This window comes from Burkholderia sp. KCJ3K979 (genome assembly GCF_016759955.1).
Classification (GTDB): domain Bacteria; phylum Pseudomonadota; class Gammaproteobacteria; order Burkholderiales; family Burkholderiaceae; genus Burkholderia; species Burkholderia orbicola.
This window is the reverse complement of the sequence record NZ_JACFYV010000022.1, coordinates 1-54,965: the sequence shown is the minus strand read 5'-3', so window position 1 is coordinate 54,965 and position 54,965 is coordinate 1. Positions and strand designations below refer to the sequence as shown.

Below are 54,965 nucleotides of genomic sequence, written 5' to 3'. Positions count from 1 at the left end.
GTGTCGAGTGTCAGATGGTGCGGCGTAAATGGAATCTGCTGATTCATTGTCGTGGCGATTAAGTTTTCGTTGATGTCGCGGGGATATTTCGCTTTCCGGAAAATCGGATTTCCTGCGGATGTGTATGAATGTAAATGCTGTCCGCTCGGGAAAAGGATTTGTCCGCTGCGGAAAAGGTTTGTTTGAGCAAATGCCCGCACACTAGCCCCGACGCGGCTGGAATCGGTTCTTTCACCGACTCCGGTTACCGCAAAAATTGCTGTTGCCGTCGCCTCAATGGCAGCCGATATTCAATGTCACATTGAATGATGGCATTCTCGGATGATGAGAGGGCGATGACAAAAGAATAACAGGCACGAGGGTAATGAAAACGTCATGATTCGTGAAATGATTGATATACAAGACGAATCGGGAAATGACGGCGTGGGTGTGGGTGCAAGGCATCGAGCGAGAAGAAATCGTCAAGCAAATTCGATCGATTAATTCGATGCCGGGGTCGTTCGTCGAGTAGCCGGTTTTTTTCCGGAAATCCGGAAAAACGGGGCGCCCGCCGGACGGAAAGGGGTGAGTGGTTTCGCGTGGGCCGCCGGGCGGTTTGATCGATCCGAAGGCCGTGCGCGGCGCTCTATCGAATCAGGCGGATACGAAAAATATGAATACGACAAGCATGGCAGGTCAGGGCGTCGGGTCGATCGATCCGGTGCCGGCTGTCAGCGTCAGCGATCCGGCGGCGCATGCTTCAGACCCGGGGACAGCATGGCGCCTTTCGCCGCCTGAATGACACATGACGGGCCGCCCGCGATGTGGGCCGGCGTCCGTTCGTCCAGCGTCCGAGCGACGCTTTTCCAATGAGATTCGACGTCGCCCTTCGGCGGGAGCGATGGCATGCGCGCGTGCGGACTGGCGACGCGTCGTGCGCCATGCCGCCGCCGGGCCGGCGATGTCGACTTCCGTGAATCGATAACCGGCTTTTCGCCGTCGCGCATCGTGCCGAACGGGCCGGCGCGGCGGTCGGTCGTGCACTCGCGATGTGGGTCGAGCATGCCGGGCAACGCTGTTCGTAGTGTTTATTAGTAATGCGAAGTGAGAGACGGGCGGCACGAGGCAGGCGAAAACGGAGCGGGTCCGCGCTTCGCCTGACGCCGCGTTCGCTGTTGCGTCATCCAGCACACGAAAACCGAGGGAACACAAGATGAACAAGTCGTTCAAGTCGATCTGGAACGAAGCACTGGGGGCCTGGGTTGCGGCTTCGGAGCTTGACCGCGCACGCGGCAAGCGTGTTGCGTCGTCGACGCGCGCGCCGGAATGCGCCGCGCACGGAGAAGCCGCGACGCACGCGGGCATGCCGTCGGCGCCTTCGGTGTCGAGACTGGCCGTGCTGACCGCGACCGCTTGTCTCGGGTTGTTCCATGCGAGTGCGCATGCGCAATACGCGCAGGATGGCGGTACCGCGTCGGGCGGCACGACGGCGATCTCGATCGGCCTCGGTTCGACTGCCGCGCAGCAGAATTCCACCGCGGTCGGCAACCTGTCGACGGCGCAGGGTTTGTCGGCCACGGCGCTCGGCCCGGGCGCACATGCGATGGGCGATGGTTCGACGGCCGTCGGCATCAACTCGCAGGCGACCGGCGTCAACAGTTCGGCGCTCGGTGTGCAGGCGATCGGTTCCGGCGACTATTCTGTCGCGATCGGCAACCTGTCGAGCGCGACCCAAAGCGGCGCGGTGGCGATGGGCAGCGGCGCGGCGGCGACCGGTGTTTCCGCCGTCGGGCTGGGCAACAACGCGCTGGCGTCCGGCCAGTACGCGGCGGCGATGGGGCTCGGCGCAAGTGCGGCGGGCGCGCAGAGCGTCTCGCTCGGCTATGCGTCGCATGCCACCAACACGGGCTCCGTCGCGCTCGGCAACCAGTCGACCAGTTCGGGCGCGGCCGGCGTGGCCGTCGGCAGCGGTGCGCTGACGACCGGGAATTCCGGCGTGGCGATGGGCGTGAACAGCGGTGCGAAGGGCACCGCGTCGATCGCGATCGGCTGGGGCGGCACCGCGGGCGTGCCCGGGTCGGGCACGCAGTCGCTCGGCACGAGTTCGATCGCGATGGGCTCGAACACGAATGCCGGCGCCGATCAGGCGCTGGCCTTCGGCCTGAACGCCAATGCGTCAGGCGTCAGTTCGATCGCGACGGGCGTGCAGTCGACCGCGACCCAGCAGTTCGCGACCGCGCTCGGCAATCTGTCGCTGGCGACCGGCGTGTCCGCCAGCGCGCTGGGGCCCGGGGCGACGGCGTCGGCCACGAATGCGACGGCGGTCGGTATCAACAGCGTCGCGGCGGCGACGTCGACCGTGGCGATCGGCGATTCCAACTCGGTTGCGGCGGCGGCAGGCGCGGGTTCGGTCGCGGGCGGTTACGGCTCGAAGGTGCTGGGCGGTATCGGCGCCGTCGCGCTGGGCTATGGCCAGACGGTGAGCGGCAACGGCGCGGTAGCGATCGGCGATCCGAGCACCGCGATCGGCACCGGCGCGGTCACGATGGGGTCGAACAACACGGCGAACGGCGACGGCGCGGTCGCGATCGGCAACACCAACAACGCGCAGGGCACGGGTTCCCTGGCGCTCGGCAATACGTCGACGGCAGCGGCGGCGGGCGCCGTCGCGTTCGGCGCGTCGGCCGTGGCCAACAACGCAAACGATGTCGCGCTCGGCTCGGGATCGACGACGGCCGCGCCGAATCCGACGGCCAGCGCGGTCATCGGCGGCGTCACGTACAGCTTCAACGGCATCAATCCGGCGAGCGTCGTCAGCGTCGGTAACGCGGGCAGCGAGCGCCAGATCACCAATGTCGCGGCCGGGCGGATCAGTTCGTCGAGTACGGACGCGATCAACGGGTCGCAACTCGCGGCGACGAACACGGCGCTCGATTCGCTGTCGACGTCGACGGCGTCGAGCATCACGTCGTTGTCGACCGGCGTTTCGTCGCTGTCGACCGGGCTGAGTTCGACCAATAGCGCGGTGACGTCATTGTCGACTTCGACGTCGACCGGGATCAGTTCGCTGTCGACTGGGCTGAGCTCGACCAATAGCGCGGTGACATCGCTATCCACGTCGACGTCGACCGGCATCAGCTCGTTGTCGACCGGCCTGAGTTCGACCGATAGTACGGTGACGTCACTGTCGACGTCCACATCGACGGGGCTGTCGTCGGCCAATAGTTCGATCGCGTCGTTGTCCACTTCGACCTCGACGGGCATCGGTTCATTGTCCACCGGGCTGAGCTCGACCGACAGCACGGTGACGTCGCTGTCGACGTCCACATCGACGGGGCTGTCGTCGGTCAATAGTTCGATCACGTCGCTGTCCACCTCGACGTCGACGGGTATCGGTTCGCTGTCCACCGGCCTGAGCTCGACCAACAGTGCGGTGACGTCGCTGTCCACGTCCACGTCGACGGTCGTCGGCTCGTTGTCCACGGGCTTGAGTTCGACCAACAGCTCGGTGACGTCGCTGTCCACGTCGACGTCGACGGGCATCAGCTCGCTGTCGACCGGCCTGAGCTCGACCAACAGCTCGGTGACGTCGCTGTCCACGTCGACGTCGACGGGCATCAGCTCGCTGTCGACCGGCCTGAGCTCGACCAACAGCTCGGTGACGTCGCTGTCCACGTCGACGTCGACGGTCGTCGGCTCGCTGTCGACCGGCCTGAGCTCGACCAACAGCAACCTGACCTCGCTGTCCACGTCGACCTCGACCGTCGTCGGCTCGCTGTCCACCGGCTTGAGTTCGACCAACAGCTCGATCACGTCGCTGTCCACGTCGACGTCGACGGTCGTCGGTTCGTTGTCCACCGGCCTGAGTTCGACGAACAGCAATTTGACCTCGTTGTCGACCGCCACGTCGACCGGGATCAGCTCGCTGTCGACGGGCCTCAGCTCGATCGCGAACAACAACACGAATCTCGGCAACAGCACGGCCGGTGCGATCGGCGGCGGGGCCACCTACGATCCGACCACCGGCACGATCTCGTCACCGTCGTACGTGACGTACAACAGCGACGGCTCGACGACGATCAACAACAACGTCGGCTCGGCAATCGACAACATCAACGCGAACGGCATCAAGTACTTCCACGCGAATTCGACCGCGCCGGACAGCCAGGCGCTCGGCCTGGACAGCGTCGCGATCGGACCGAACGCGATCTCGAAGGTCGACGGCAGCATCGCGCTCGGCTCCGGTTCGGTGGCCGATCGCGCCGTGGTGCCGTCGTCGGGCATCCTCCGCAACGGTAGCGCGTCGATCCCGTTCGACACGACGGATCAAACGCTGCTCGGCGCGGTCTCGGTCGGCGATGCGACGAACAAGACGTACCGCCAGATCACCAACGTCGCGGACGGCACCGGCCAGCAGGATGCGGTGACGGTGCGCCAGTTGACCGGCGCGCTGCAGTCGTTCGCGGTCACCGGCCAGAAGTACTTCCACGCGAATTCGACGGCGGCGGATTCGCTCGCGGTCGGCGCGGAATCGGTCGCGGTCGGGCCGACGACGGTCGTCAACGGCGACAACGGCGTGGGTATCGGCAACGGCGCGATCGTCGACCAGACCGCGCCGGGCGGGATCGCGATCGGCCAGGCGGCGAGCTCCGCGCAGTCCGACGCGATCGCGCTGGGTAGCGGCGCGACGGCGACCGGCGCGCAGTCGGTCGCGCAAGGCGCGAATGCGGTGGCGGTCAGTGTCGGCAGCGTCGCGCTCGGCTCGGGGGCGCGCAGCACGGCGACCGATGCGCTCGCGCTCGGTGCCGGTGCGTCGGCGACGTTCGCGAACAGCGTCGCGCTCGGCGCCGGTTCGCTGACCACGGTCGGCGCGCTGACGAACTATGTCGCGTACGGCCTGAGCAGCCCGCAGTCGTCGGCTGGCGAAATCAACATCGGCAACCGCCAGATCACCGGCCTCGCGGCCGGCAAGAACGGCACCGATGCGGTGAACGTGTCGCAGCTCGATTCGGTCGCGAACCAGCTGACGACGTTGATCGACCAGCGCACGGCCAACCTCGGCGGGCAGTACACGACGAACCCGAACGGCGCGAACGTGCCGCCGGGCGCGAGCGGTTCGAATTCGTCGGCGGGCGGCTCGGGGGCGGTCGCATCGGGCTCGAACAGCACGGCGGTCGGCAACAATGCGCTCGCATCGGGCAACGGCTCTTCCGCGATCGGCGTGGGCGCCACGGCAGCGGGCAACAACTCGACCGCGATCGGCACGGGCAGCAACGACGGCGGGCGCTCGAACGTGGTCGCGGTTGGCTCGGCGGATTCGGCGCGGCAGGTCGTGAACGTCGCGGCCGGTACGCAGGGCACCGACGCGGTGAACGTGAACCAGCTGAACGCGGTATCGAACCAGTTCACGCAGTCGCTGAACACGGTCAACAACCAGCTCACGCAGATGCAGCAGCAGATCCAGCAGACCGATTCGATGGCCCGCGAGGGGATCGCCGCGACCGCCGCGATGGCATCGATTCCGCACATGGACCGCGATTCGAACTTCGCGATGGGGGTCGGCACGGCGACGTTCCAGGGCCAGAAGGCCATGGCGGTCGGCGTGCAGGCGCGCGTCACGGAGAACCTGAAGGCGACGCTGAACGGCGGTTTCGCCGGCAGCCAGCGCGTCGTCGGCGCGGGCATGCTGTATCAGTGGAAGTGATCGTGCGCAGCGGTCCGTTCCGGCCCGCGTGGCCGGAGCGGACCGCGCCGAACGCCAACGTGCGCGGAGGCGTCGCGACATCGCGCCGCACGCGCCGTGCTCATCGCATTCTCGGAGTCATCAAGTGAAAAACATCCATCTTGTTCTGCTGGCGTCCGTCGTTTCCCTCGCGGCCTGTTCGAGTGCGTCGGGGCCGACGTACAACGCGTACGAGCTGCAGTCGCGAAACGGCATCCGGACGTTCCAGGTCGATTGCCACGGCATCCTGTCGACCGCGAAGACCTGCATGAAGGTCGCGACGCGCATGTGCGGCAACGAGCCCGTGCGCCTGGTCGACACCACGACGCCGTACCGCGACGGCGCCGATCCCCATTCGATCGTGTTCCAGTGCGGCGCGGCCCCCGCGCCGACGGCCGCGGCCGTTGCGCCGGCGCCCGCGCCGGTCGAGAAGGTGAGCCTGACCGGCGATGCGTATTTCGCGACGGACTCGGCCGCGTTGACGCCTGCGGCCACCGCCGCGCTCGACACGCTGCTGAACCGGCAGGCCGACCGGCATTTCGCGCGCGTGGAAGTGGACGGCTATACCGACGCGACCGGGTCGAATGCGCACAACCAGGCGCTGTCGAAGCGCCGGGCGGATGCGGTTGCCGGGTATTTGCGCGAGCACGGGCTGAAGGCGGACTCGTTCGCCGCGGCCGGTCACGGGGAAGCCAATCCGGCGGCGTCGAACGATACCGCCGAAGGGCGCGCGCGCAATCGTCGCGTGGAAATCTCGCTGCAGAAGTAGGACGCCGCGGCCAGGTTGCCGCAAGCGTGACCGTCGAAGCCAGGCGGCTCGCTTGCGGCAATGAGGCTCGACGCAGACAACGGCCGCGGGCAAGGCTCGTTACGGCGTGCGCACGCGGTGTCCGTCGCAGCGGCGCCGCCGCCGAGCGACGACTGGCGTCCGGCACGCGGATCGCCATCCGTACCGGGCCGTGGATGGCGCTCAGTGTCGGATCATGCAGACGGCCACGATCTCGTACCCGGGGTCGGCATTCGCGCTCGCGGCTTGCTCCGCTTCGTCATACGAACCAAAGGAGGCGGCATCCTCGATGGTCGGCGCCATGCCGATATCGCCGTCCTCGGCGGTGCAGAGGAACTGCTCGCCGGTCTTCACGACATAGATGGACATCATGATTCCCTCCAGGGTTTGCAGGGGGAAATTTCAGTCTAGCAGGCTGGGGGCGGGGCGGCTGACGCGAATCCCGGTCATCAATCGGGGCCGGTTCGCCGATTCGGCCTTCCGCGAAGGGCCGGATGCGCGGCCGTGGGCCGGCGTGGACCGGCGAGCGCGCGGGCGGGGGCAACGATGCGCGGAAGAGCGGAAAGCCATGCACAATACGCACATGCGAGCTCCCGATCTTGAATGCCTTGTCGCCGTCGCCATGCCCTTCGGAAAATACAAGGGCCGACTCATTGCCGACCTGCCCGGCCCCTACCTCGACTGGCTGGCTCGCGAAGGGTTCCCGCGCGGCGAACTCGGCCGACAGCTCGCGCTCATGCACGAGATCGACCATAACGGTTTGCGGCACCTGCTGGAGCCGCTACGCAAACCGGCGTAGCACGGCGTCTCGCCCGGCCGGTTGCCCGAACACGCCGTCGCAGGCGAACCGTTACACGGACGGCCGGGTCGCGAGCTGGCGAAGTTCGCGGCCAGCGGCGCGGGTCGGCGTCGCTGGCCTGACTGGATGCGCCACGCAGCAAGGCGGTCCGCCGTTCCCGTCGCCCGATACGGCCGCGCTGCCGGAAGGCACGTAGCCGAATCTCGCGAACCTGGCGCAGGTCCGGCCGGGCGTGACGAAGAACCAGATGTACGAGTTCGCGACTTCCGTTGAGTCCGACCGATCTGCGTGTTCAGGCGTTTTGCCCGCGCAGCAGCCACAGCGTCAATTCCCGAAGCTGATTGACCGTGACGCGTTCGCGCAGCATGAACGTTCGCAGATACACCGCGCCGATGAGGCAGTGAAGCAACGGCATCGGGTCCGCGCCCCTGTGCCACTCTCCCCGCTGCGTCGCGCGTTCGAAAATCTGCTGGACCGCCGCAAACCGGTTGGTCCACAGCCGGTGCAACTCGCTGGTGACGCCGGCGTCGCTGTAGGTGGCGAGCACGAACTGGATCGCCGACCGGCCCACCCCGGTGCGCAAGTAGCGCACGGTTGCCGACATGAGCGCGACGAGATCCGCGTGCAGTGAACCCCGATTGGGGATCACGATGTTCTCGGCAAAAAGCTCGAACACGGCTTCCATCACCAGCCCTTCCTTGCTCTTCCAGCGGCGATAGATCGAACTCTCGTTCACGCCGGAAAGCGCGGCGACCGCGCCGATGCTGAGCCCCTCGAAACCGGATTCCTGCAATTGGGCGATGGTTGCCGCGACCACGGCATCACGGACGCGCGCGCTGCGGCCGCCAGGACGGCGGCGAGGCGATGGCGATTCTGCTTCGGCGGAATTGGACATGAGCGGATTTTACACGCGGCGTCGAGGGCTGACGGCGGGACGCCCCATGTCGAATCCGCGCACGACCGAGCCCGGAGGGGGGGTGCCTGCGGTAAACGTTAATGCAAGTTTACTTGCATTAACGGGCGACATGCGAAAACATGTCGTCTCGTTCGATAGCGATCAGGAGGTTGAATTGAAATCGGTGACGTTTTTCAAAGCCGGGGCAGAGGTAACCAGCGAGGACATCCTCAGGATGGAAGTCAAAAGGGCCCGGCACATGATGGCCCTGTTGATGGACAAGCTCGGGGCGGACGGCATGGTGAAGGTATTCGCGAAGGAGATCGCGGAACACGAGGCGAACGAGCGGGACTGGTCGAGGCGGGCCAATGGTCGTTTCCGTTCGTCGGTTGCCGAGGCGCACGTCGTGGCGGGCGACGGCGCGGCGTTCATCAAGTGGTTCTGGGACGGTTACAGCGGCCCGAACAGCGCCGCGATGCTGCGCGCTCACCCCGAGCATCTCGGCGCGCTATCGCTTCCCGGCGAGCGCGTGGGCATTCTCGAAGTGCCGGGCCATACGCGGTTCCCCGCGCTGCTGAAGTTCCGGCATCTGGACGACTGGAGCGGTGTCCCGATCGAACTGGCGCCCGATATGCCGCATCGCATGATGGGGCGAATCGAGTCGATCGACGGGGAGACGGTCGGGTACCTGCTGCATCAATTCAGGGATACGTCGCCGGGGTTCGATGCGCGGCTGGAAATTTTCTGGCCGTCGACCGCACCGGACGACTTGATTCGCGGTCACGCGGACCACCTGATGGTCGAGTGGTACAACTGGTTCGAACTCTACGCCCTCACGCGGACGCAACCGGACGACTTGATGTCGTTGGCTTTTTCCGTGAACGCATGACCTTCGGCAGGCTCGCCCGTTTCGGGCGGGCGGTTCAGCGCAGCGCCGCCCAGCGGCGCGACAGGCAGCATCGCAACGCGCGAAGGACACGTCGCATCGCCGTCATGTTTCGCATGTTTTCAGTGACAGGGCGGTGCGGGTGAATATCGATACGGATTACTGATAAAAGGACGGATCGATATCGGTCGAATGGCTTTCATGGCGTGTCGCGCATGCATTTTTCAAGAAAATTAATAAGTATACCTATTAAATAAAAGGAGATATCGGCTCATGAATCGGAAGAGGAGAGGCTGTCCGCTCATGCGGATGCAGGCGGCAGCCGCCATGTTGGCCGTCGGCGCGAGTGCGCATGCACAAAGTACGGTCACGCTGTACGGTGTCGTCGATGCCGGCGTCATGTACACGAGCCGCAGCTTCGACGCGGGAACCGGGACGAACGGAGCGCATCGGGTCTCGATGACGGACGGCGGGATTTCCGGCTCCCATTTCGGGATAACCGGCGTCGAAGATCTCGGCGCGGGCACCAAGGCGATCTTTACGCTGGAAAGCGGTTTCACCATGAACGACGGCGCGCTGGGCAATTCGAACGGCAACCTGTTCGGACGTCAGGCGTTCGTCGGGCTTTCGGGACGATTCGGAACCGTCAAGGCCGGCATGCAGTACTCGCCGTTCGGGCTGGCGATCGTCGACACGGACGCGCGGCACGCATCGTTCTTCGGCAGTCAGGCCGGCATCTACATGGGCAATTTTTTTGCGACGGGCATCTTCGTCGCCAATGCCGTGTCGTACACGAGCCCGACCGTGGCCGGTCTTCAGGCGAGTGCGCTGCTGGCGCTGGGCGGCGATCCCGGGAAATTTCAGGCCGGCCGTCAATACGCGGCGCGCTTGAGATACGAGTGGCGAAACCTGGTGGCCAACGCGGCACTCTTCAGCGGCAATCCCGGCGGTTCGGCGAGTACGTCCACGCCGTTTCCGTCGACGGTCGAATTCGCGGGCCGCACGATCGGCGCAGCGTATACGTGGGGCGCCGCGACGTTGAAAGGCTCGTATACGAGCTACAAGATCGCCCATTCCTTCAACGAGAAGGTGTACTCGATCGGCGGCGAGTATTTGATCACGCCCACGTTGTCCACCGACGCGGGCGTCTGGTACATGCGGGACAGCAACGATTCGGCCAGCCATGCGCTGCTGACGTCCGCCGGGCTGTACTACTCCCTGTCGAAGCGAACGACGGTGTATGGCGCCGCGGCCTTCGTGAACAACCATGGGTTGATGCATACGGGGTTTACGGTGAACGGCGCGCTCTACGCGCCGACCGGCGGCAGCACCAGTCTCGTCGTTGGCGCGCGCCATCTCTTTTGAGCGCCGAGCGTACGTCGTGAATTGAAATCGCCGCGAGCAGGCATGGCTCGCGGCGATTTCATGAGCACATCGGCGCGTGCGGTTCGACGTTCAAGCGGGCCCCCGCGCCGCGCGGTGACCGGCCCGAAACGCGTGCCGATCAGCGCGCGCTGTCCGCGACCGTCGCGGGCAGTACCGTGCCATAGTTGGCGCCGAACCCGATTCGCGCAAAGCCGTCACGCTCGCACCAGCCGCGAAAGATCACGGTATCGCCATCCTCGAGGAACGCGCGTGCTTCGCCGTTGCCGATGTCCACCGGGCGTGTTCCCCCCGACGTGAGTTCGATCAACGCGCCGGCTTCGCCCGGCGACGGTCCCGAAACGGTGCCGCTTCCGAGCAGGTCGCCGCTCTGGAGATTGCAGCCGCCCATCGTGTGATGCGCGATCATTTGCCCGAGCGTCCAGTACTGGTGCCGGAAACTGGTGTGCGTCAACGTACGCGGTTGCTGCCCTTGCGCGAGTTGCCGCGCGCTGAGGATCGACGCCTCCAGCTGGATATCGAACGCGCCGGCCGCCCTGTTGGTTTCGGCATCCAGATAGTCGAGCGGCTGCGGGCGAGCGGCCACGCGCGACCACGTCGTACGGTAGGGCAACAACGCCTCGACCGTGACGAGCCACGGCGACAAGGTCGTCGCGAAGTTCTTCGCCAGGAACGGCCCGAGCGGCTGCATTTCCCACGCCTGGATATCGCGAGCGGACCAGTCATTCAGCAGGCACAGTCCGAACAGGTGTTGCTGCGCATCGGCCAGCGGGATCGCGGTGCCGCGCGAATTGCCGGTACCGATCACCGCACCGACTTCCAGCTCGTAGTCGAGCTGGCGGCATGCGCCTCGAACGGGCGCGGACGACGGATCGGGCCGATACTGTCCCACCGGCCGATAGACTTGCTGGCCGCTCACGTCGATCGACGACACGCGGCCGTGATACGCGATCGGCAGCCAGTCGAAATTCGGGCTGATCGCCATCCCGAGCGGGCGACTGCAGTTCAACGCATGGTCGAGAGAAGTATAGAAGTCAGTGTAGTCGCCGATGCGCACGGGCACGGCATGTTCGGCGTCCGTCTGCGGCACCAGCATGTGACGCACGATTTTTTCGTGCGGGCTGCCTGCTTCCAGCAATGCGAACAGCGCATGGCGCAACGCCTGCCACGCGGCGGGGCCCATATCGAGCAGCGCATTCAACGTCGTTGCCGTGGCGGCCCGAACGGCGTCGGCGGCCAGACCATCAAGCACGCCTGCCTGCTGCAACGCCGCGAGGTCCACGATCTGATTGCCGATGGCGACCCCGCCGCGCCAGGGTTCGTCCCGGCCCGCGCGTCGGAAGATGCCCAGCGGCAGGTTCTGCAACGGAAAGTCGGTACCGGCCTCGTTGGCCGTATCCACCCAGCTGCGCCGGGTGACGTCGTGCGTGTGATTCAGTTCCATCGATATTCCTCGCATGAAGCGGTTCGATGCGAGTCTCAAGCCGTGGCGTTGAGTGCATCGTCGAAAATGGCGACCGCGCGAGTCCAGCCCGCGGAGGCGCCGCGAATTTTGTGCGGGAAGCACGAGACAAAAAAGCCGTGAGGCGGCAGCACCTCGAGGTTGTGGAGCTTCTCCAGATGGCAATAGCCGATATGGCGACCCGCCTTGTGCCCCTCCCAGATCAGCGATGCGTCGTGCGTCTCGGCGTATTTCCTGGCCGTATGCACGAACGGCGCATCCCAGCTCCAAGCATCGGTGCCGGTCAACCGGACGCCACGTTCGAGCAGGTACAGGGTGGCGTCGAGGCCCATGCCGCAACCGCTCGATACATAGTCGGGTTGCCCGTAGCGCAGCCCCGCGCGGGTATTGACCACGACGATTTCGAGCGGTTTGAGGACGTGATCGATGCGTGAAAGCTCCGCTTCGACGTCGGCTGCAGTAACGACGTAGCCGTCGGCTCGGTCGGTGAAATCCAGCTTCACGCCCGGCTGGAAGCACCAATCCAGTGGCACCTCGTCGATGGTGATCGCGCGCTCTCGCTCGCCCGTAGATTCGTTCATCGTGCTGTGAAAGTGATAAGGCGCATCGAGATGGGTGCCGTTGTGCGTACTCAAGCGGACGTGCTCGATAGCCCAGCCTTCGCTGTCCGGCAGGTCGTGTTCCTGCAGCCCGGGAAAGAAGGCCGTCACGCTCTTGGCCGTTTCCTCGTGCGCCAGATACTGAATCGTCGGGCCGTAACCCGGCGGATCGGAAATGACATCGTTTTCCAGATAGATCGAGAGATCGACGAAGCGTCGTGTCATGTTCGGGTACTCGTGGTTGGAGGGTGCGACCGTGGCCGCTGGCTCTGCAGTCCGGGCGCTCGGCGGGCATTCGCGTGTGCGGTCAACCGCGACGAACGAAGGCGCCCTTGCTCGTGCTATGATTGACTGTACGATCGTACAGTCAGTTTGATGCGAATGCAAACCGTCGTTGCGTGATGACCGGAACGACATGCGCGAAGACCTGCACAGGAATGAGAGGGACCATGCAAGCAAGGAAAACCACGAAGAAGGCAACCGTCACGCGCGGCGAGGGGCGAGTGCAGGACGCGGCCCAGACGAGCAAGCGCGAGCGCGTCCTCGACGTGGCGGAGCGCCTGTTTGCCGAAGGGGGTTTCGACGGGGTGTCGATGCGGGATATCGCGTCGGCGGCAGACGTCGGCTTGCCGCTGATCGTGTATCACTTCGAGACGAAGATGGGGCTGTATCGTGCGTTGTTCGAGCGCCGCAAAACCGTGCTGGACGCGCGGCTGGCGATGCTGCGCGAGCCGGTGGCCGCGGGGGAAGATCCGCTCGAGCACATCGTGCGTGCGTTCGTGCTGCCCGTCATGCAGATCCAGGGTACGGACGCCGGCCTTGCGTACGCGAAGCTCGTGGCACGTGAAGCATCCGATCCGCGCGAAGCGGAGCGCGGCATCGTCGCCGAATATTTCGACCCGTTTGCGGCCGAATTCGTCGGCGCGATCAAAAAGGCGCTCCCCGGCCATGGCGCCAGCTACGCCCATTGGGCCTACCTGTTCGCCGTCGGCGCGCTGGTGATGAGCGCGTTCGACAGCCGCATCGAGCGGATCTCGAACGGCAAGGTCAAGGCGGGCGCGTTGAAGAGCAAGACCACGCATCTGGTGACGTTCATTACCGCTGGCATTCGGGCGGGCGCAACGCCGGTCTGATCGGCCGGCACGCCGGCATTCCATGGTGCCGCGCGTCATTTGCAGCGGTGTTTCTTTGTGTCGTCACGTTACGCGGGATGCGGTCGAATCCCGCCGGGCAAACAATGGTCGAATATTTCCCCACCAACTATGTATGGAATCTGTCCGTCAATATCGCGCTGGCGTCGGGCGGAAACAGCGGCGAGATCGACGCGGTTTGCCGTTCGCTGGTTGCCGCGTCGACACGAAGCGACGACGGTGCAACCGAAGCCTTCTTTCTGTCCTGGTGCGATCTGGGCGACCGTCTTCGTGCGCTGGCGGAAGCGGATCTGGCTGCGGGCCGGCGATTGAGCGCCGGGGCGAAATTCGGCCGCGCCGCGGTGTACTACCTGACGGGCGAGCGGATGACCCATCCGTCATTCGAGCCCCGCAAGGCTGCCTATGCGAAGGCGCTGCGTTGTTTCGCCCGATTCGCCGAGCTTCACGAGAAAAATTGCGAGCGGGTCGAAATACCGTATCGCGGCGCCTCGCTCGCCGGCGTGTTCGTTGCGGCGCGCGGCGACGCATCGGCAGCCGCGCCGTGCGTGGTGTTCGCCAACGGACTCGACAGTTTCAAGGAGACGATTTACGGCAGCGGTGTGCAGCAGGCACTCGCGGCGCGCAACATTTCGAGTCTCGCGATCGATCAACCGGGCACCGGCGAAGCGCTGCGTGTGAGCGGCTTGACCGCATTGATCGAGTCGGAAGTGTGGGCGGGGGCCGTCGCCGACTACCTGGCGCAGCGTACCGACGTCGACAGTCGGATGCTCGGCATGTGCGCGTGGTCGCTCGGCGGGTACTACGCACCGCGCGCGGTCGCGATCGACAAGCGCTTCCGGCTGTGTGTCGCGTGGGGCGCGAACTTCAACTGGGGTGAGCTGCAGCGGCGCCGCCTCGCGCGGGAGGGCGACAACCCGGTTCCGCATTACTGGGATCATGTCCGATGGGTATGGGGCAAGGCCACGCTTGAAGAATTCATGGTCTTCTCGGAACGGATCACGCTGGCCCCCGTCATCGACGAAGTCACGGTTCCGTTCCTGATCGTCCATGGTGACGCCGATCGGCAAATCCCGCGGGAATACGCGATCCAGCAGTATCAGGGTGCGGTGAACAGCCCGAAGCGCGAGTTGAAATTCTTCACCGCGGCGGAAGGGGGCGTCGAGCACTGCAGCGCGGACAACGTGACGAACGTTCGCGACTATATCGCCGACTGGATTGCCGAGACGTACCGGGAACTGGGCGCGATACACGTGGAAACGTAAGCCGCGCTGTCGAGGCAGGAGGTGGCGGGAGCCGTTTCGAATCGACGTGCGCCGCCGTGCTTGGACCGCGAAACGGCGGTCGAATCATCGATCCCCCGCGAGGGGCGACCGATGGAGTCGACTCCTCCCGGCCGCCTGCCCATGAAGCCCGCAGGGTCGTCATGGAAAACTGTATGAATATACAGTATAGTACCCGTCGAACTCGAGCCGCACAGGTCCAACCCTTGCGGCACGTGCGCCGCGCCTGCGGGCATCCGCCGCAGCGTTCCGGCACCGTGAATTCCGGCTAACTCATTCAGACGGGCAGGCAAATTGTCATCCAGCAATCTGATCCGCATTCGCGGAGCACGTCAGCACAACCTCAAGAATCTCGATCTCGACCTGCGTACCGGTGAAATGACGGTCGTGACCGGCCCGTCGGGCTCCGGCAAGTCGAGTCTCGTGTTCGACACGCTGTACGCGGAAGGCCAGCGGCGCTACGTCGAAACCTTCAGCGCGTACGCGCGGCAGTTCCTCGACCGGATGGATCGCCCGCAGGTCGAGCGCGTCGACGGCGTGCCGCCCGCGATCGCAATCGACCAGACCAACCCGGTTCGGAGTTCGCGGTCGACCGTCGGCACGATGACCGAGCTGAACGACCACCTGAAGCTGCTGTACGCGCGCGCGGCCGAGCTGTTCGACCGCAAGACCGCGCGGCAGGTGCGGCACGACACGCCGGAGACGATCTACGCGGAACTCGTCGCGCGCACGCAGGCGGACGATCCGCGCGTCGTCGTCACGTTTCCGGTCGAATTGCCGGAGGCGGTGTCCGACGAGGAAATCGCGCAGTGGCTGTCGGCGAGCGGCTACACGCGCGTGCAGGCGCAGCGCGAGGTCGCGTCGCCCACCGGGCCGCGCAAGATGCTCGACGTGGTGGCCGACCGCTTTCGCGTGCAGCAGGCCGACAAGGCGCGGGTGGTGGAGGCGATCGAGGCGTCGCTGAAGCGCGGCGGCGGTCGCGTGAACATGTACGTGCTGGCCGCGGACGCGGAAAACGCAACGGCCGAGCCGTTGATCTGGCGCTTTTCCACCGGGCTCCACGATCCCGACAGCGACCTGCGCTACGCGGAGCCGCAGGCGGCGCTGTTCTCGTTCAACTCGGCGTACGGCGCGTGCGAAACCTGCCGCGGCTTCGGCCGCGTGATCGGCGTCGATCTCGGCCTCGTGATTCCCGACGCGCGCAAGACGCTGCGCGGCGGCGCGATCAAGCCGATGCAGACGCCCGCGTGGAAAGAGTGCCAGGACGACCTGATGCGCTATGCGGCGAAGGCCGGCATCCGGCGCGACGTGGCGTGGTCCGAGCTGACGGACGCCGAGCGCGACTGGGTCGTCAACGGTTCGCCGGACTGGAACGGCAAGTGGCAGAGCCAGTGGTACGGCGTGAAGCGCTTCTTCGGCTACCTCGAATCGAAAGCGTACAAGATGCACATTCGCGTGCTGCTGTCGAAATACCGCAGCTACACGCCGTGCGACGTGTGTGGCGGCGCGCGCCTGAAGACGGAGTCGCTGCAATGGCGGCTCGGCTCGAAAGAGAATGCCGACGCCGTGCTCGCGCCGGCCGACCGCTTCATGCCGCGCGGCGTCGACTGGAGCCGCGCGCAGCTCGAAGCGCTGCCGGGCCTGACCGTGCACGATCTGATGCTGCTGCCGATCGAGCGCATCCGCCGCTTCTTCGACGACATCGTGCTGCCGAGCGCGCTGCTCGACGACGCATTGAAGCTGCTGCTGGCCGAGGTGCGCACGCGCCTGAAATACCTGTGCGACGTCGGGCTCGGCTACCTGACGCTCGACCGGCAAAGCCGCACGCTGTCGGGCGGCGAGGTGCAGCGGATCAACCTGACGACGGCGCTCGGCACGTCGCTCACGAAAACCCTGTTCGTGCTCGACGAACCGAGCATCGGGCTGCATCCGCGCGATCTCACGCGGATCGTCGAGGCGATGCAGCGGCTGCGCGACGCGGGCAACACGCTGGTCGTGGTCGAGCACGATCCGTCGGTGATGCTCGCGGCCGATCGATTGATCGACATGGGCCCCGGCCCGGGCGAACGCGGCGGCACGATCGTGTACGACGGCACGCCCGGCGACATCCGTTCGGCGCGCACGCTGACGGGCGAGTATCTCGGCGGCCGCAAGCAGGTCGCGCATGCGTCGAACTGGGCGCGCCGCGTGGTCGACGCGAACACGCCGCGCATCGTGCTCGAAGGCGCGACCGAGCACAACCTGCGCGACGTCACGGTCGAGATCCCGCTGCAGCGGCTCGTGTGCGTGACGGGCGTATCCGGCTCCGGCAAATCCACGCTGCTGCAGGACGTGCTGTATCCGGCGATGGCGCGCCATCACGGCAAGGCGACCGAATCGCCGGGCGCGTTCCGCAGCCTCACGGGCGCCGACCAGGTCGGCGACGTCGTGTTCGTCGACCAGTCGCCGATCGGCAAGACCACGCGCTCGAACCCGGCGAGCTACGTCGGCGCGTTCGACGAAATCCGCAAGCTGTTCGCGAAGGCGCCGCTCGCGCTGCAACGCGGCTACGGCGCCGGCACGTTCAGCTTCAACTCGGGCGACGGCCGTTGCCCGACCTGCGGCGGCTCGGGCTTCGAACACATCGAAATGCAGTTCCTGAGCGACGTCTACCTGCGTTGCCCGGATTGCGACGGCAGCCGCTACCGCGCCGAGATTCTCGAAGTGCGCATCGAGCGCGACGGCCGCGCGCTGAACATCGCCGATGTGCTCGATCTCACCGTCAGCGAGGCGGCCGCGTTCTTCGCGACCGATGCCGAGGTGCTGCGCGTGCTGCAGCCGATCGTCGACGTCGGCCTCGAATACGTGAAGCTCGGCCAGCCGGTGCCGACGCTGTCGGGCGGCGAAGCGCAGCGCCTGAAGCTCGCCGGCTTCCTCGCCGAATCCGCGGCGGCGGCCAACGGGCGCCGGGTCGCGACGGAAGAGGCGCGCATCGCCCGCGCGAAGCTGTTCATGTTCGACGAGCCGACCACCGGGCTGCACTTCGACGACATCGCGAAGCTGATGCAGGCGTTCGGCAAGCTGCTCGCGGCCGGCCATTCGCTGATCGTGATCGAGCACAATCTCGACGTGATCCGCGCGGCCGACTGGCTGATCGATCTCGGTCCGGAAGGCGGCGACGGCGGCGGCCTGGTGCTGTGCGCGGGCACGCCCGACGACGTGAAGGCCTGCGCCGAATCGCATACCGGCGTGGCGCTGCTGCAGTACGACCGCGAGATGGAGGGCGCAGCCGCGGGTGCCGACGAAGGCGTGCCGCTGCAGGCCGTGCTGAACGCGGCGCGCGCGCGCCGTGCGATCGAAGGCGAGGACGTCGTGCGGATCGTCAACGCGCGCGAGCACAACCTGAAGTCGCTCGACGTCGACATCCCGCACGGCAAGTTCAACGTGATCACCGGCGTGTCGGGTTCCGGCAAGTCGACGCTCGCGTTCGACATCCTGTTCCACGAAGGCCAGCGCCGCTACCTCGAATCGCTGAACGCGTATGCGCGCTCGATCGTGCAGCCGGCCGGCCGCCCCGAGGTCGACGCGGTGTACGGCATCCCGCCGACCGTCGCGATCGAGCAGCGGCTGTCGCGCGGCGGGCGCAAGAGCACGGTCGCGACCACGTCCGAAGTGTGGCATTTCCTGCGGCTGCTGTATGTGAAGCTCGGCCTGCAGCATTGCATCCACGACGGCACGCCGGTCACGTCGCAATCCGTCGAATCGATCACCGCGCAATTGCTGCGCGATCATCGCGGCGAGCACGTCGGGCTGCTCGCGCCGCTCGTCGTCAATCGCAAGGGCGTCTATACCGATCTCGCGAAGTGGGCGAAGGCGCGCGGCAGCACGCATCTGCGCGTCGACGGCGAGTTCGTCACGGTCGATCCGTGGCCGAAGCTCGACCGGTTCCGTGAACACACGATCGAATTGCCGGTGGCCGATATCGTCGTGTCGCCGGACAACGAGGCCGAGTTGCGGCGCAGGCTCGACGAGACGCTCGAGCTCGGCAAGGGCGTGATGCACCTGCTCGCGCCGCTCGACGGGCTGCATCACGCGATGCAGAACGATCATTCGACCGCGCAGGTCGGCGCGGTCAAGGTGCTGTCGGTGAAGCGCGCGTGCCCGGTATGCGGCACGAGCTATCCGGAACTCGACCCGAGGATGTTCTCGTACAACAGCAAGCACGGCTGGTGCACGACTTGTGTCGGCACCGGCGTCACGCTCACCCGCGAGCAGCGCGCCGCGTACGACGACACGGTGCTCGCCGGCGACGATCGCGGCCGCGAACAGACGCTGCCGTCGGACGAACAGGAGCCGGAAGGCGTCGGCAACGAGCCGTGCCCGGATTGCCACGGCACGCGGCTGAATCCGTCCGCACGCGCGGTCACGTTCGATGCGCATCCGATCGTCGAGGTCGCGCAGTGGACGGTGTCGGACACGCGCCGCTGGATCGACGCGCTGGAACTCACCGGGCGCGACGCGCAGATCGCGCGCGACATCGTCAGCGAGATCGGTAGCCGCCTCGCGTTTCTCGAGGAAGTCGGGCTCGGCTACCTGAGCCTCGACCGCGCGGCGCCGAGCCTGTCGGGCGGCGAAGCGCAGCGCATCCGGCTGGCCGCGCAGCTCGGCAGCAACCTGCAGGGCGTGTGCTACGTGCTCGACGAGCCGACCATCGGCCTGCATCCGCGCGACAACCAGATCCTGCTGGATGCATTGCGCAAGCTCGGCGACAAGGGCAATACGCTCGTCGTCGTCGAGCATGACGAGGACACGATCCGCCGCGCGGATCACATCATCGACGTCGGCCCGGGCGCCGGCAAGCGCGGCGGCACGCTGGTCGCGCAAGGCGCGGTGGCCGATCTCGCCGCGCAGGCCGATTCGGTGACGGGGCGCCTGCTCGCGCAGCCGATGACGCACCCGTTGCAACCCCGCCGCAGCGTGAGCCTGCCGGGCAAGAAGGGCGGTGAAGCCGTGCCGGAAGCCTGGCTGACCGTGCATGGCGCGCGGCTGCACAACCTGCGCGACGTCACGGTCGGCATTCCGCTCGCGCGGCTCGTCGCGGTCACCGGCGTCAGCGGTTCGGGCAAGTCGACGCTCGCGCGCGACGTGCTGATGACGAACCTGCTGGATGCGGTCGGCCGCTCGGTACTGTCGTCGCCCGCCACGCGGCGTGCGCGCAAGGCCGCGCAGCAGGACGCGCCGGCCGCCAACCGTCGTTCGAGCGTGCTCGCGCGCAGCGCACCGCGGCCGTCGCTGAACGTCACGCATGCGTGGCAAGGCTGCGAGTCGCTGAGCGGCTGGGAGCAGATCGATCGCGTGCTCGAAGTCGACCAGACGCCGATCGGCAAGACGCCGCGTTCGTGCCCGGCCACCTATATCGGCGTGTGGGACACGATCCGCAAGCTGTTCGCTGATACGCTCGAAGCGCGCGCACGCGGCTATACGGCGTCGCGTTTCTCGTTCAATACCGGCGACGGGCGCTGCCCCGCGTGCGAAGGGCAAGGCGTGCGCACGATCGGCATGAGCTTCCTGCCGGACGTGAAGGTGCCGTGCGACGTGTGCCACGGGCAGCGCTTCAATCCGGAAACGCTCGCCGTCACGTGGCGCGGCCGGAACATCGGCGACGTGCTGACGATGGAGATCGACGAGGCGGTCGAGTTTTTCGCGCCGATCTCGAACATCGCGCATCCGCTGCAGCTGATGAAGGACGTCGGGCTCGGCTATCTGACGCTCGGCCAGCCGTCGCCGACGCTGTCCGGCGGCGAGGCGCAGCGCATCAAGCTCGTCACCGAGCTGACGAAGGTGCGCGACGACATCATGCGGCGCGGCCAGAAGGCGCCGCACACGCTGTACGTGCTCGACGAGCCGACGGTCGGCCTGCATATGGCCGATGTCGCGAAGCTGATCCGCGTGCTGCACCGGCTGGTGGATGCCGGGCATAGCGTCGTCGTGATCGAGCACGATCTCGACGTGATCGCGGAAGCCGACTGGATCATCGATCTCGGGCCCGAAGGCGGCGTGGGCGGCGGCACGATCGTCGCGGCGGCGCCGCCGGAAGGGCTCGTGCAGGTGAAGGCCAGCCATACCGGGCAAGCGCTGAAGCCGGTGCTGGCCCGAACGGCCAGCGAAGACGCCGAAGTGGAGCAGCAGGGCGCGGCGCGAGTCGGCTGAACGCGTCGCATCCGGCGAGCGGCCCCGATGCCTGGTGAGGCATCGGGGCCGTTCTCGTTTCGTCCTTCATGTCGACGATGGCGCCGCGCTCAATTCGCGTTGACGCCGATCGCCTCGATGATGGTCTCCAGTTGCGGGCTCATCGGCAGGTTCAGACTCAAGCCGGACGGAAGCGGGCGCAGGAACCAGCGCTTGTACTGACGTGCGATCTCGCCGTCGGCGGCCAACTCCTGGAACGTGCTTTTCACGATCTGCGCGAGTTGCGGATCGTCCTTGCGGAACATGATGCCGTACGGGTCGTAGGATAGAAAATCGCCCACCACGTCGTACTGGCCGCCCTTGCTCGCATTCTCGGCGATCAGGCCGTACAGCAGCACGTCGTCCGTCGCGAACGCGTCGGCGCTGCCGTTCGCGACGAGCGCGAAGCCTTGCGCATGGTCCGGTACCACGTGTAGCTGGACCCCGAGCCGGAACTTGTCATTCAGGTCGCGCAGCGCCTTCTCGTTGGTCGTGCCGGCCGTCACCGCGACTTTCTTGCCCGCGAGATCGCGGAACGAGCGGATCGGCGCGCCGCGTTTCACCATCACCTTCGTGCCGGCCACGAAGAAGATCGGCGAGAACGCCACGCGTTTCTGGCGCTCGAGGTTGCTGGTCGTGGAGCCGCATTCCAGATCGACCTTGCCGCTGACCACCGCGTCGATGCGGTTGTCGGACGTGACCGGCACCCAGCGGATCGTCAGGCTCTGGTTGATCGCATCCTCGATCGACGCCACGAGCGCCTTGCACAGCTCGATCGAATAGCCGATCGGCTGGTTGCGCGCATTCAGGTACGAAAACGGGATCGACGCGTCGCGATAGCCGAGCGCAATCGTGCCGCTGCCGCGCACCTTCGCGAGCGTGCCGGTCAGTTGGGCCGGCGCGAACGGCTCGACGCGCGGCGGCGTCGACGGCGCGTCGTCCGCACGCGCGGCCGCGCCCGTCGCAAGCAGGCCCGCGAGCGCGAGCGCACGCCAGAATCGCTGCATCTTCATCGCCGGGCCTCCGTCAGACTTCCGTCGGATGTGCGATCGTCGCTTCCTGTTCCGCTTCGATGCGCGCCGCGTTGGCTTCGGCTTCCGCTTCCGGCAGGAGCTGGCCTTCCCATTTCGCGACCACCGCGCTCGCGATCGAATTGCCCACCGCATTGGTGGCCGAGCGGCCCATGTCGAGGAACGTGTCGACGCCGAGAATCAGCAGCAGCCCGGCCTCCGGCAGCCCGAACTGGTGCAGCGTGGCCGCGATCACGACGAGCGAAGCACGCGGCACGCCGGCCATTCCCTTCGACGTGAGCATCAGCACCAGCAGCATCGTGATCTGCGTGCCGAGCGACAGGTGCATGTTGTACGCTTGTGCGATGAACAGCGACGCGAACGTGCAGTACATCATCGAGCCGTCGAGGTTGAACGAATAGCCCATCGGCATCACGAAGCTCGAGATCTTGCGTTTCACGCCGAAGCGGTCGAGCGCGTCGAGGATCTTCGGGTACGCGGCTTCGGAGCTGGCCGTCGCGAACGACAGCATGAACGCTTCCTTGATCAGCACCAGCAGCTTGAACACCCGCGGCCCGAGGAACACCAGCCCCGCACACACGAGCAACGCCCAGAGCAGGAACAGGCTGACGTAGAAGTCGCCCATGAACACCGCGAACTTCAGCAGTACCGATAGCCCGTTGACCGCGACGGTCGCGGCCATCGCGGCCATCACCGCGAGCGGCGCGAGCTTCATCACGTAGCCGGTGATCTTCAGCATCACGTGCGACAGCTGGTCGATCGCGGCGATGAGGATCTTGCCGCGCTCGCCGAGCGCGGCGAGCGCGACGCCGAAGAACATCGAGAACACGACGATCTGCAGGATTTCGTTGTTCGCCATCGCCTCGGCGAACGACCTCGGCACCATGTGGCCGACGAAATCCTTCAGCGTGAACTTGGATGTCGCGAGGTTCGCCGATGCGCCGATGTCCGGCAGCGGCAGGCCGAGATTGTCGCCGGGCCGCAGCAGGTTCGCCATCAGCAGCCCGAGCAGCAGCGAGACCAGCGACGCGGTGATGAACCAGGTGATCGATTTCGCGAATACGCGCCCGACCGAGGCCGCGTCGCCCATGTGTGCGATGCCGACGACCAGCGTGGAGAAGACGAGCGGCCCGATCACCATCTTGATCAGGCGCAGAAATACGTCGGAGACGAGCGAGATGTAGCCGGCGACTTCGGCGGCGGCCTTCTTGTCCGGAAAGCTCGTGAAGACCATGTAGCCGATCGCGATGCCTGCCGCCATCGCGACCAGGATCCAGACGGCTGCAGCATTCTTTTTTCGCATCGTAAGCCTCCCATGCAGCGGTTTCGCAATCGGGAATGAAAGGACGATACAGGACCAGAATCGCGATGAACAGTGCAACCGGGTTCGGGTTTGCGCTAGCGCCGGATCATGGCCGATGGGGCGACGGTGATGGTGGGGGGGCGCGGCGTGCCCGTGCGCCGGCGCAACCGGGTGAGGATTGGTGCGACGCAGCACATTGCCTGTTCGACGGACGCCGGATGGCGGTAACCTGCGCTGCGCCATTTCGCCACTGTTCTGCACCACCGACGATGTTGCGGTGCCGGGATGCCGCGCCACTGTGAACAGGCGCTAGTCGTGCGCCCGCGGGTCCAGCAGGCTCGTGCTGAAATCGCACGCTTGCTCCGCGAGCCGGACGATCTCGGCGGTCAGCGATTGAGCGCGTTCGGCCCGGTGCAGCGCGACGTAGCGAACCGGCGGCAGCGCCGGCTGCGTGCGCACGATCTCCAGCGCGTCGCAAGCGACGAGGTGCGCGACGCACGCCTTCGGCAGATAGCTGATGCCGAGGCCCGACAGCGTCAGGCCGATCTGCGCGAGCAGGCTGTTGCTCGACAGCACGCGCTGAGTCGCGACGCCGTGTTCCTGCAGAAAGCGCGTGTACAGATGCCCGGTGCCCGACAGGTTCCCCTGCAGGATCAGCGGAAACCGCGCGATCTCCGTCAACGCAAGGGCGGCCCGGGACGTCGGCATGAATCCGGCCGCGCACATCCACGCGTTGTCGACCTCGCCGACCACCGTCGCCGTGAACGCGTCCGTCGCATGAATCTGCGGGACCACGATCAGATCGATCGTGTCGGCCGCGAGCCGGTCGCGCAGCGTCGCGGTCAGGTCCACCTCGGCCTCCACGTGCACGCGCGGATAGGCGGCCTGGATCGCCGCGATCAGGCGCGGCAGCCACGTCAGCGCGGTCAGTTCGGTCACGCCGATCCGGACATGCCGCACCAGCGCTTCCTTCGAACTCATCCGCTCGACCACGCGGTCGCGCTGTTCGAGCAATGCCTTCGCATGGTCGAACAGCTCCGCGCCCTTGTCGGTGAGCCGCGCGCTGCGATGTGCGCGATCGAACACGGTGAGGTCGAACGCGCGTTCGAGCTCCTGGATGCGCTTCGATACGGCCGACTGCGTCGTGTTCAGGCGCGTCGCGGCCGCGTCGAACGAGCCGAGCTGCACGATCCAGTACAGCGCTTCCATCTGCTTGAACGTCAGCATCGCGTGTCACTCGATAGATGAAGAAAAGCGATATGTTCTCATGTCAAAAAATCGCTTTTTTTACATATTTAGGCTGTTTAAGGTGCTCCCGTTGCGTCGCATGGCGAGTGCGTTCATCAGAAAACGCGCCGCATCGCACCCAGCGTTCAATCGAACCCCCATTCTCTGGAGATTGCATGGACACCGTCATCGACTCCCCGCCCGTCGTCGGCGCGGCCCGCAAGCCGCGCGTCGGGCTCGCGTGGCAGATCGTCATTGGCCTCGTCATCGGCATCGCGACCGGGCTCGTGCTGAACCGGTTTCCGCAACTGCGCGACACGGCCGTGTCCGGGTTGCTGCAGCCGGCCGGCGACATCTTCATCAAGCTGGTGCGGATGATCGTCGTGCCGATCGTATTCACGAGCATGGTGATCGGCATCGCCGGCGTGGGCGACGGCAAGTCGCTCGGACGCCTCGGCATCAAGACGCTGCTCTATTTCGAGGTGATCACGACGATCGCGATCGTGCTCGGGCTCGTGATCGGCAACGTGCTGCAGCCAGGCGTCGGCACCGACATGTCGCAACTCGGGCACACCGACATTTCCCGTTACCAGCAGACCACGCAACAGGTGCAGCAGGCGCACCACGGGCTGATGGCGCTGGTGCTCGGCATCATCCCGGACAACATCGTCGCGTCGATGGCCAAGGGCGACCTGCTGCCGGTGATCTTTTTCTCGCTGCTGTTCGGGCTCGGGCTGCAGTCGGTGCCGGAAGAACATCGCAAGCCGGTGCTCGCGATGCTCAAGGGCGTCGCCGACGCGATGTTCAAGGTGACGAACATGGTGATGCGCTATGCGCCGGTCGGCGTGTGCGCGCTGATCGCGGTGACCGTTTCAAGTTTCGGCTTCGGATCGCTGCTGCCGCTGCTGAAACTCGTCGCCGTCACTTACTTCGCGATCCTGCTGTTCGCGATCGCCGTGCTCGGCGTGACCGCGCGGCTGTTCGGGTTCCGCATCCTGACACTGCTGCGCGTGATCAAGGACGAACTGATCATCGCGTTCTCGACCTGCAGTTCGGCGACCGTGCTGCCGCAACTGATGAAGAAGATGGAGGACTACGGCGTGCCGAAGAGCATCACGACGTTCGTGGTGCCGACCGGCTACACGTTCAACCTCGACGGCGCGTCGATCTATCTCGGCATCGGCACGCTGTTCGTCGCGCAGCTGTATGGCGTGCACCTCGGCTGGCAGCAGCAGGTGCTGCTGACGCTGACCATGGTCGTCACGTCGAAGGGCGCCGCCGGCGTGCCGGGCTTCATGTTCGTGATCATGCTCGCGACGCTCGCGAGCGCGGGATTGCCGCTCGAAGGGCTCGCGTTCATTGCCGGCGTCGACCGGATCATGGACATGGGCCGCACCGCGCTGAACGTCGTCGGCAATGCGCTGGCGCCGCTCGTCATCGCGAAATGGGAAGGCCGGTACGACGCGGAGAAGGGCCGCGCGTACGTCGAATCGCTGCGCGGCTGAACGCCGCCATGCACGCACCGCACAACATTCCGAAGCAAACAGGAGCATCGAAGATGAGCAGTCCCCGTGGCGCACTTTTTCCCGACGCGTTGATGCAGCAGATCAAGTCGCGCTTTCATCACGTCGATCGCGACGTCGACGGCCGCGAGCGGTTGTTCTTCGACAACGCGGGCGGGTCGTTCCGGTTGAAGGCGGCAGTCGACGCGTACGCGCGGGTCGATGCGCTGCCCGATTGCCCGGAGCGTATCCATGCGCGGGCGCTCGATCTGCAGGCGATCCAGTCGCGCGGCGAGGACGACGTCCGCACGATCCTGAACGCGCAGGGCGGCACCGTGTATGCGTCGCTGACCGCATCGGGCGCGATGTTCGACATGGTGCGCGCGATCATGGAGAACGTGCCGGGCACCAACGCGGTGACGACCGTGCTCGAGCACCCGTCGTCCTACGATGCAATGACGGTTTACGCGGAACGGACCGGCAAGACGCTGCGCATCGCGCCGAGCAATCCGGTGACCGGCGGCGTGGACGTCGACGCGATCGTGGCGCTGGTCGACGCCGATACCGCGCTGCTCAGCGTGATGGCGGCGTCGAACATCTCCGGTGCGAAATTCGACATCGAGACGATCGTCGCGCGGGCGAGAGAGAAGAAGCCCGATCTGTTCATCGTCGTCGACGCGGTCCAGCATGCGCCGCACGGGGTCATCGACCTGCAGCGCACGCCGGTCGACGGGATCAACTTCGCGCCGTACAAGTTTTTCGGATGCCGCGGCTCGGGCATGTCGTGGCTGTCCGAGCGTGCGGCCGCGCTGCCGCATCACCGGCTCGCCGCGAAGGAAAACGGCGTATGGGAACTCGGCAGCCCGGCGCCCGCGCAATTTGCGGTCGTATCGTCGATTGTCGATTACGTGGCGTGGATCGGCCGGTATTTCACCGATTCCGACGACCGGCGCACGCTGTTCGTCGAGGGTATGCACCGGATCGAGCTGCATGAACGCGCGCTGCTCGCCGCGTTGCTCGACGGCTTGCGCGCGATCGACGGCGTCGACGTCTACTGGGATCATGACGACCTGACGCAGCGCGACCTGATCGTCGGGATCGGCTTCGCGCATCTCGAACCGACGCAGGCGGTGCGGGAATACGAGAAGCACGGTGTGATCGTCTATGAGCGCGTCGCGTCGAGCCTGTACTCGGGCCGGATGCTGAAATCGTTCGGGCTCGCCGGCGCGGTGCGGATCTCGCCGCTCCATTGTCATGCGCCGGACGATATCGCGCGATTCCTCGCGATCACCGAAGCGCTCGCGGCACAGCGCTGATCGGCGACACGGCCCGATTGTCCGGGCCGTACCGGTTTCGGCGCGGTTATCGATCAGCCCGCCGGCGCGACCGATGCGCCCGTGATGCCGTGCCGGCGCAGCGAATCGGCGACGAAGCCCGACGCCTTCATGTCCTCGACGAACGCGGCCAGTGCCGCGGCGGCCGCGTCGCCGCGACTCTTCGGCACGCCCATCGCCTGCCGAATCACCATGAAGCGCTCGTCGAGCAGGCGCAGGCCGGGCGTTTTCGCGGCGTCGGTTTCGAGCTGCTGCTTCACGCCGGCCGCCACTTCCAGCTGCTGCTCGACGAACGTCGGCACGACGGCTTGCGACGTCGGCGCACGCACGATCTGCGCGGCCTTCAGTTCGCGGGTGAGGAACAGGTCGTACGCGCTGCCCTTGCCGACGGCCACGCGGTTGTGCAGCTGGTCGACGTCCGCGTTGGTGCGGATCGGCGATGCATCCGGCACGAGATAGAAGCCTTCGATCAGCACGTACGGCGCGGTGAACGCGACCGTTTCGCCGCGCAGCGGATCGACCGCGAAGAAGCCGAAATCGGCGCGCTCGTCGGTCAGCGCCTGCACCGATTTGCCGGCGGCGTCGAACACGACGAGCTCCAGATCGGCCGACAGGCGCTCGGCGAAGGCACGGGCGAGGTCGATCGATACGCCGAATGGTTCGCCCGTTGCCGGGTCGCGGTTCGCGAGGATCGGGTTGCCGAGGTTGATCGATGCGCGAAGCTTGCCGGTGGGCGTGAAGGCGGAGACGACAGCAGGAGCGATGGGCATGGGCGGACTCGCGGGAGGCGTAGGGTTGGTCGGGTGACGGGATGCGCGACGGCGCGTCGATGCCGAGCTTATCACCCGGACGTTGGATGGAGCGTGTCGCCCGGCGTGCCGGTGCGCGATAGAGCGGGAGACGCTGCGCCAGCGTCGATGGCGCAGTGCATCGGTGATCAGCGACAGGGCCGGCGACGCCTCCGTACGCTGGTCTTTCGTGCGCACGGCTGTTTCCAGCAGCCCGTCGCGGGGGAACGACGCATCGATAGCAAGACGCCCGTGATGTGGGAAAACGCGTCGTTCACGGGCGTACGGAGGCTACCGCTGCGCCACCGCGCTCGTTTCCCGCCAGCCGCCGCCCAGCACTTTGTACAGCGTGATGAGATTGGACTGCTTGGCGAGCATGTCCGTGACCAGTTGCTGTTGCGCGGCGTAGAGCGTGCGCTGCGCGTCCAGCAGGGTCAGGAAGCTGTCGGTGCCGCTGCGGTAGCGTGCCTGCGCGAGGTCGTAGTACTGCTGCGCGGAGTTGACGTAGTCGCGGTCCGCGGCTACCTGGGTGACGTACGTGGTGCGTCCCGCGAGTGCGTTCGACACTTCCTTGAACGCCGTCTGGATGGCCTTTTCGTAGTTGGCGATGTCGATGTCCTTCTCGACCTTCGCCACGTCCAGCGTGGCGCGGTTGTAGCCGAAGTCGAAGATGGGCACCGAAATGGACGGCGCAAACGTCCACGCCCCCGTGCCCGCCTTGAACAGGTTCGAGAGGCTGCCGCTCGTGGTGCCCGCGGAAGCCGTCAGCTCGATCTTCGGAAAGAACGCGGCGCGCGCGGCGCCGATGTTGGCGTTGGCGGCCTTCAGCGTGTGCTCGGCTTCGACGATGTCAGGCCGGCGCGCGAGCAAGTCCGACGGCACGCCTTCGCCGATGTCCGCGAACGTGTTCTCGCTTGCCATCAACGAAGGGCCTTGCGGCAGATCGTCGGGCAGCGGTGCACCGATTTCGGCCACCAGGTTGTTGCGGTCCTGCGCGACCGCACGCGTGTACGAGGCGAGACTCGACCGCGCGCTCGCCAGCGAATTTTCGGCCTGGCGCACGTCCTGCAGCGACGCGCTGCCCATTTTCATCATGCTCACCGTGAGGTCGTAGGTGCGCTGGTCCGCATCCACGGTGTTCTGCGCGATCTGCAACGACGTCTCGTCGGAGCGCAGTTGCAGATAGTCGGTGGCGACGGTCGCGATCAGGCTGATCTGCGTGCTGGTGCGCGCGGCGTCCGTGGCGAGGTACTGCTCCAGCGCCTGACGCTTGAGGCTGCGCAGGCGGCCGAAGAAGTCGATTTCCCACGATGTGAGGCCCACGCTCGCGCTGCTCGAACTGTATGCGCTCGTGGAGCCAGCCACGCGTTCGCGCGTGACCGAGCCGGATGCGTTGATGGCCGGTCCGACGTTGGCGCGCGCAATGCGGTACTGCGCTTCGTACTGCGCGACGTTGAGCGCGGCCACGCGCATGTCGCGGTTGTTCGCGAGCGCGAGTTCGATCAGCTTTTGCAGTCGCGGATCCTTGAAGAAATCGCGCCAGCCAAGGTCGGCTCCCGGCGGTGCCGCAGCCGTGCTCTGCGCGGCCTTCGGCTGCGCCAGCGCGGGCACGGTGGACCAGGTGTCGTCGACCGGTGCAGCCGGCCTTTGGTACGTCGGGTCCAGCGTGCAGCCTGCCAGCACGCCCGTGCAAACAAGGGCGATCAGTGTGCGTTTCATGCGTTGCCCTCGTTGATGTCGGCGGAGTCCGTGGTGTGACCGTGTTCGTTGAACAGTCTGCGCACCACGACGAAGAAGACCGGTACGAAGAAGATGGCGAGCACCGTGGCCGCGATCATGCCGCCCGTCACGCCCGTGCCGATGGCGTGGCGTGCGCCGGCGCCGGCCCCCGTACTGATGACGAGCGGCAGCACGCCGAACACGAACGCGAGCGAAGTCATGAGAATGGGGCGCAGCCGCATGTGGGCGGCTTCGAGTACGGCGTCCACGAGGCTGTGCCCGTGCGCCTGCAGATCCTTCGCGAACTCGACGATCAAGATGGCGTTCTTCGTGGACAGACCGATAGTGGCCAGCAGCCCCACCTTGAAATAGATGTCGTTCGAAAGCCCGCGCCCGTGAGCGGCCAGTAACGCGCCGAGCACACCGAGCGGCACGACGAGCAGCACCGCAAGCGGAATCGACCAGCTTTCGTAGAGGCCCGCAAGGCACAGGAACACGACGACGAGCGAGATCGCATAGAGCACCGTGGCTTGCGAGCCGGCCTGCTTCTCCTGATACGACTGGCCCGTCCATTCCACGGCGAAGCCGGGCGGTAGTTTGCGCGCAAGCTGTTCGACTGCCGTCATCGCCTCGCCGGTGCTCACGCCGGGCCGCGTGGCGGCCGACATGCCCGCGGCGAGCTGCCGGTTGTAGCGCTCGATCTGTGGCGGCCCGAACGTCCAGTGGCTCTTTGCGAACGACGAGAAGGGCACCATCGTGGCGTCGTAGCCTGTCGTGCTCGTGGTGGTGCTCGAGGACGACGAGGACGACGAACCCGACGAACTGCTGCCTGCCTTCACATACCAGTCGCCGAGGTCGGCAGGCATCATGCGATACGGCGCGTCCGACTGCACATAGACTTTCTGCACGCGCCCCGTGTCGATGTAGTTGTTCACGTAGGACGAACCGAACGCGGTCTGCAGCGTGTCGTTGACGTCGGAGATGGAAAGCCCCAGCGCGTTGGCTTTTTCGCGGTCGATGTCCACCTGCAACTGCGGCGTGTCTTCAAGGCCGGACGGGCGCACCATCGCGAGCGTCGGTTCCTTCGACGCCATGCCGAGAAACTGGTTGCGCACCGCGAGCAGCTTGTCGTGGCCTGCGCCGCCGCGGTCTTCTATCTCGAAGTCGAGGCCGCTTTGCGTACCCAGTTCCTGAATGGCGGGCGGATTCAGCACGAAGATGCGCGCGTCGCGATTGCCGGCGAAATGCTGGCTGGCGCGCGCGATGATGGCCGGCGCGCTGTCGCGCGAACCGCGCAGGCTCCAGTCCTTGAGCGTCACGAACGCGATGGCGTTGTTCTGCCCCTGGCCGTTGAAGCTGAAGCCGTTGATGGCGATGACCTGCTTGACGCCCGGCTCGTCTTTCAGCACGTACTGCTCCACGGCCTCCACCGTCTTCAGCGTACGCGAGGCCGGCGTGCCCGCGGGCGCGCTGATCGACACGATGAAGTAGCCCTGGTCTTCGTCAGGCAGGAACGAGGAGGGCAACGTGACGTAGAGCAGCGCCACGACGCCGGCGATCGCGCCGTAGAGAAGCATGTAACGCGCGGGTCGCGCGACCACGCGTGCGAGCGAGGAACTGTAGCCCGCATTGCTCTTGGCGAACCACCGGTTGAACCAGCCGAAGAAGCCGCGCTTTTCGTGGTGCTCCACGTCGGCGCGCTTGAGCAGCGTGGCGCACAGCGCCGGCGTGAGCGTAAGCGCGAGCATGACCGACAGCAGCATCGCCGAGACGATGGTGATGGAGAACTGCCGGTAGATCGCGCCCGTGGAGCCCGCGAAGAACGCCATCGGAATGAAGACGGCGGTGAGCACGGTGGTCACGCCGACCAGGGCGCCGGTAATCTGCCCCATCGCCTTGTGCGTGGCTTCCTTCGGGCCGAGCTTCTCCTCGCTCATGATGCGCTCGACGTTTTCCACCACCACGATGGCGTCGTCCACGAGCAGGCCGATGGCGAGCACCATCGCGAACATCGAGAGGACGTTGATCGAAAAGCCGATCATCGACATCACACCGAACGTGCCGAGCAGCGCAACGGGCACCACGATGGTCGGAATCAGCGTGGCGCGCACGTTCTGAAGGAACAGGTACATCACGAGGAAGACCAGTACGACCGCTTCGAACAGCGTCTTCACGACCTCTTCGATCGAGATGCGAACGAACGGCGTGGTGTCGTACGGATAACTGATCGCGACGTCCTTCGGCAATTGCAGCTGGATCTCGGCGAGCTTTGCGCGCACGGCGTTGGCTGCGTCCAGCGCGTTGGCGCCGGTGGCGAGCTTGATGGCGAGCGCGGATGCCGGCTTGCCGTTCAGGCGCGACGAGGTGTCGTAGCTGTCGCCGCCCACCTCCACGCGCGCCACGTCCTTCAGCAGCACGCGCGAGCCGTCGCTGTTCACGCGCAGCAGGATGCCGGCGAACTGGTCGGCGGTCGTCAGCAGACTCGACGAGCGGATGGTCGCGTTGATGGCCTGCGAATCCGTTGCCGGCGAGCCGCCGACCTGCCCCGTGGAAAGCTCGACGTTCTGGTTCGTGATGGCCGTGGTCACGTCGGAGGGCGTGAGTCCGAAGCTGTGCAGCTTCACCGGGTTGAGCCAGATGCGCATCGCGTGCTGCGCGCCGAACAGCGTCACGTCGCCCACGCCGTTCAACTGCGCGAGCGGATCTTCGATCCGGGTCGCGATGATGTTGCCGAGATCCACCGAATTCCAGGTGCCGCCCGGCGACGAGAGCGCGACGATCATGAGGAAGCTCGTCGACGCCTTCGCGACCTGCACCCCTTGCTCCTGCACCGTTTGGGGCAGGGTAGGCGTGGCCTGCGTCACCTTGTTCTGCACCTGCACCTGCGCGATGTCGGGATTCGTGCCGGGATTGAACGTCAGCGTGATGGTGGCCTGCCCGGCGGAACTGCTCGTGGACGACATGTACAGCACGTTGTCGATGCCGCTCAGCTTCTGCTCGATCACCTGCGTCACGGTTGCCGCGACGGTGTCGGCGGAGGCGCCGGGGTAAGTGGCCGTCACCTGCACCGAGGGCGGCGCGATGGTGGGGTACTGCGCGACGGGAAGACTCGTGACCGCCGCCGCGCCCACCAGCATGATGACGATGGCCATGACCCACGCGAGAATGGGACGCTTGATGAAGAACTCTGCCATGCCGTTCTCCGCCTAGCGTTGTGCCGACACGGTCGAGGCCGTGTCCGTCGCGGGTGCCGCGGATGCCGCGTTCGCCTGCGTCTGCGGCGTATCGGCCGCCACCTTGACCGGCGCGCCCGCATGCACGCTCTGCAGGCCGTTCACGATCACGCGGTCGCCGGTGTGCAGGCCTGAGGTCACGATCCATTGGTCCCGGAATGCGTTGTCGGCCGTGACTTGCACCTGCCGCGCGTTGCCGGCCGCATCCACGACGTAGACGCTCGCCTTGCCGTCTGACGCACGCGTCACGGCCATCTGCGGCACGAGTATCGCGTTGTCGTTCTCGCCTTCTTCCAGGCGGGCGCGCACGAACATGCCGGGCAGCAATTCGCGTTCGGGGTTCGGGAACGTGCTGCGCAGCGTGACCGAACCCGTGGTGGCGTCCACCGTGACGCCGGAGAACTGCAGCGCGCCGGGGTGGGCGTATTCGGTGCCGTCTTCCATCACGAGCGTGACGGCGGCGCTGTCGCTGCCCGTCTTCTTCAGGCGCCCGGAAGCGAAGGCCTTGCGAAGCCTCAGCCATTCCGTGCTGGGGCGCGTGACGTCGAGGTACATCTGGTCGAACGCCTGGATGGTGGCGAGCGCGGTGGTCTGGTTCGAGGTGACGAGCGCGCCTTCCGTCACGGTCGATGCGCCAATGCGTCCGGAGATGGGCGCACGCACGTGCGTGTATTCGAGGTTCACGCGCGCGGATTCGAGCGCCGCCTCGTCGGCCGTGACGCTCGCGGCGTTTTCGCGAACCGCGGCGACGGCGTCGTCGTAGTCCTGCTTGCTCACGGCGTTGATCTTCACGAGTTCGGTGAAGCGGTCCGCTTTCGTCTTCGCGGAGGCCAGCGTGGCGCGGGCGTTTTCCAGCGTGCCGCGCGCCTGGTCGTAGGCAGCCTGGTAGGTGGCCGGATCGATCTGGTAGAGCACCTGGCCCGCCTTCACGTCGCCGCCTTCCATGAACAGGCGCTTGAGGATGATGCCGCTCACCTGCGGTCGCACGTCGGAGACCTTCTGCGAGGAAAGGCGGCCGGAGAGTTCGGTGGTTTCGACGATGCGCTGCGGCGCGAGCGAGAGCACGCCCACCTGTGCGGTCTGCGCGGCGAAGCCGCCGGGCGGTGCGCCGGTTTGCCTGTTGCAGCCGGCGGTTCCGACTATCGCAAGTATCGAGAGTGCGGCAAACAGCTGGCGCGGCCTGCACGTCATGGGGTGGTGCGCGTGGTTCGGGAGAATGGGCGTCTTCATCTTGGGCCTGTTTGGACATCGCGATGTCGCGCGATGCGAGAACGGGACGGCACCGGACACTTCAGGGGTACCTCGGCGGTACCGGTGCTGGACAAGGCGTAACGCTACCGATGGCGCATTTTTTTGTGCTTACGGAAACTTACTGTTCAGTGAAGCGCCCCGACAGGGAAAGGAGAAGCGGGCTTTCGGTGTACGTAATACCCGCGCGGCCCGGCCCTTGTGCCGGTTCCGTCAGCGATCGCAAATCACAGTAATATTCCGAAAGCCAGTCAGGTCGTATCCGGGCTACCATCATTGCGTCCTCACGCCGCCCTGAATACCTGAAATGCACCCACCTTCCCTCCCCGACTCCGCGCCGCAAGTCCTGCTCGTGGACGACGATGCGGAACTGCGCGACCTGCTGCGCAGGTTCTTCCAGCAGCGCGGCATCGAGTTCTCCGTTCTGCACGACGCAACGAATCTCGCGCGGCGGCTGGAGCGCGAACGGCCGGCCATCATCGTGCTGGACCTCATGATGCCGGGCGTGGATGGCCTCACCGCGCTCAAGCAACTGCGCGCGAGCGGCGACACGATTCCCGTCATCATGCTGACCGCGCGCGCCGAAGGCATTGACCGCGTGCTCGGGCTCGAACTCGGGGCGGACGACTATCTGGGCAAGCCGTTCATGCCCCAGGAACTGCTCGCGCGCATCCAGGCAGTGCTGCGCCGCCAAGGGCCACCGAGAACCACGGCGGTGCGGGAGAAGCCCACCCCGTGCCGGTTCGGCCGCTTCGAACTGGATTTCTCGACGCGCACGCTGCTGCGCGAAGGCACGCCCGTGAAGCTCACTGGCGGCGAGTACGCGCTGCTCGAGGTGCTGGCCTCGCATCCCATGGAAACGCTTTCGCGTACGCGGCTCATCGAATTGCTCCACGGCCCGGACGCCGAAGTGACCGAGCGCGGCATCGACGTGCCGGTATGGCGCCTGCGCCGCCTGATCGAGGACGACCCGTCCAATCCCCGACGGCTGCAAACCGTGCGCGGGATCGGCTACATGTTCATTCCCGACAACCCGGCCGATGAAGAATCCACTTGACACGATGTTCGGCCGGCTCGTCATCACCACGGTGGGCCTGCTGGTGGTGGTTCATCTTACGTCGCTGCTGCTGATCGAGCGAACGCGCGCGAGCCTCGCCGCCTTCCATATTTCGCGCGTCGTGGAGGCTGCCGCCAGCATGGGCGGGCAGGACAGCGGCGGCGAGCGGTCCGTGGCGGACATTCTCGGTATTTTGTTCGTGGACCTGAAGCAACTGCCGGCTGCCGACGCGCAGCGCTTTCGCGGCGACACGAACGGGCCCATCGAACGGCAATTGCGGCACGTGCTGCCGCCGGGCACCCACGTGGCAATGGACGACGACGGCACGCTGCGCGTGCTCCGCGCAGGCAGCACACATGGCATCGTGCTGCCGCGAGCCGAGGTGCCGGTGAGCCGCTTCACCGGGGTGCTGGCGTTGACGCTGGTGTTCGCTATCGGGGTTGCCGTCGTGCTTGCCTGGCAATTGAATCGCCCCATTCGCGATCTTGCCGCAGCCGCGCGCGAACATCGCACCGGCCACCACCTGAACATCGTGCGCAAGCGCGGGCCGCGCGAATTGCGCGAGCTGATCGGCGACTTTAACGACATGACCGGCGAGCTGGCCGTGGCCGAGCGCGAGCGCGCCGTGATGCTGGCGAGTATCGCGCACGACCTGCGCACACCGATCACACGCATGCAGGTGCGGGCAGACCTGCTGACCGATCGTGGCGATCGCGAGGGTTTTCTGCGCGATACCGAGTCCATGTCGCGTGTCATCACGCAGTTTCTCGACTTTGCGTGTGAGATCCAAGGTTCGCCGCAGATCAGCGTGGACACGCATTGCCGTCGCGATTACACCGACGCGCTGAGTCCGAGCGGCGACGCGCACCGAGATGCGCTCGTCACGCTCGATCTTCACGCGGGGCCCGACTTCATGCTACCCGCGGTCGATATCGACCGCATGCTCTCGAACCTCGTCGAAAATGCACTCACCTACGGCGAGCCGCCCGTGGAGATCGCCACGCGAGCGCGTGGCGAGCACTACGAACTCGTGGTGCGAGACCACGGGCCCGGCGTATCCGAGCCTGATCTGGATCGCGTGCTGCGTCCGTTTGTCCGACTCGATCCCGCTCGCGGCGGCACCTCGCACAGCGGCTTGGGCCTGGCCATCGTTCACCGCCTCGTTCGCCATCACGGCGGCACGCTGCACATGTCCAACGCGGCAGACGGCGGGCTTGTCATAGTGATGAGGTTTCCGAAGCGCAGCGCCGCGCAATGAAGCCCGCACGCGGTGTCGAGACCCGTTTGCGCGCGCCGCGAAGGTCGGCAACGCGACACAAATAGCCACGCTTGCCAACGTAACGTGCCCGAAAGTATTCCGAGACCGATCCTGCCGCCGCCAAGTTCACTTCGTCGACGCTCTCATCGGCCACCTGCGGCCAGCTAAACGACGGCCTGCGAATTGACATCGTTGCTTTGCAAAAACAGAACCTAGTACATTTTTCGGGGCGGCAGCAGGCGCTTTGCTCGCAAGCGCTGCCGGGCAACGGCGCTGGCCTTTTTCCGCTTGCGCTCCGTCGTGGGCTTCTCGTAGCCGGTGCGAGCGCGCAACTCGCGAATCAACCCGGTTTTCTCGATGTCACGCCGGAATCGCCGCAGCGCGACGTCGATCGGTTCGTTCAGCTTCAGCGTAATTGTCGTCATGTAGATCCTGTCAGGAAAGGTTGCAACGGAAAGCTAGCCGAGCCGCGTCATGACGGCGCTTGCTATCTCGTCGGATTCGAATTCCGAATATCCCGCTCCGATCGAGAGCGCGCGTACGGCCATGAACATGTGCAGCTCGGGTTGATGGCACATCGCTGAATCGGCGATTCTGGCGGGTACGACGGTGTCGATCCGGGTGACTTCATTTCGTCTGATCAAGCCGAGCAGTTCGTCGATGATCATTTCGTCCTCCAAAATGCCGAAAAATTGCGTTGCACCGGCGAGCACGCATCAGCCCGCGCTCGAAAAGAATCCCTGTTTGCCGCGATTGTCGTCGATGATGTTCTCGGCATAGCGCACTGACGCACGACGGGCGTCACCGGCGTTGTCGAACGGGGCGGTGTCGCGCAACCGGAAAGTCTGGCTCTGCGTCAGCGTATCGGTGGTGCCGCGCAGGCAAATCTTGACCGCCGCGTCGAACCCGGCGTCGTAGTTGTGCGGGCAGCCCTGCGGCGCAGCCACGTGAGGGTAAATCAATGGATAAATCTCGAATCCACGATAGACGTGCATGCTCATGACGAACTCCTGGCGTTCGGCCACGACGAGTCGCATGGGCGAACACATCCGGCCAGTATTCCCGTCGAGGGGCGGGCCGATGGGTGAAGGGGACAACGTTGCAGCGCGAGGGAGGGGCGATGCAGCAAGCGGGCGGGTGGAGGGGCGAACGCTCAAAGAACGGCTGATCGCTCGAATGAGCCCATCATACGCGCATCGTTTGCCGAGCGGTCGATTTATTCCGGGTTGGCGCAAGCACGCATCCGGCACACGGTACACGATGCGATGGACGAGTGGTCAGATCGCAGGCGCGGCGCGGGCGGCGACGTCAGAGGGTCGTCAGCAATTGCAACTGACGTTCAGTCTCGTTCCCGGCGACCAGCGAGAAGAACCCGGTTTCGCGACGCTCGACTACCGTGAGCCCTTCGCTGTCGGAGAAGCCGTTCCACGCGCTGTCGTCGACATGTGCGATCGCTCCGCGCGTGCGCGCGAATGCCAGCAAGAGCGGGCTCGCCTGACGGCGGAGCACCTGACGATCCGAATTCAGCACGTAGGGCGGCCAGCCCGCACGAAGGACCAGATAGTAAGGAATGGAGCCGGGATCGATTGTCATTGGAGCGGTTTCGTGGGCGGGCCTGGGTTTGCCGTCCAGCTGCATTCGGAACGGTGTCGGGGAAAGCGTGCGACGGATCGACGGGAGTTCGCCGTGGCGTGCTTTCAGTGTATGCGTTGAACCGCTCGATTCGCAGAATATCGTAACCATCTGCTGCGTTGTCGGTCACGCGCTCGATGACGGCATGATGCGCGGGCTCCGATATCGTCGCGCGCGACTTGGGCGCTCACGTGATACCGGACGTTCTGCCCTTTTCCCCGATATATCGATCCGGATGGCGCTGGAGTTTCGACTGTCGTCATTGCTGGGTTCCTGCTCCACGCATCGAGCAGAGCCGTCTACCGCCAAAAATTTGTAGCGATCTCTACTGAATTGCAGTGTTCGTGACGACCCACTATGCTGCCGTCATGAATCCCGTCCCGACTTCCTGGCTGCTGTTGATCGTCAGTCTGCCGACCTCCGGTGCGACTGCCCGCATGCGCATCTGGCGTACCGTCAAGGCGCTCGGCTGTGGTGCGCTGCGGGACGGTGCCTACCTGTTGCCGGCGCATGCCGAGCAGGCGGCGCAGTTGCGTGAGCTCGCCGACGAGGCCCGTAACGGCGACGGGCAGGCGTGGTTGCTGGATGTCCGTGCGGACGATCCCGCCGACGAAGACGCGTACAAACGGCTGTTCGATCGCGCGGGCGACTACGCAGCGTGGCTTGCCGAGCTTTCGGAGGCCCGCCAGACACTGCCGGATCTGGCGGCAGCCGACTTCAATCGCCTGCAACGCCGCCACGCTCGCACGTACGAGGCCATTCGAAGCATCGATTTCTTTCCCGGCGAAACCTCGCTGCGCGCGCAGGCGCAATGGCGGGATTTCACCGCCGCGATCGAAGCGTTGCGCTCTCCCGGCGAGCCGCATGCCGCTCAACGCGGCATCCCGCGTCGCGACCCTGCGCAATATCAGGGCAGGCTGTGGGCGACGCGCCGTCACCTGTGGGTGGATCGCGTCGCCAGCGCGTGGCTGATTCGGCGTTTCATCGATCCGCATGCGCGCTTCATGTGGCTGGACAACCTCGCCGATTGTCCGGCTGACGCGCTGGGCTTCGATTTCGACGGCGCCCCGTTCACGCATGTGGGCGATCGCGTGTCGTTCGAGGTGCTGATCGAGAGCTTTGGACTCGACGACAACGCGGGGCTCGTCCGGTTGGGCGCCATGGTGCATGCGCTGGACGTGGGCGGCGCCGCCGTGCCGGAAGCCGGCGGATTCGAGGCCATTCTCGCGGGTGCCCGCAAGCGTCTTGCCGACGACGATGCGCTCCTGGTGGAGATCGGCGCCGTACTCGATTCGTTGTACGTGCATTTCCGTGGCAATCGAAACCCCTGACCTTTCTGCGCGCCTCGACATGAATACACATCGCGACCGCCCGGCCTATACGCTGTGGCAACTGACCCGGTACTTCGCGTGGCTCGGCGCGACCGGTTTCGGCGGGCCGGTCGCGCTCGCCGGCTACATGCATCGGGATCTCGTGGACACGCGCGGATGGATCGCGGACGCGGACTACAAGGAAGGCCTGGCGCTCGCGCAGCTCGCGCCGGGCCCGCTTGCCGCGCAACTGGCGATCTATCTCGGCTACGTGCACTACCGCATCGTCGGCGCCACGCTGGTCGGGATCGCGTTCGTGCTGCCGTCGTTTCTGATGGTGGTGCTGCTCGGCTATGCGTACACGCGATTCGGTGGCCTGACGTGGATGCAGTCGGTGTTCTACGGCGTCGGCGCGGCGGTGATCGGCATCATCGCGATCAGCGCGCGCAAGCTGACCGCGAAAAGCATCGGTCACGACAAGCTGCTGTGGGCGATCTATCTCGCGCTGGTTGCCGTGACGGTGATCACCGAATCGGAAGTGGCGTGGCTGTTTCTCGCGGCGGGCCTGGTCGTCTGGTTCACGCGTGCGCCGCCCGGGTGGTTACGCCAGCGGCGCGTCGATGCGGCCGTCGCGTTGCCCGTCTCCGCCACCGGCGCATGGCTCGGTATCGTCGACTGGCCGCAGCTCGCGCAACTCGCCGCGTTCTTTGCGAAGGCCGGCGCCTTCGTGTTCGGCTCGGGGCTCGCGATCGTGCCGTTCCTCTATGGCGGCGTGGTCACCGAGCACCATTGGCTCAACGAGAAGCAGTTCGTCGATGCGGTGGCCGTCGCGATGATCACGCCGGGCCCGGTCGTCATCACGGTGGGCTTCATCGGCTATCTGGTGGCGGGGCTGCCGGGCGCATGCGTGGCGGCGGCCGGCACGTTCCTGCCGTGCTACCTGTTCACCGTGTTGCCGGCCCCGTACTTCAAGAAGTACGGCAGGCTGCCGGCGATCCTGGCATTCGTCGATGGCTTGACGGCCGCGGCCGTCGGCGCGATCACGGGGTCGGTGATCGTGCTGGCTCGACGTTCGATCGTCGATGTGCCCACCGCCTTGATGGCGCTCGCGGCGATCGTGCTGCTGGTCAGGTTCAAGAAGCTGTCGGAGCCGGTGGTCGTGGGCGGGGCCGCCGTGATCGGCCTGATCGTGTACCCGCTGCTGCATCACTGATCGTGGAGGCCGCCATGCAATGGATTACGCGACAACGCCCCAAAATCGACCGGGTTGCCTGCCCTTGGCTCATTGCCCGTTTTATCGACGAGACGCCCGAATTTCTGTACGTCCCGCCGGGCGACGTGCTGCGGATCGCCAACGAGACCGGTGCGATTCCGTACGACATTCCGGGCGTGGAATTGACGCATGTCGGCGAGCAATGCAGTTTCGATGCGTTTCTCGACAAGTATGGTCTGGCCGACGATCGGGCGCTGCAGCACATGGCCCGCATCATTCGCGGCGCGGATACGTCGCGGCTCGATCTGACGCCGCAATCCAGCGGGCTTTATGCGATTTCGCTCGGGCTGTCGGACATGTTTTCCGACGATCACGACATGCTCGAGCATGGTCTGGTGATGTACGACGCGCTGTATGCGTGGTGCCGGCATTGCCAGGCCGAAGGCCATGCGTGGCCGCCGAAGATGGCGGAGTGACGACGCGGAGAAGGGGGAATTCGTCGAACCGTCCGGCATCGACGTGCGCGTCACTGACGAATAGTAGGGCGCAGCGGGATCGTGATACCTGGCGGCGCCGGGGTTGCTGGCTGTAACAGTCAGTTGTCGGCAGGGCGCTGCCGTTCGTGACGGCAATCTGGCAAGATGCGTCGACTGACTGGAGACAGGGTGCCCCATGCACATCGCGATCGTAACCTTCCAGGGCTTCAACGAGCTCGACTCCCTCATTGCGCTCGGCGTGCTCAATCGAATCAGGAAGCCCGGCTGGCGCGTCACCCTTGCGTGCCCGGAGCCTTCCGTCACGTCGATGAACGGGGTAACCGTGCACGCGCAATCGACGTTGGCGGACGCCTGCACGGCCGATGCCGTCATCATCGGAAGCGGTATTCAAACGCGGGACATCGTCAACGACGCGGCACTGATGGCGCAGCTCAGGTTCGACCCTGCCCGGCAGCTGATCGGCGCGCAATGTTCGGGCACGTTGATTCTGGCGAAGCTCGGGTTGCTCGGCACGATCCCGGCCTGCACCGATCTCACGACCAAACCCTGGGTGATCGAGGCTGGCGTCGAGGTCCTGAATCAACCCTTCTTCGCTCGAGGTAACGTCGCCACGGCGGGTGGCTGCCTTGCTTCGCCGTATCTGGCCGCGTGGCTCATCGCGCGTCTCGAAGGGGAGGACGCCGCGCGCGGCGCGCTGCACTATGTCGCGCCGGTCGGGGAGAAGGACGAGTATGTTTCCCGCGCGCTGACGAACATCAAGCCCTACTTGCGGTAGCGCGACAGGACACGGCGAGCCTCCATCGCAATGAGCCAGGGGCGGCGAGTCGCTAAGCCGCCGTCGCGTTTCTCATCCGGGTCGTCTCCCGCGCGGATTCATGCTGGTCGGGCTGGATAGAGCATGCCTCGCTATTAGCCCGGCCCGTCGCTCGCTGCCGCGAGCAGCGGCACGACCAGATCGCTGATCGGCGTCGGAATGCCGTGCTTTCGTCCGTATCGCTGCACGACGCCATTCCGGCAGTCCCATTCGAGCGGATGGTTGCCCTGCCGGTCGGCAAGAATCGACGTACCCAAATCCGGCGGAAAGCCATGGAATCCATCGACGATCTCCTGCGGCACTTCATTGCCGAGCTTCGCGCCTTCCGCACGCGCGACCTCGAGACATTCCTTCAGGTAGGCGAGCGACAGTTCGGTGATGTCACTGCGGGAGAACATGCCGGCGCGGCGACCGGTCAGCACCATGAGCCCGGCCACGGCGTTCTGCAACAGCTTGCGCCATGCGAGCGAGATGAAATCCTCCGCCACCTCGGGCGCGCAGCGCGTGCCGCGCAAGGCCGACACCACCACGTTGCTCGCCGGCGTATCGGGCAGGGTGAGGCGAGGCTTGGCCCGCAGCCACACCGACGCGCCCGATTCGCGTTGCGCCGGAAACCAGACGACCGACGGCACGATCGCGGCACCGGCCGCATAGGGTGCGAAGGCGGCCTTTTGCTCGACGCCGTTTTGCAGCACGCAGATGACGGTATTCGCGTCGCATAGCGCGGCGACCCACGGTGCCGCGCTCGCCGTCTGCGTCGACTTGACCGCAACGAACACGAGATCGACCGTTTCCTTGACCGCTTGCGGGTCGGTCAGGACCGGCCCGGGCACGACGATCTCGCCGCCCTCGAAGCGCAATTTCAATTCCGCGTGCGCGGAGCGGCCGCAGATCACCGGCGTGCGGCCGGCTTCGTGAAGGGCCGCGGCGACGGTCGTGCCGATTGCGCCCGGACCGACGAGCGCGACGGACGGGTAGCCGGATTTCGTCATGGTGTTCCTCCTGTCGAGTCATCCGCCAGATGCGGGCGCAGTGCGAGGGCGAGCGGAAAAACCGCGAGGGCGGTCAACGCGGTCGCGTAGGTGGCGCCGTGCACACCGATCCGGTCGCCCAGGAAACCGTAGAGAACGGGCGATAGCGCGCCCGATGCGATCGTCCCGGTATAGAAAATCGCGAATGCGCGCTCGGTGCGCTCGGGTACGGACAGCTCGGGGACGGTTCCGTACAGCACCGACGAAGTGCCGTTGAGCATCATACCCAGAATCGGCAGCAGCACCATGGTCGGCGCCAACGGGAGATACATCACGGCGATGATGCACGCCGCCGTCCCGCCCTCCGTGAGCAGCACCGTCCTCACCATACCCAGGCGCGCGCCGAGCCAGCCGCACATGAATTTGCCGGCCGCACCGCCAATGAAAACGAGTGCGAGGGCCGTTCCCAGCAGTTGGGGCGAGACACCCTTTGCCTTGAGCAGAAAAGGCAGAAAGGTAAGCAGTCCCATGCGTACGGCCGTATCGAGCACGCCGATGGAGAACAGCGCGGAGAATCCGCTTTTTCCCGTGCCGCCGCGTTGACCGGGAGCGTGCTCTTTCACCGTCGTATTCGCCGCACCGCGCGGCACGGCGGGAAACCAGAGCGCGATGACGGCGGCCACGACGCAGCCCAGCCCGGCGACGATCCATAGCGCATGACGCCACGGCATCATGGTCACGAGCAATGAAATGGCGGCCGGCAGCGCCGATTTCCCGAGATCGCCGGAAAAGTTGTAGATGCTCAGCGGGCCTCTCGCGTCGCGCCCATAGAAGCGGGAGACGGCGCCCGATGCGATCGGATGTTGCGTGCTGGAGCCGCCGCCCGAGATTGCCAGCGCGACGCCCAACCCGAGCAGGCCACCCGACATGCCCGCCAGCGCATAGCCGAGCGCGGCGAGCAGCGTACCGAGTGCGAGCGTCGCGCGGCTTCCCAGACGTTGCGCGAGACGCCCGGCGGACAACTGCAGTGTCGCCATCGTGCCGGCATAGACGCCGCGCAGGATGGCCAGGGCTGCGAAGTCGAGCCCGAATTCCGACTGCCACACGGGCAGCAACGCGTAGATCATGTCCGTATAACCATCGTGCATGGCGTGTGCAATGCACGATAGCCACAGCACGCGCCGTCGGGGTGGCGCGGTTTCCCGCGTGGCGGGAGGGGAAAAAACCGGCAGGCGCATCGTCATTCGCTCCGAGCGAGCGGTGAATGGAAGCCGCTCGTGGTATCGCTTTCAGCCTCGATGTATCGATTTTAGGGCTGAGGGGACAGCCATTTCAATTGAGCTAAAATCGCGTCAATGGAGAGAAAAAGTCACGTCATGAGCGAAAGCCGGGATGTTGCGAAGCACCGGGGCGAGTTGCCCCCGCTCAATGCGCTGCGCGCGTTCGATGCGGTCGCGCGGCACGGTAGCTTCGCCGGTGCCGCGGCCGAACTGCATGTCACCCACTGGGCCGTCGGAAAGCAGATCAGGTTGCTGGAGGACTGGTTCGGCCTGCCGTTGTTCGACCGTCGTCCGCGCGGTGTCGCGTTGACCGACGAAGGGGCGGCGTTGCTGAATGACGTCAGCCACGCGTTCGAGCGCCTCGGTACCGCGGTGGTGCGGCTGCGCCACAACACGTTCACGCACCGGATCTCAGGCGTCGTGCGGGTGAACGTGCCGATGAGCTTTGCGTTTTGCTGGCTGCTGCCGCGGCTCGCCGATTTCCATTCGCGATACCCCGACATCGACGTCAGGGTGTCGACGACATCGCGCAAGCTGCGCTATGTCGCCGACGCTTTCGATATCGGTGTCCGCTCCGGTCCCGAGCAAGGCGCGGGCGTCGTCTCGCGCCCGTTGATGCCCGACCTGCGGGTGCCGGCCTGCAATCCCGCGTTGCTGCGCCAGCATCCGATCCAGAGCGTGGCCGACCTGCGCCATCACACGCTGCTGCATTCGGCCACGACGCGCTCCGCGTGGTCGCACTGGTTGAAGGAAGCGGGCGCGTCCGATCTGCGGGTCGCGCGCCATGTCGAATTCGATCACGTGAATCTTCAGCTTGGCGCCGCCATCGAGGGGCTGGGCGTCGCGCTGGCATCGCTGCCGCTGATCGGGCGCGATCTCGCCGAGGGGCGCCTCGTGTGTCCCATCGCATCGCCCGTATGGCGCGCTGACGACTACATGCTGGTGACGAACGCCGATCGCGCCGACGATGCCGCGGTGTCCGCGTTCGAGGAATGGATGGAAGGCATGGCGAGTCGGGAGAGCGGCGCGAAGCCGGAGTAGTGTGGCCACTCCCCCGGCTTGCGAGTCGGCGATCAGAAGCCGTGGAACATGCCGATGTTGACCTGGACCTGGTTGCCGCCCGATGAGGTGTTGCCGAAGTCGGCAGCCGAAGCCTGCGCGCCCTTGGCATGCACGTAGGCACCCATCGCGTACAGCGCGGTACTCTTCGACAGCGAGTACGTCGCACCCAGCGACACCTGGTTGATCGAGGCCATCGTGCGACCTTCGGCTGCTTGCGTGGGGGTGGCCGCGGAACCGTATACGTACGTGTAACCCGTCGCCAGCGACAGCGCCGGCGTGACCCGGTACTGCAGCAGCGCACCCAGCACGTTGAAGTGGATCGACGGCTGGCCGTCGTTACCCTTGTACTGGGCGTTCGAGTAGCGCAAGCCGGCCGTGTACGGACCCACCTCGTATTGCGCGGCGACTTGCGCGATGCCCGCGCTCTTGAACGCATTGCCGCCGTTGTAACCCGAACTCGGATAGCCCAGCGCACCACCGAAGCTCGGTTGTGCCGTTGCGTTCGTCCATCCGTTCTCGCCCTGGTTGGCCGCACGGAAATAGCCGCCGGCGACCGTCAGGCCGCCTTGAGCGTAGGTCGCGGCCGCCGACCACGATTGACCCGACCCCGTTGAACCGGCCACGCCGCCGAACGAGTACGCGGCTTCAGCCTGGAAGCCGTGGATGATCGGCGAGATGTACTTCACGGCGTTGTTCTGGTTCGTCGTGTTGTCGTTGTTGTCGACGTCGCCCGGCGTCGAGAAGGTCGACGCGGAAATGGCGTCACCCGTCAGGACCTGAACCATTTCCGTCACGGCGTCGAGCTGGCGCCCCATGCGCAACGCGCCGTACTGACTGGATGCGAGGCCCACGTAGGCCTGACGGTTGAACAGCGAACGCGTGGTACCGATCGGCCCTTGGCCGCCGATGCCGCCTGTCGCGATGTTGAAACCATTCTCGATCTTGAATACCGCCTGGAGGCCGCCACCGAGGTCCTCTTGCCCTCGAAGGCCCCACTTGTTCGAACCCGCGGCGCCGCCATCGAGGCCGAACCGGCTGTGGCCGTTGATGTTCGACGTATAGCCGATGCCCGCATCGAGCATGCCATACAGGGTGACCGACGACTGTGCCATTGCTGCCGACGATGCTGCGAAGGCGGCAACAGCGATAACGCTGATGTTGATCTTCTTGTTTTTCATCTGCATTTCACTGTCAGGAGTGGTTTCGGGATGGGTTGAAACGGCTTGTGTCGTATTCGAATGCAGGTGACGGCGCGCGGCCTGCGCATCGTCACGGTCGCAGCGGCCGGCGTCATATTCGCCGCATCGGCATGCCGGCTTCGCTCATTTCGTGATCCTTACAATTTTGTATGGGGAACGTCGTACTGCTTGTACTGCTCGATCTGCCCTGCACCCCCTGCGTGGCCGCACTTTGCAGGTGCAAAAACCATATCAGGAACATAAATTCCCGTCAAAATTTGTTTGGTATAAGTTAATCTCGTTTGATAGCCGCGCGCCTTACGGGGTTTCCCCTATAAGAACCCGCACGTAGGCGATGTGTTATCGAAGTCCGCGTCATCACGCTGATGCGCCCGACGTCGGCAAGCGAATTCAGTGTGGGGACGATAATCGACTGCAAGGAACAGCCATCGCGAGCAACAATCCGGCAGTACCGGTGGTTACCGTTCCATTTGCTTTCGGATTGAGATAATCGAAATGAAGAGCGCGATTGTTGAATGCGCGTCCGCATAAGCCGTAAGCGCTTTCCGCATGTGATACAGCGGCGGATAGCTTCGGGCGGCTCGGATCTGAATATCTCGCGGCTATTGCTTCAACGACTGTTTCCGGATGGGACGAGAGGCGAGGGCCGGCAATTCTTCTCTGGGGAAAAGGCGCCGCAAGCGATCTCGATCTTCGCGCGGGCGAACCGGCTCAGGCGGGCGCCGGTTGAACGGGGTTTTCGGGCCGGCAGCCAACTGCGTGACATCGGCCCCCGAATTGCGTTCGGACGAACGTCAGTCGTGGGCGAAACTCAGCATTCGATCGGGCGCTGCATTAGATAGAATTTCATGTCGTCGCGGCCATGCAGCGAAATCGGAATCGGATCGCGATTAAAGCCGAGCATTTCATAGAACTGGTAGGCCGACTCGCGTGCCGTGCACCAGAGCAGCGTGCCACGCTGTTCGCGCACATGGCGAATGGACAGATTGACCAGCAGGCGGCCGAATCCCAGGCCGCGGACCGACGGATGGACGGCCATGCCGCGCAGGCGCCAGGCTTCTGCGTTCGGCACGCCGGATTGTCCTTCTTTACACACGGATGCCACGGCCACGATAGTGTCGTGGTCACGAACGGCAAAATGCAGGGTGGTTGGCGCGTGGTCTCCGTGTAAAGCGCTTCCCTCTTCATCTCCCGCCATCAGGATCGCGGCCCTGAGGGGATAAGTTTCTTCCGCACGGACGGCACAGATGGTAAAGCGCACATCTTGTGAAGTCATATAATTATCGGCTCTCTTCGTGACGCAGATTTTCTTCCAGTTTTCTTTCGGTATACCCACTCGCAAAATTAGCAGTTGCCGTGCGTTACCAGTAAGGGTAATTTCCTATCCGTCACCTCTTTTACAATCATACGCTAACTGCGATCACAGATGACGTCGAAAGTCTCGACAGATGCAGAGCTTGCCTACGAGGAGATCCGAGCGAGGATCTTTGACGGCCGCTTTGCGCCCGGGCAGAAAGTATCCCACCGGGGCCTGTCCGACGAACTCGGCTTCGGCCAAATGCCCGTGCGCAGCGCATTGCATTTGCTCGAGTCCGAAGGGCTGGTCGTCGTCATCGAAAAGAGTGGCACCTATGTTGCGTCGCCGACTACCAGCGATCTCCGCGAAATTTTCGAAATGCGGCTGGCCCTGGAGAGTACCGCGGCGTTTCTTGCAGCGAGGTCGGGCGTAACGGCAGGCCTTCGCGACGCGGCAGCAAAAATGCAGGAACTGCTTGACCGGGACGTCGCGGACATCATGCTCGAGCAACGTATCGGCTGGGTGTTTCATCAGGAGTTGTTCGCCGCCGCACGGAACGTGCGTATCTCATCGGCGTATGGTCTATTGCGAGCCCAGACCCTGGCCCTGAACGAACTCCCGCGTGGCGACGCCGAAACCGTTCGGCGCGGCACGATCGAACACCTGCACATCTTTCACGCAATCGAAGCGAACGACGGCGAGCTGGCGCGTCAGCATATGTGGAATCACATCGTTGACGGCACGCCGGCACGGATCAAACTGCTAAAGGCACGGCATGAACACGAAAAATAAAGGGCTTTCCCTCCCGATGCAAATGCTTGGCGGGCTTGTCCTGGGCGCCGCTTGCGGCCTATTTGCTCCAGGCTTTGCCGCGAAGCTGGGCTTCCTGAGCGCGATGTTCGGCCATGCGATCAAGATGGTCGTCATGCCGCTGATTTTCCTGTCGGTCACGGTCGGGGTCTTTCGTGCGGGCCGGCTTCGCGAGCGGCTCGGCAAGGTCGCACTGTCGAGTATCGGCTTCTTCGTCTTGATGACGGGTCTGGCCGCCTCGCTCGGCCTGCTGCTCAACTTCGCATTTCGACCGGGGCTCGGGGCGAGCATGGTTCAGTCCGGATCGATGCCCGCCGCGCTTGCGTCCAGTATCGACTGGACGAAATTCCTCGTCGACCTGATCCCCGCCAACATCGTCGCTGCGCTCGCCGCGGGGAATTCGCTCCCCGTGCTGGTTTTCGGGGTGATTTTCGGGGCGGCCCTGGCGGCTGCGCCGGAGCGTGCCGAGCCCGCGATTGCCGTTTTCGAGGCGCTGCTGTCGGGACTGTTCAAGATGGTCCAGTGGGTGATCGCATGGTCGCCGCTCGCGATCTTTGCCGCGATCGCGCAGTTGTTGTCGGCCAAGGGGTTCACCGGCGCGCACTCGCTTGTCGAGCTTCTGGGCGTCGCCTATCTCGGCATGGCGATTCTGGCGGTCGTCCTCACCATCGTCATTCGCGTCGCCGGTCAGTCGCCGCTCGCCGTTCTCAGGAAGGTGAAGGAGCCGCTGATCCTGGGTTTCACGACGCGTTCGTCCGAAATTACCTACCCGTTGCACCTGAAGAAGCTGGTCGAATTGGGCGTGCCCCATGGCGTGGCGTCCACGATCTTGCCGCTGGCCTACATTTTCAATCGCGACGGCGCGGTGCTTTACACGGCCCTTGCGGTCGGCTACCTGGCCGACGCCTATCACCTGGCCTGGTCCTGGCCGCTGGTGATCACGATCCTGATCCTGACGATCATCACCATCGACGGCGCGGCCAATGTGCCCTCCGGGGCGATCGTCGCCATCACCATCGTTCTCACGTCGATCGGGTTGCCGGCCGATGCGGTGCTGCTGCTGCTGGGCGTCGATGCCTTTTTCGACATGGGGCGGACCGCCCTCAACGTCTACGGGAGCACGGCCGCCGCCGCTGTTGCGGTGAGGCTGTCCGGTTCGGACAGTATCGCCGCGGAAACCGTACCCCGGCAGGCAAGCGTGTAGGGGCTTCGGAAGCGACGGGCGGTGCGCGTTTCAATGTCGCGCCTGCCCATTATCAGGCGCTGGCGTACGTCTATTCGAACCTTGAGGCAGGCGGGAAAAGCAGGATGGAATGAACGTACGTTCTTATCAAGTTTCAGTTGGTGGAGCGACGTATTTTTTGCCGGAGAAACATGATGATTGGTTCAGAGTCCGCAGCTTTTTTCATGCTGCGCCTAGGCACGCCGCATCCTTCGTGGGCATTCACTGACGACAGCAACATGCTCGGCATCGGCGATTGCGACGGCGTGATGAGTGCCATGTTCGAACTGGATCGCAACCAGGTCGCGCGGATCAGAAGACTGGGTCAGTCGGTGGAGCGAATTACGTGTACGTGCGAACGCGCTGGCCGGGAGCTGCACTTTTATCTCCATGGCAGGCAGGTATCCCAAGGCGTGTGGGTCGGCGTCGCGTCGGCCGATCCCGACTATCTTCCGACTGACGAGATGATCGCGACATGGGAAGTACCGAAGCCCGACGATGCGTTCAGGTCGACGGGCGCGGGTGCGGACCTGATCGCATCGCTTAGCCCGGCCTAAACTGCGATCACAGATTGTCGGGCGTACACCGTTCAATGCATGTGGTTCTGGCACACACCAACCTCGGATCGCCAGAACCGTTTTGCTGGCCAGGGCATCGGCCAGCGCTTTTTATTCCTTGAGTCGATTGCATCGGCTCGCTTGCGTCACGCTCACGGATCGGGGGCGTGACGTGCTGCACCGAAGTCCCCGTCGAAACCCGGCTGGCGCCGCCGCGCCACGCCGGGTACGCGCTCCCGCACGAATCCCGCCGGCCCATGACAACGACCCTGACCTTCCTCCCCGTCACGCAAGCCGACGCCGACACCCTCGTCGCGATCCGCATCGCTGCGATGCGCGACAGCCTCGAGCGCATTGGCCGTTTCGATCCGCAGCGTGCGCGCGACCGGTTTCTCGCGTCGTTCGACCCGGCGCTCTGCCGTTTCATCGAATCCGACCATTCGCGTGCGGGCTTCTACACGCTTCGCCCGATGGCGGATCACTGGTTGCTCGACCACCTGTATATCGTACCGGCGCATCAGGGCAAGGGTATCGGCGCCGCCGTGCTGCGCGAAATCTTTGCTGCCGCCGACGAACGACGGATGCCGGTTCGCGTCGGCGCATTGCGCGGCAGCGACTCGAACCGCTTCTACGAACGGCACGGCTTCGTGCGAACCGATGAAGCGGAATGGGACATCTACTATCGGCGCGAACCGGGCACGGCAGCGACGTAGCGTTCGCGTGATGCATTCCGGTTGAAATCGACACGCACGTATTAGCGTTTTCACCCATGCGGAAAACGCGAAGTCGGCCGATGTTGCAGAGAGGGCGTAAATAATTGATCCGAGGCCGATTATGACGACATCTGCAACAAACGGCGTGAATGCCGTGCCGCCCGAAACGTCCGACACCGCAGCCGCATCCGTTGAAGTGCCCCGCGTCCCGTCGATCCTGCTGGTTGACGACGAACCGAACGTGCTGTCGGCGCTCAGGCGCGTATTTCGGCCCACCGGCTACGACATCGTGACCGCCGACAGCGGCGAGACGGCGCTCGAGATCCTGGCGTCGACCGACATCGACCTGATCGTGTCCGACATGCGGATGCCGCACATGAGCGGCGCGGAATTCCTGGCGCGTGCACGGGCGCTGTACCCGGACACGATGCGCATCTTGCTGACCGGCTATGCGGAACTCGCGTCGGTCGTGCAGGCCGTCAACGAAGGCGGCGTGTATCGCTACCTGAACAAGCCGTGGGACGATCACGACCTGCTGCTGACCATCGAGCAGGCGCTGGAACAGCGCCGTCTGCGTCGCGAAGCGGCCCGGCTGGCGGCGCTGACGGCGGCGCAGAACGAAGCGCTGCGCCGTTTCAATACGGACCTCGAAACGCAGGTTCGCGCGCGCACCGAGGAACTCGGCCAGACGGTGATGTTTCTCGAAGCGGCGCAAAGCGACCTGAAAAGCAGTTTCACGGCGATGGTTCAGGTGTGCGCGAGCATGATCGAGCTGCGCTGCGGGGCCGCGAGCGGGCATGCGATGCGGGTGGGCGAAATCGCGCGCCGGCTCGCGCTGGCGTCCGGGATGAGCGAACTGCATGCGCAGGACGTCTACTTCGCGGGGCTGTTGCACGGCATCGGCAAGCTGTCGCTGCCGGACGAATTGCTGCACAAGCCGCTCGCGCGGATGACGACGGACGAGCACCGCGTGTTTCAGGAGCATCCGTTGCGTGCGCAGATGGTGCTGACGCCGGTCGCCCAGTTGCACAAGGTCGCGTCGATCGTGCTGCACCAGTACGAGCGCTTCAACGGCCGCGGCACGCCGGACGGGCTGGTCGGCGATGCGATCCCGGTCGGGTCGCGGATCGTCGCGATCGCGCGCGACTTCGAAGGGTTGCGCCACGGCGAAATCGGTGCGCCGCATTCGATCGAGCAGGCGATCGACGTGTTGCGCTCGCAGGCGAGCGTGCGTTACGACCCGCAACTGGTTGCAGGCTTCATCGAGTTGATGCGTGACCCGGCGAGCCTCGGCATCGCGGCGTCCGTCGCGGAAATCCGGTCGGCGCAACTGCGTGAAGGGATGGAGCTCGCCGACGATCTGCGCACGCATCGCGGCGTGTTGCTGATGACGAAAGGCAGCGTGATGTCCGCGCATCAGATCGAGCTCGTGCGTCGCTTCGAAACGCGGGAGGGCACGCCGTTCGACATTCTCGTGCTGGCCGGGCCGGCCGCGCAGGCGCACGCACTCAGCGCAGGCGTGCCGCCGGCCTGACGTCGAACGTCGGCCTGATGGCCGCGGGACGGGTGCTTGCCCCCGCCGCGGCGATGCACTCAACCCGTTGCGGGCACCCGATCATGCATGGCATCTACAACCTTCCGCTCGTCGTGCTGTCGCTCGCGATCGCGACGCTGGCGTCGTATACGACGCTCGACCTCGCCGCGTTCATCTCGCTGCTCGACGATCCGAAGCTCAAGCGTGCGTGGCTCGGCGGCGGCGCGGCGGCGATGGGCACCGGAATCTGGTCGATGCATTTCGTCGGCATGCTCGCGTTTTCGTTGCCGGTGCCGCTCGGCTACGCGTGGCAGGAAACCGGCGCGTCGCTGGCGATCGCGGTGCTCGTATCGTATTTCGCGCTGAACGTCGTCACGCGCGCACGGCTGGGCTGGCGGCGGCTGTGCATGGGCGGCGTGCTGATGGGCGGCGGGATCGCCGGCATGCACTACACGGGGATGGCCGCGATGCACATGCAGCCCGGCATTCGCTACGATGCCGGGCTGTTCGCTGCATCGATCGGCATCGCGGTGATCGCATCGACGGCCGCGTTGTGGATTGCACAGGCGTTGCGCATGCAGCAGGCGCGCCACGCGACCGCGCAACGTATCGGCGCGGCCGTCATCATGGGCCTCGCGATTACCGGCATGCACTACACGGCGATGGCGGCCGCGCATTTCGCGCCGGATGCGCGGTGCGGCGCCGCGAACGGCGTCGACGCGCCGTGGCTCGCGACCACCGTCGCGTTGTTTACGATGGCGACGCTGGTCGTCACGCTGCTGGTGTGCCGCTTCGATGCGCGCACGACTTTCCTGCGCGGGATGACCGACACGCTCGAACGGCTCGTGCGGGTGCGAACCGGTGAACTCGAACGCGCGCTGTACAGCTACGAGCAAACGACGCAGATGCTGCAACGCACGCGGGAGAACATGGCGGCCGAGATCGACGAGCGCAAGGCCGCGCACGCGCTGCTCGAACAGGAGAAGGACGAACAGCGGCGCCTGCTGCATGCGCTCGAGGAAACCCACGAGCAGTTGCTGCAGTCGGAGAAACTCGCGTCGATCGGCCAGCTCGCGGCCGGCGTCGCGCACGAGATCAACAATCCGATCGGCTTCGTCAGCGCGAACCTCAATACGTTGAAGACGTGGGTGCGCAGCCTGCTCGACGTGGTCGCCGCGCATGAAGCCGCGCTGCCGCAGCTCGATCCGGCTACCCGCGATGCGCTGACGGCCGTGCACCGCGCGGCGGATCTCGACTACGTCCGCGACGAGATCGCGATGCTGATCGACGAGTCGATCGACGGCGCGCTGCGCGTGCGACGCATCGTGCAGGACCTGCGCGATTTTTCCCGGCCGGCCAGCGACGAATGGAGCGTGGTCGATCTGCATGCGGGCCTCGAGAGCACGCTCAACGTCGTCCACAACGAGCTCAAGTACAAGGCCGACATCGTGCGCGATTACGGCGATGTCCCGCACGTCGAATGCCTGCCGTCGCAATTGAACCAGGTATTCATGAACCTGCTGGTCAACGCGGCGCAGGCGATTCCGGAGCGCGGCGTGATCACGATCCGCACGTCGTGCGACGGCGATCAGGTGTCGATCGCGATCAGCGATACCGGTGCCGGCATGACGCCCGACGTCGTCCGGCGGATCTTCGATCCGTTCTTCACCACGAAACCGGTCGGGCAGGGCACGGGGCTCGGGCTGTCGGTATCGCACGGCATCGTCGAGCGTCATCGCGGCACCATCGACGTGACCAGCGAGCCGGGGCGCGGCACGACGTTCCGGATACGGTTGCCGGTTCGGCGTGCCGGCGAGCGCACGAACGGGGCAGCGCTGGAGCAGCGGGTTTGACGTCGTGACGGCGGCCGCTCGCGAGCGGCCGCTGCGAGCGTCATGCGTCACGCCAATCGCTTGCGGCGCTGACGACGAAAGAAATGCCAGAACATCGCGGTCGCGTCCGGCCCCTTGGCGGAATGGAACGGCTCGCTCGGGTCCCCGCCGC

At 65.4% G+C, this 54,965-nt stretch carries 44 protein-coding genes; 23 read left to right on the top strand and 21 right to left on the bottom strand.

All coding sequences use genetic code 11. The features are described from left to right. The coding region (locus H3O04_RS36055) for a hypothetical protein (protein ID WP_237666219.1) at positions 1 to 200 on the bottom strand (200 nt) is incomplete at its 3' end. Between the two features lie 516 nt (positions 201 to 716). Then, positions 717 to 1,043 carry a hypothetical protein gene (locus tag H3O04_RS08165; RefSeq protein ID WP_237666218.1) on the bottom strand — a complete coding sequence of 109 codons (327 nt, stop codon included), beginning with the start codon at positions 1,041 to 1,043 and terminating at the stop codon, positions 717 to 719. Between the two features lie 149 nt (positions 1,044 to 1,192). On the opposite strand from H3O04_RS08165, the gene H3O04_RS36530 reads away from it, so the two are divergent. Together H3O04_RS36530 and H3O04_RS08155 are read left to right on the top strand one after the other, a co-directional pair. Continuing rightward, positions 1,193 to 5,683, top strand: coding sequence for a YadA-like family protein (locus tag H3O04_RS36530; RefSeq protein ID WP_202587487.1), 4,491 nt, complete (start codon positions 1,193 to 1,195; stop codon positions 5,681 to 5,683). A gap of 124 nt (positions 5,684 to 5,807) precedes the next feature. Beyond that, entirely contained in the window at positions 5,808 to 6,470 is a 663-nt protein-coding gene (locus H3O04_RS08155) for an OmpA family protein (RefSeq protein WP_202587486.1), read from the top strand. A gap of 201 nt (positions 6,471 to 6,671) precedes the next feature. Here the strand turns inward: H3O04_RS08155 and H3O04_RS08150 are convergent, their stop codons facing one another. Then, on the bottom strand, positions 6,672 to 6,860 hold the full coding sequence (locus H3O04_RS08150; protein ID WP_105798170.1) for a hypothetical protein: 189 nt from the start codon (positions 6,858 to 6,860) through the stop codon (positions 6,672 to 6,674). 211 nt (positions 6,861 to 7,071) lie between these two features. On the opposite strand from H3O04_RS08150, the gene H3O04_RS08145 reads away from it, so the two are divergent. After that, a complete protein-coding gene (locus H3O04_RS08145) occupies positions 7,072 to 7,287 on the top strand; it encodes a DUF3820 family protein (RefSeq protein ID WP_202587492.1) in 216 nt (71 codons plus the stop codon). Between the two features lie 292 nt (positions 7,288 to 7,579). Here the strand turns inward: H3O04_RS08145 and H3O04_RS08140 are convergent, their stop codons facing one another. Next, positions 7,580 to 8,182, bottom strand: coding sequence for a TetR/AcrR family transcriptional regulator (locus H3O04_RS08140; RefSeq protein WP_202587485.1), 603 nt, complete (start codon positions 8,180 to 8,182; stop codon positions 7,580 to 7,582). On the opposite strand from H3O04_RS08140, the gene H3O04_RS08135 reads away from it, so the two are divergent. After that, complete coding sequence (locus tag H3O04_RS08135; protein WP_237666217.1) at positions 8,181 to 9,071, top strand: hypothetical protein; 891 nt, start codon at positions 8,181 to 8,183, stop codon at positions 9,069 to 9,071. The two genes, H3O04_RS08140 and H3O04_RS08135, sit on opposite strands and share 2 nt — an antisense overlap. A gap of 324 nt (positions 9,072 to 9,395) precedes the next feature. Next, complete coding sequence (locus H3O04_RS08130; RefSeq protein WP_442862823.1) at positions 9,396 to 10,433, top strand: porin; 1,038 nt, start codon at positions 9,396 to 9,398, stop codon at positions 10,431 to 10,433. A gap of 139 nt (positions 10,434 to 10,572) precedes the next feature. On the opposite strand, the gene fahA is transcribed toward H3O04_RS08130, so the two are convergent. Both fahA and H3O04_RS08120 read right to left on the bottom strand, forming a co-directional pair. Beyond that, positions 10,573 to 11,895, bottom strand: a complete 1,323-nt coding sequence (gene fahA, locus H3O04_RS08125; RefSeq protein WP_202587483.1) for a fumarylacetoacetase — start codon at positions 11,893 to 11,895, stop codon at positions 10,573 to 10,575. A 35-nt stretch (positions 11,896 to 11,930) separates the two neighbouring features. Continuing rightward, the gene (locus tag H3O04_RS08120; protein ID WP_011549162.1) at positions 11,931 to 12,737 is read right to left on the bottom strand and encodes a cyclase family protein; all 807 of its coding nucleotides are present in this window, start codon (positions 12,735 to 12,737) and stop codon (positions 11,931 to 11,933) included. Positions 12,738 to 12,961: 224 nt separating this feature from the next. Between H3O04_RS08120 and H3O04_RS08115 the strand changes: the two genes are divergently transcribed. The 3 genes from H3O04_RS08115 to uvrA all read left to right on the top strand — a co-directional run bounded on the left by H3O04_RS08115 (position 12,962) and on the right by uvrA (position 21,132). Next, complete coding sequence (locus H3O04_RS08115) at positions 12,962 to 13,645, top strand: TetR/AcrR family transcriptional regulator (protein ID WP_202587491.1); 684 nt, start codon at positions 12,962 to 12,964, stop codon at positions 13,643 to 13,645. 77 nt (positions 13,646 to 13,722) lie between these two features. Then, the gene (locus H3O04_RS08110; RefSeq protein WP_011549160.1) at positions 13,723 to 14,925 is read left to right on the top strand and encodes an alpha/beta hydrolase family protein; all 1,203 of its coding nucleotides are present in this window, start codon (positions 13,723 to 13,725) and stop codon (positions 14,923 to 14,925) included. A gap of 312 nt (positions 14,926 to 15,237) precedes the next feature. Then, positions 15,238 to 21,132, top strand: a complete 5,895-nt coding sequence (uvrA, locus tag H3O04_RS08105; protein ID WP_202587482.1) for an excinuclease ABC subunit UvrA — start codon at positions 15,238 to 15,240, stop codon at positions 21,130 to 21,132. 89 nt (positions 21,133 to 21,221) lie between these two features. On the opposite strand, the gene H3O04_RS08100 is transcribed toward uvrA, so the two are convergent. The 3 genes from H3O04_RS08100 to H3O04_RS08090 all read right to left on the bottom strand — a co-directional run bounded on the left by H3O04_RS08100 (position 21,222) and on the right by H3O04_RS08090 (position 24,711). Further along, positions 21,222 to 22,163: an amino acid ABC transporter substrate-binding protein gene (locus H3O04_RS08100; RefSeq protein ID WP_105798168.1), complete on the bottom strand. Its 942-nt coding sequence runs from the start codon at positions 22,161 to 22,163 to the stop codon at positions 21,222 to 21,224. Between the two features lie 13 nt (positions 22,164 to 22,176). Continuing rightward, positions 22,177 to 23,484 carry a dicarboxylate/amino acid:cation symporter gene (locus H3O04_RS08095; RefSeq protein ID WP_023475159.1) on the bottom strand — a complete coding sequence of 436 codons (1,308 nt, stop codon included), beginning with the start codon at positions 23,482 to 23,484 and terminating at the stop codon, positions 22,177 to 22,179. Positions 23,485 to 23,793: 309 nt separating this feature from the next. Continuing rightward, a complete protein-coding gene (locus H3O04_RS08090) occupies positions 23,794 to 24,711 on the bottom strand; it encodes a LysR family transcriptional regulator (protein WP_027809824.1) in 918 nt (305 codons plus the stop codon). 176 nt (positions 24,712 to 24,887) lie between these two features. Here H3O04_RS08090 and gltP point away from each other — a divergent pair, with 176 nt between their 5' ends. Together gltP and H3O04_RS08080 are read left to right on the top strand one after the other, a co-directional pair. Then, positions 24,888 to 26,216: a glutamate/aspartate:proton symporter GltP gene (gltP, locus tag H3O04_RS08085; protein ID WP_011549155.1), complete on the top strand. Its 1,329-nt coding sequence runs from the start codon at positions 24,888 to 24,890 to the stop codon at positions 26,214 to 26,216. 53 nt (positions 26,217 to 26,269) lie between these two features. Beyond that, positions 26,270 to 27,529 carry an aminotransferase class V-fold PLP-dependent enzyme gene (locus tag H3O04_RS08080; protein WP_202587481.1) on the top strand — a complete coding sequence of 420 codons (1,260 nt, stop codon included), beginning with the start codon at positions 26,270 to 26,272 and terminating at the stop codon, positions 27,527 to 27,529. 53 nt (positions 27,530 to 27,582) lie between these two features. Here H3O04_RS08080 and H3O04_RS08075 read toward each other — a convergent pair whose 3' ends face one another. The 4 genes from H3O04_RS08075 to H3O04_RS08060 form a co-directional block, all read right to left on the bottom strand. Then, entirely contained in the window at positions 27,583 to 28,317 is a 735-nt protein-coding gene (locus H3O04_RS08075; RefSeq protein WP_202587480.1) for an ABC transporter substrate-binding protein, read from the bottom strand. Positions 28,318 to 28,626: 309 nt separating this feature from the next. Continuing rightward, positions 28,627 to 30,054, bottom strand: a complete 1,428-nt coding sequence (locus tag H3O04_RS08070; RefSeq protein WP_202587479.1) for an efflux transporter outer membrane subunit — start codon at positions 30,052 to 30,054, stop codon at positions 28,627 to 28,629. Beyond that, entirely contained in the window at positions 30,051 to 33,248 is a 3,198-nt protein-coding gene (locus H3O04_RS08065) for an efflux RND transporter permease subunit (protein WP_202587478.1), read from the bottom strand. The genes H3O04_RS08070 and H3O04_RS08065 overlap by 4 nt, the downstream gene beginning before the upstream one ends. Before the next feature lie 12 nt (positions 33,249 to 33,260). Beyond that, a complete protein-coding gene (locus tag H3O04_RS08060) occupies positions 33,261 to 34,517 on the bottom strand; it encodes an efflux RND transporter periplasmic adaptor subunit (RefSeq protein ID WP_202587490.1) in 1,257 nt (418 codons plus the stop codon). 325 nt (positions 34,518 to 34,842) lie between these two features. On the opposite strand from H3O04_RS08060, the gene H3O04_RS08055 reads away from it, so the two are divergent. After that, the gene (locus H3O04_RS08055; RefSeq protein WP_011549149.1) at positions 34,843 to 35,592 is read left to right on the top strand and encodes a response regulator; all 750 of its coding nucleotides are present in this window, start codon (positions 34,843 to 34,845) and stop codon (positions 35,590 to 35,592) included. Next, positions 35,576 to 36,850: an ATP-binding protein gene (locus H3O04_RS08050; RefSeq protein ID WP_202587477.1), complete on the top strand. Its 1,275-nt coding sequence runs from the start codon at positions 35,576 to 35,578 to the stop codon at positions 36,848 to 36,850. Before H3O04_RS08055 ends, H3O04_RS08050 begins: the two co-directional genes overlap by 17 nt. Positions 36,851 to 37,062: 212 nt before the next feature. Here the strand turns inward: H3O04_RS08050 and rpsU are convergent, their stop codons facing one another. From rpsU to H3O04_RS08030, 4 genes are all read right to left on the bottom strand, one after another. Beyond that, positions 37,063 to 37,275, bottom strand: coding sequence for a 30S ribosomal protein S21 (gene rpsU, locus H3O04_RS08045; RefSeq protein WP_012336972.1), 213 nt, complete (start codon positions 37,273 to 37,275; stop codon positions 37,063 to 37,065). A 33-nt stretch (positions 37,276 to 37,308) separates the two neighbouring features. Next, positions 37,309 to 37,518: a hypothetical protein gene (locus H3O04_RS08040; protein WP_027808400.1), complete on the bottom strand. Its 210-nt coding sequence runs from the start codon at positions 37,516 to 37,518 to the stop codon at positions 37,309 to 37,311. Between the two features lie 48 nt (positions 37,519 to 37,566). After that, a complete protein-coding gene (locus H3O04_RS08035; RefSeq protein ID WP_027808401.1) occupies positions 37,567 to 37,851 on the bottom strand; it encodes a hypothetical protein in 285 nt (94 codons plus the stop codon). A 307-nt stretch (positions 37,852 to 38,158) separates the two neighbouring features. After that, positions 38,159 to 38,488, bottom strand: coding sequence for a hypothetical protein (locus H3O04_RS08030; protein ID WP_105798165.1), 330 nt, complete (start codon positions 38,486 to 38,488; stop codon positions 38,159 to 38,161). Between the two features lie 362 nt (positions 38,489 to 38,850). Here H3O04_RS08030 and H3O04_RS08025 point away from each other — a divergent pair, with 362 nt between their 5' ends. The 4 genes from H3O04_RS08025 to H3O04_RS08010 all read left to right on the top strand — a co-directional run bounded on the left by H3O04_RS08025 (position 38,851) and on the right by H3O04_RS08010 (position 42,277). After that, positions 38,851 to 39,813, top strand: coding sequence for a chromate resistance protein ChrB domain-containing protein (locus H3O04_RS08025; protein WP_202587489.1), 963 nt, complete (start codon positions 38,851 to 38,853; stop codon positions 39,811 to 39,813). 19 nt (positions 39,814 to 39,832) lie between these two features. Further along, a complete protein-coding gene (locus tag H3O04_RS08020; protein ID WP_202587476.1) occupies positions 39,833 to 41,005 on the top strand; it encodes a chromate transporter in 1,173 nt (390 codons plus the stop codon). Between the two features lie 14 nt (positions 41,006 to 41,019). Continuing rightward, positions 41,020 to 41,481: a chromate resistance protein ChrB domain-containing protein gene (locus tag H3O04_RS08015; RefSeq protein WP_027808404.1), complete on the top strand. Its 462-nt coding sequence runs from the start codon at positions 41,020 to 41,022 to the stop codon at positions 41,479 to 41,481. 196 nt (positions 41,482 to 41,677) lie between these two features. Beyond that, on the top strand, positions 41,678 to 42,277 hold the full coding sequence (locus H3O04_RS08010; RefSeq protein ID WP_200161516.1) for a DJ-1/PfpI family protein: 600 nt from the start codon (positions 41,678 to 41,680) through the stop codon (positions 42,275 to 42,277). Positions 42,278 to 42,411: 134 nt separating this feature from the next. Here the strand turns inward: H3O04_RS08010 and H3O04_RS08005 are convergent, their stop codons facing one another. Both H3O04_RS08005 and H3O04_RS08000 read right to left on the bottom strand, forming a co-directional pair. Beyond that, entirely contained in the window at positions 42,412 to 43,308 is an 897-nt protein-coding gene (locus tag H3O04_RS08005) for an oxidoreductase (protein ID WP_202587475.1), read from the bottom strand. Then, positions 43,305 to 44,525 carry an MFS transporter gene (locus tag H3O04_RS08000; RefSeq protein WP_202587488.1) on the bottom strand — a complete coding sequence of 407 codons (1,221 nt, stop codon included), beginning with the start codon at positions 44,523 to 44,525 and terminating at the stop codon, positions 43,305 to 43,307. The genes H3O04_RS08005 and H3O04_RS08000 overlap by 4 nt, the downstream gene beginning before the upstream one ends. Positions 44,526 to 44,663: 138 nt before the next feature. Here H3O04_RS08000 and gcvA point away from each other — a divergent pair, with 138 nt between their 5' ends. Continuing rightward, on the top strand, positions 44,664 to 45,608 hold the full coding sequence (gcvA, locus tag H3O04_RS07995) for a transcriptional regulator GcvA (protein WP_202587474.1): 945 nt from the start codon (positions 44,664 to 44,666) through the stop codon (positions 45,606 to 45,608). Between the two features lie 32 nt (positions 45,609 to 45,640). On the opposite strand, the gene H3O04_RS07990 is transcribed toward gcvA, so the two are convergent. Both H3O04_RS07990 and H3O04_RS07985 read right to left on the bottom strand, forming a co-directional pair. Then, positions 45,641 to 46,807: a porin gene (locus H3O04_RS07990; protein ID WP_011549134.1), complete on the bottom strand. Its 1,167-nt coding sequence runs from the start codon at positions 46,805 to 46,807 to the stop codon at positions 45,641 to 45,643. An 832-nt stretch (positions 46,808 to 47,639) separates the two neighbouring features. Beyond that, on the bottom strand, positions 47,640 to 48,104 hold the full coding sequence (locus H3O04_RS07985) for a GNAT family N-acetyltransferase (RefSeq protein ID WP_202587473.1): 465 nt from the start codon (positions 48,102 to 48,104) through the stop codon (positions 47,640 to 47,642). Positions 48,105 to 48,254: 150 nt separating this feature from the next. Here H3O04_RS07985 and H3O04_RS07980 point away from each other — a divergent pair, with 150 nt between their 5' ends. The 6 genes from H3O04_RS07980 to H3O04_RS07955 all read left to right on the top strand — a co-directional run bounded on the left by H3O04_RS07980 (position 48,255) and on the right by H3O04_RS07955 (position 54,814). Then, positions 48,255 to 48,917 carry a GntR family transcriptional regulator gene (locus tag H3O04_RS07980; protein ID WP_011549131.1) on the top strand — a complete coding sequence of 221 codons (663 nt, stop codon included), beginning with the start codon at positions 48,255 to 48,257 and terminating at the stop codon, positions 48,915 to 48,917. Continuing rightward, the gene (locus H3O04_RS07975) at positions 48,901 to 50,139 is read left to right on the top strand and encodes a dicarboxylate/amino acid:cation symporter (protein WP_181158621.1); all 1,239 of its coding nucleotides are present in this window, start codon (positions 48,901 to 48,903) and stop codon (positions 50,137 to 50,139) included. The genes H3O04_RS07980 and H3O04_RS07975 overlap by 17 nt, the downstream gene beginning before the upstream one ends. A gap of 170 nt (positions 50,140 to 50,309) precedes the next feature. Next, positions 50,310 to 50,714 carry a hypothetical protein gene (locus H3O04_RS07970; RefSeq protein WP_043886730.1) on the top strand — a complete coding sequence of 135 codons (405 nt, stop codon included), beginning with the start codon at positions 50,310 to 50,312 and terminating at the stop codon, positions 50,712 to 50,714. 257 nt (positions 50,715 to 50,971) lie between these two features. Then, positions 50,972 to 51,427 (top strand): GNAT family N-acetyltransferase, encoded by a 456-nt coding sequence (locus H3O04_RS07965; protein WP_105798158.1) that lies wholly within the window; start codon positions 50,972 to 50,974, stop codon positions 51,425 to 51,427. Between the two features lie 121 nt (positions 51,428 to 51,548). Further along, positions 51,549 to 52,961: an HD domain-containing phosphohydrolase gene (locus tag H3O04_RS07960; protein ID WP_202587472.1), complete on the top strand. Its 1,413-nt coding sequence runs from the start codon at positions 51,549 to 51,551 to the stop codon at positions 52,959 to 52,961. A gap of 83 nt (positions 52,962 to 53,044) precedes the next feature. Beyond that, positions 53,045 to 54,814 (top strand): histidine kinase, encoded by a 1,770-nt coding sequence (locus tag H3O04_RS07955; protein ID WP_202587471.1) that lies wholly within the window; start codon positions 53,045 to 53,047, stop codon positions 54,812 to 54,814. The last annotated feature ends 151 nt before the right edge of the window (positions 54,815 to 54,965 follow it).

Coding starts and splice junctions, on each gene's coding strand:
- H3O04_RS08100 (WP_105798168.1), bottom strand. CDS start 22,163: ATGAAGATGCAGCGATTCTGGCGTGCGCTCGCGCTCGCGGGCCTGCTT.
- H3O04_RS08095 (WP_023475159.1), bottom strand. CDS start 23,484: ATGCGAAAAAAGAATGCTGCAGCCGTCTGGATCCTGGTCGCGATGGCG.
- H3O04_RS07990 (WP_011549134.1), bottom strand. CDS start 46,807: ATGAAAAACAAGAAGATCAACATCAGCGTTATCGCTGTTGCCGCCTTC.
- H3O04_RS08040 (WP_027808400.1), bottom strand. CDS start 37,518: ATGATCATCGACGAACTGCTCGGCTTGATCAGACGAAATGAAGTCACC.
- fahA (WP_202587483.1), bottom strand. CDS start 11,895: ATGGAACTGAATCACACGCACGACGTCACCCGGCGCAGCTGGGTGGAT.
- H3O04_RS08050 (WP_202587477.1), top strand. CDS start 35,576: ATGAAGAATCCACTTGACACGATGTTCGGCCGGCTCGTCATCACCACG.
- H3O04_RS07975 (WP_181158621.1), top strand. CDS start 48,901: ATGAACACGAAAAATAAAGGGCTTTCCCTCCCGATGCAAATGCTTGGC.
- H3O04_RS36530 (WP_202587487.1), top strand. CDS start 1,193: ATGAACAAGTCGTTCAAGTCGATCTGGAACGAAGCACTGGGGGCCTGG.
- H3O04_RS08140 (WP_202587485.1), bottom strand. CDS start 8,182: ATGTCCAATTCCGCCGAAGCAGAATCGCCATCGCCTCGCCGCCGTCCT.
- gcvA (WP_202587474.1), top strand. CDS start 44,664: ATGAGCGAAAGCCGGGATGTTGCGAAGCACCGGGGCGAGTTGCCCCCG.
- gltP (WP_011549155.1), top strand. CDS start 24,888: ATGGACACCGTCATCGACTCCCCGCCCGTCGTCGGCGCGGCCCGCAAG.
- H3O04_RS08145 (WP_202587492.1), top strand. CDS start 7,072: ATGCGAGCTCCCGATCTTGAATGCCTTGTCGCCGTCGCCATGCCCTTC.
- H3O04_RS08010 (WP_200161516.1), top strand. CDS start 41,678: ATGCACATCGCGATCGTAACCTTCCAGGGCTTCAACGAGCTCGACTCC.
- H3O04_RS08070 (WP_202587479.1), bottom strand. CDS start 30,054: ATGAAACGCACACTGATCGCCCTTGTTTGCACGGGCGTGCTGGCAGGC.
- H3O04_RS08015 (WP_027808404.1), top strand. CDS start 41,020: ATGCAATGGATTACGCGACAACGCCCCAAAATCGACCGGGTTGCCTGC.
- H3O04_RS08130 (WP_442862823.1), top strand. CDS start 9,396: ATGTTGGCCGTCGGCGCGAGTGCGCATGCACAAAGTACGGTCACGCTG.
- H3O04_RS08120 (WP_011549162.1), bottom strand. CDS start 12,737: ATGACACGACGCTTCGTCGATCTCTCGATCTATCTGGAAAACGATGTC.
- H3O04_RS07970 (WP_043886730.1), top strand. CDS start 50,310: ATGATGATTGGTTCAGAGTCCGCAGCTTTTTTCATGCTGCGCCTAGGC.
- H3O04_RS08075 (WP_202587480.1), bottom strand. CDS start 28,317: ATGCCCATCGCTCCTGCTGTCGTCTCCGCCTTCACGCCCACCGGCAAG.
- H3O04_RS08025 (WP_202587489.1), top strand. CDS start 38,851: ATGAATCCCGTCCCGACTTCCTGGCTGCTGTTGATCGTCAGTCTGCCG.
- rpsU (WP_012336972.1), bottom strand. CDS start 37,275: ATGACGACAATTACGCTGAAGCTGAACGAACCGATCGACGTCGCGCTG.
- H3O04_RS08115 (WP_202587491.1), top strand. CDS start 12,962: ATGCAAGCAAGGAAAACCACGAAGAAGGCAACCGTCACGCGCGGCGAG.
- H3O04_RS08030 (WP_105798165.1), bottom strand. CDS start 38,488: ATGCAGCTGGACGGCAAACCCAGGCCCGCCCACGAAACCGCTCCAATG.
- H3O04_RS07980 (WP_011549131.1), top strand. CDS start 48,255: ATGACGTCGAAAGTCTCGACAGATGCAGAGCTTGCCTACGAGGAGATC.
- H3O04_RS08000 (WP_202587488.1), bottom strand. CDS start 44,525: ATGCGCCTGCCGGTTTTTTCCCCTCCCGCCACGCGGGAAACCGCGCCA.
- H3O04_RS08090 (WP_027809824.1), bottom strand. CDS start 24,711: ATGCTGACGTTCAAGCAGATGGAAGCGCTGTACTGGATCGTGCAGCTC.
- H3O04_RS08135 (WP_237666217.1), top strand. CDS start 8,181: ATGAGCGGATTTTACACGCGGCGTCGAGGGCTGACGGCGGGACGCCCC.
- H3O04_RS08035 (WP_027808401.1), bottom strand. CDS start 37,851: ATGAGCATGCACGTCTATCGTGGATTCGAGATTTATCCATTGATTTAC.
- H3O04_RS08080 (WP_202587481.1), top strand. CDS start 26,270: ATGAGCAGTCCCCGTGGCGCACTTTTTCCCGACGCGTTGATGCAGCAG.
- H3O04_RS08055 (WP_011549149.1), top strand. CDS start 34,843: ATGCACCCACCTTCCCTCCCCGACTCCGCGCCGCAAGTCCTGCTCGTG.
- H3O04_RS08065 (WP_202587478.1), bottom strand. CDS start 33,248: ATGGCAGAGTTCTTCATCAAGCGTCCCATTCTCGCGTGGGTCATGGCC.
- H3O04_RS07985 (WP_202587473.1), bottom strand. CDS start 48,104: ATGACTTCACAAGATGTGCGCTTTACCATCTGTGCCGTCCGTGCGGAA.
- H3O04_RS08150 (WP_105798170.1), bottom strand. CDS start 6,860: ATGATGTCCATCTATGTCGTGAAGACCGGCGAGCAGTTCCTCTGCACC.
- H3O04_RS08110 (WP_011549160.1), top strand. CDS start 13,723: ATGCGGTCGAATCCCGCCGGGCAAACAATGGTCGAATATTTCCCCACC.
- H3O04_RS07960 (WP_202587472.1), top strand. CDS start 51,549: ATGACGACATCTGCAACAAACGGCGTGAATGCCGTGCCGCCCGAAACG.
- H3O04_RS08005 (WP_202587475.1), bottom strand. CDS start 43,308: ATGACGAAATCCGGCTACCCGTCCGTCGCGCTCGTCGGTCCGGGCGCA.
- H3O04_RS07965 (WP_105798158.1), top strand. CDS start 50,972: ATGACAACGACCCTGACCTTCCTCCCCGTCACGCAAGCCGACGCCGAC.
- H3O04_RS08020 (WP_202587476.1), top strand. CDS start 39,833: ATGAATACACATCGCGACCGCCCGGCCTATACGCTGTGGCAACTGACC.
- H3O04_RS08060 (WP_202587490.1), bottom strand. CDS start 34,517: ATGAAGACGCCCATTCTCCCGAACCACGCGCACCACCCCATGACGTGC.
- H3O04_RS08165 (WP_237666218.1), bottom strand. CDS start 1,043: ATGCTCGACCCACATCGCGAGTGCACGACCGACCGCCGCGCCGGCCCG.
- H3O04_RS07955 (WP_202587471.1), top strand. CDS start 53,045: ATGCATGGCATCTACAACCTTCCGCTCGTCGTGCTGTCGCTCGCGATC.